We start from the raw sequence: 47,588 nt of genomic DNA on the forward strand, positions 1-47,588 counted from the left end.
AGGCTTACGAAAACGCTAAGCAATATTTCAAAATGGCAAATTACAAGTCTACTGCCGTTGCTTTTGAAAATGTTTTAGATGATTTCCCGAGTACAAAACTTCGTCCGAAAATCTATGATTACATGATGAAAGCACGTTATCTTTTGGCTCAAAACTCTGTTTATGAACTGAAAGAAGAACGTATTGAAAGTGCATTGGCATTTACAAGACAGGTTGAAAAAGAACTTCCGAATACAGAATACTCTAAAACTGCACTTGATCTGAGAGAAAAACTTGAAAGAGAAAAGAAAAATTTTGCAGTTGTAAAAAAGCAAACCGAAGAGAGAATTGCGGTTCTTACAGCTAAGCAGAAAAAAATTGCAGATAAAATGGCTGAGCAAAACAAAACTGAACAGCAGATGAAAGATCAGGTAGATAATGAAAAGCAGGCAACCCAGATGAGAAGAGACAGTGCGGTGCTGCAAACACCTCCTCCTGCGGCGACTTTCAAAATTCAAAGATAATTCGTAAATTTGCTAACTTATAAATAAATTAATTTTCTCAAAATGAGCGTAAAAGATACAAAAGCAGAAGTAAATACGATTACTTACGATAAAGATAAGATTGAAGACAAAGTAGGCTCAATCTATGAAGCTATTGTAATCATGGGGAAAAGAGCAGAGCAGATCAATGCAGAAATTCGTACTGAGTTACACAATAAATTAGACGAATTTGCAGTTCACAACTCTACTTTGGAAGAAGTTTTTGAAAACAGAGAGCAGATCGAAATTTCAAAACACTACGAAAAACTTCCGAAACCAACTTCTATTGCTATCCAGGAATGGTTAGAAGATGAAGTTTACTTCAGAAAAACTGAAGACAGAAAATAAATAAAATTATTTTTTATAAAATGTAAGGTCATAAAGGAAATATTTCTTTTGTGACCTTTGCTGTTTTGATATATCAGGATACGTTTAGGAAAAAATAAGTAAATTAGTGCTTTAAAAAAAACTACATGAGTATTGCCGGGAAAAAGATTCTCATCGCCGTTTCTGGTGGAATAGCTGCCTATAAAATTCATTTTCTTATTCGGGATTTTGTAAAAAAAGGAGCTGAAGTTCAGGTCATTATGTCACCCGATGCGGAGCATTTTGTGACGAAGCTGACTCTGTCCACACTTTCAAAAAATCCGGTTTACACAGAATTTTACAGTGATAACGGAACATGGAACAGTCATGTGGAATTGGCTCTTTGGGCAGATGTAATGATCGTTGCGCCTTGTACAGCCAATACTTTAGCCAAGATGATTCATGGGATTTGTGATAATCTTCTGATTGCGACCCATATGTCTGCAAAATGTCCTGTATTTATTGCTCCGGCGATGGATTTGGATATGTATCAGCATCCTTCCACTAAAAATAATTTAAAACTTGCGGAAGAATACGGTCATACTGTAATTCCTGCTGAAAGTGGCGAATTGGCGAGTGGTTTGGTGGGTCAGGGAAGAATGTCAGAACCGGAAACAATCGTTAAAACTGTTGAGGATTTTTTCAATTCAAATCAAAAAAAATCATTACAAGGTAAAACAATTTTAATTACGGCCGGACCAACTTATGAGGCAATTGATCCTGTTCGTTTTATCGGAAATCATTCTTCAGGAAAAATGGGGTTTTCGTTAGCAGAAGAGGCTGCAAAAAGAGGCGCAAAAGTAATTCTTATTTCGGGTCCGAGTTCGTTAAAACCGAATCATGAAAATGTAGAATTACATCAAGTTACTTCAGCAAAAGAAATGCTCAACAAGGTTTTTGAATTTTACGAAACCATCGATATTGGAATTGCGAGTGCGGCCGTTGCGGATTATGCTCCGAAAGTAGTCGCTTCAGAAAAGATTAAAAAAAATGAGGACAGCTTTTCGATTGAATTAATCAAAAATCCGGATATTCTAAAAACCATGGGTGAAAAAAAATCACATCAGTTTTTGGTAGGATTTGCTCTTGAAACGCAGAATGAAGAGGAAAATGCAAAAGGAAAACTTGCCAAGAAAAATTTGGATATGATCGTTTTAAACTCACTTCGGGATGAAGGGGCAGGTTTTAAAAATGACACCAACAAAATAAAAATATTTACCAAAACAGAGAAGCTGGAATTTGATCTGAAATCTAAAGAAAATGTTGCAAAAGATATTCTCGATTGCATTGAAACTCAGATTTTAAAATAAATTTTATAAATTTCCGTTTTCAATTTTTAATTAGCTAATGAAAAAAATAATCATACTCTTTTTTCTGATCGTATTCAATTTCGGGTTTTCTCAGGAACTCCTCTCTACCGTTCAGGTTAATTCTCAGAGCTTAGGCGGAAGTAATACGCAAGTTTACAAAGCTTTGGAAAAAAGCCTCCGGGATTTTATCAATAATACAAGCTGGACGGGAAAAAAACTTCAGAATTTTGAAAAAATAAAATCAAATTTTGCAATCGTTCTTACTGAAAGAGATGGAAATCGTTATAAAGGAACAATCGTTGTTCAGGCAGTTCGCCCGGTTTTCAGCAGTTCATATGAATCACCATTGCTAAACATTCAGGATAACAGATTCGGATTTGAATATGCCGAAAATGAGAATCTTGTTTTCAACGAAAGACAATTTTCAGGGAAAAATTTAATTGATGTGATCAGCTTTTACGTGTATCTGATTTTAGGTTATGATGCAGACAGCTTTCAGTCGATGGGCGGAACGCAATGGTTTTCAAAAGCTCAGCAGATTGCCCAAAATGCTCAAAACCGAGGTTATGATGGATGGAATCAGATTAATGAACCAAGAAGCCGCTCGATTTTGATCGGGGAAATCCTGAATCCAAATATGAGTCAGTTGCGTTCTACGATTTATACTTATCACAGAGCAGGTTTGGATGGATTATTCAATCAGGATCAGACGCAGCCAAAGAAGATTATTTTCGATGCTTTGATGCAATTGAAAACGTATGAAAATTCTTTCCAGCAGAATTATTTTTTCAATCTCTTTTTGGATAATAAGGCAGACGAAATATTCAATATTTTCAATTCCGGAAATAATGGTTCGGTAAACATTGGTACTTTGAAACAGCAAATGATCATTTTCTCGCCAAAGAATACAGAATCTAAGTGGAATAAGTGGAAGTAAAAGGTATAATTCTTGAATTCTGACTTCTAAATTTTATATTTGCAGAAACAAAACGTAATCTGCTTCTGAATCTATGCTTTCACGAATTTACATTAAAAATTTTGCTCTAATTGATGCACTTGAAGTGTCTCTAAAAAACGGTTTACAGGTCATCACTGGTGAAACAGGTGCTGGAAAATCGATTATTTTAGGTGCGCTACGATTGATTTTAGGCGAAAGAGCAGATATAAAATCAATTTCTAAGGCTGAAGAAAAAAGTATTGTCGAGACAGAATTTGAGCTGAACAATCAGTTTAAAAAATTCTTCATCGAAAATGATCTCGACTATGAGCATCAGACGATTATCAGACGAGAAATTTTGCCTTCGGGTAAATCCAGGGCATTTATCAATGATGTTCCGGTAACTTTGGATGTTCTTAAAGAGCTTAGTTCACAGCTTATCGATATTCATTCACAGTTTGAAACGTCTAATCTTTTTACTTCTGAATATCAGTTTAAAATAATCGATGGGCTTTCAGATAATAAAAAGCTTATTGAAGACTATCAACAGGACTTTTCTGAATATCAATCTTTAAAAACCCAGTTCAAAAAATATCAGACTCAGCTTTCTGAAAATACAAAAGAAGGTGACTACAAGCAATTTCTTCTAAGCGAATTGGAAGAATTGAAAATGGATGATGTAAATTATGAAGACTTACAAAATCAGCGTTCTGTACAGGAAAACGCAGGAATGATTTCTGAAAATTTGTCTCAGATTTTGTCTAGATTTCATCAGGAAGAAATCGGGATTCTTTCATTTTTTAATGAAGCAAAGTCTAAACTTTCAAAAATTGCTGATATTTCAACCAGCTTTTCAGAGCTTAATGAAAGACTTGAAGGCTCTTTTGTAGAAATAAAAGACATCATTTCTGAACTCGAAGACGAGTCTGAGAAAATTGAAATTAATCCTGAAAGTTTAGCTCAGCTTTTAGAATTTAATAATAAAATCAACAGCCTTTTTCTTAAACATAATGTTACTGATATTGAAGCTTTAAAAGAAATCAGAGATCAGCTTGCAGGCGAACAAAAAGGAACTGCCGAAATCGAAGCTTACATCAAAGAAATTCTTGAAAATATTTCATCCAAAGAAAAATCTCTGGAATCTTTAAGTCAGAAACTTTCCAAAAACAGAAAAAAAAGTATTCCTGTTTTCATTAAAAAAGCTGAGGATTTGCTTAAAAAACTTGGATTAGAGAAAGCAAAAGTTGACATCGAAATCAATGATTCAACAGAATATAACCCGTTTGGAAAAGAGAATATTCAACTGTTATTTCAGGCAAATTCTGGTTTTCCGCTAAAACCAATTCAAACTGCCATTTCTGGGGGTGAGAGATCTCGTGTTATGCTCGCTGTGAAAAAGATTATTGCAGAAAGTGATGAACTTCCAACTTTAATTTTAGATGAAATCGATACTGGAGTTTCTGGAAAAGTTGCCGAAGAAATTGGAAATCTGATGCGTGAAATGTCTCAAGATATGCAACTGATTGTTATTTCTCACTTAGCACAGGTTGCCGCAAAAGGAAATGATAATTACAAAGTTATAAAACAGGATGTTGCAGGAAAAACTCAGTCAACGATTATTCCACTAAATGACGAAGAAAAACTGAACGAAATCGCACAGCTACTTTCAGGAAGCAAAATCACGGAAGCGGCTCTGACGCAGGCAAAAGAATTGATTGGGTGATTTGTTTTGAATAAAATATAAGACTTCTGATTTTCAGAAGTTTTTTAATTTTACATATAATTATTATAATAAGTTTAATTAAACGCATATTATGAAAACAAAGCTATTTACATTGTGTTTTTCATTGTTTACAGTCAGTCTTATCTTTGCTTGCAGTTGTGATCCGAACGGTAATTTTTCAAAAGTTGCACCAAAAACAAATTTAGTTGTTTTGGTAAAAATCAACAAATATCTTACATTTCAGGAATTTGAGAATGATAAAATTCCAATGTCAATGGAAGTGGAAATAATTGAGATCCTAAAAGGTAAAATTCAAAATAAAAAAATTATAGTTTGGGGTGATAATGGAATTTTGTGTCGTCCTTATTTAACAACATTTAATGAAGGAGAATATTATTTTTTAGCTTTATATAGTACGGGTAATATGATGCGTCAAAAAGAAGAAAAAAAAACACATTATTTTGTTTCAGTTTGTGGAGAATATTGGATGAAAGCAAATATGGATAAAAAAATTGCATTGAGTAACTATATGGATAAGAAGAAACAAATTTCATTCAACAAAATTTTAAGACAATTCAAATAATCATAAAGCTTCTCTCTACAGAAGCTTTTTTTATTCCCACAACTTTTCTTACTTTTGAGAAAATCCTTCACAATGAATTTTAAACCGATTTTACTAACTGCCGGCGTTTTGTTTTCGGCTAATTTTTTTGCTCAGAAAATGACGTATCCTAAAGCAATAAAAGGCAATCAAACCGATACATATTTCGGAACTGCTGTTGCAGATCCGTACAGAGATTTAGAAAATGATTCTGAACCTACCAAAAAATGGGTAGATGAAGAAGTTGCTTTCAGCCAAAGATATTTATCTCAGATTCCTTACAGACAGGATATTGTAAAGCAATTAACCGACATCTGGAATTACGAAAAGATTGGCGCACCTTTCAAAGAAGGAGATTATACGTATTATTACAAAAATAACGGTTTGCAGGCGCAGTCTGTTTTGTACAGAACCAATAATAAGACAAAAACAACTGAAGTATTTTTAGATCCAAACAAATTTTCTGAAAAAGGAACGACTTCGCTTTCAAGTTTGTCTTTCAACAAAAAAGGAAATTTAGCAGCGTATTCCATCTCGGAAGGTGGAAGTGACTGGAATAAAATTATTATTCTTGATGCAGTAACCAAAAAGCAGATTGACGAAACTTTAGTTGATGTAAAATTTAGCGGAATTGCGTGGCAAGGTGATGAAGGTTTCTATTATTCAAGCTACGATAAACCGAAAGAGGGAACTGTACTTTCAGGAATGACAGATAAACACAAGGTTTATTATCATAAATTAGGAACAAAACAGTCTGCTGATCAATTAATTTTTGGTGGTGAAAAAACACCGAGAAGGTATTTAGGAGCTTATCTTTCGGAAGACGAGAGATATTTAATTATTTCTGCAGCCAATGCAACCAACGGAAATGAGGTTTTTATTAAAGATTTAAAGAAAGGCGGCGATTTTGTTCAGATCAACAGTGGTTTTGATATTAACGCAAGTATCGTTGATACGGATGGTGACAATCTTTACATCTTTACCGACAAAGATGCTCCGAATATGCGTTTGGTAAAAACGACCATTCAAAATCCGGCTCCGGAAACATGGAAAGACGTTATTCCTGAAACAGAAAATGTATTGGGAATTTCCGGCGGTGGCGGTTATTTCTTCGCAACATATATGATTGATGCGATTGATCAGGTAAAACAATTCGACAAAAACGGAAAACTGATCAGAGAAATTTCTCTTCCAGGAAAAGGAAATGTCGGAGGTTTCGGAGGTAAAAAATCGGAGAAGGAATTGTATTACTCTTTCAGTAACTATATAACGCCGGGAACAACTTATAAATTCAATGCTGATTCCGGGAAATCTGAAATTTATCAGAAGCCTAAAGTGAAATTTAATCCTGAAGATTATGTTTCAGAACAGGTATTTTATACTTCAAAAGACGGGACAAAAGTTCCAATGATGATTAATTACAAAAAAGGGACAAAACTTGACGGTAAAAATCCAACAATCCTTTATTCTTACGGAGGTTTCAATGTCAGTTTACAGCCTTCTTTCTCTGTAGTCAATGCAATCTGGATGGAAAATGGCGGTATTTATGCGGTCCCAAACATCCGTGGTGGTGGTGAATACGGTAAAAAATGGCACGATGCAGGAACAAAAATGCAGAAGAAAAATGTATTTGAAGATTTCATTGCAGCCGGAGAATATTTGCAGTCTAAAGGTTATACATCCAAAGAATATATGGCGCTTTCAGGAAGATCAAATGGTGGATTATTGGTTGGTGCAACGATGACGATGCGTCCTGATTTAGCAAAAGTCGCTTTCCCTGGAGTCGGCGTTTTGGATATGTTGAGGTACAATAAATTTACGGCAGGAGCAGGTTGGTCTTACGATTATGGAACGGCAGAAGATAATAAAGAAATGTTTGATTATTTAAAATCTTATTCGCCTGTTCATAATGTAAAAGAAGGAACTTGCTATCCATCAACCATGATTATTACAAGTGATCATGATGACAGAGTTGTTCCGGCGCATTCATTTAAATTTGGTGCAGAATTGCAGGAAAAACAAAAATGTGAAAATCCTATTTTGGTAAGAATCGAGAAAAATGCAGGCCACGGAGCAGGTAGAGCAACCGACCAGGTGATCAGCGAAAATGCTGATTTAATTTCTTTTGCTTTGTATGAAATGGGAATTAAAAAATTAAATAAATAATCTATATCGTCACTTCGAGTAGCGCAACAAAGTGAAGCGTATCGAGAAGTTGATAATTAAAAGCGAGATTGTAAAATACAATCTCGCTTTTTGTTTTAACTAAATCGTTAGTAAAGCACATACAAATGAAATCAAAGATTTTCAAAGACTTTTGTGTGCTTTATTAGCTCTTTCATGAAACTTAAAATAAAAGCTTTTGTGACTTTTGTGGTTAAACCAAACAGTCAGATTTTCAAGACTTTAAATCATCAACTTCATTCTCCTAAAAATGCTTACTTTTAAAATCTTAAATCTGAAGAAATGAGAAGGGAAATAAAGAACAAAACTCCTCAATTTAATATATCTGAAAATCAGCAGGAAATCTATCAATTCGAAAAAGATGGACTTGAGCTGAAATCAAAATATACCACAGAAGATGTAAAAGATAAGAGCATTTCAGACTCTTCTCCGGGAATTGCACCGTATATGAGGGGACCTTACTCAACAATGTATGTTCAAAAACCTTGGACAATTCGTCAATATGCAGGTTTCTCAACAGCTGAAGAATCGAATGCGTTTTACAGAAGAAATTTAGCGGCAGGGCAAAAAGGTCTTTCCGTAGCTTTTGATTTGGCAACGCACAGAGGGTATGATTCAGACCATGCAAGAGTGGTTGGCGATGTAGGTAAAGCGGGCGTTGCGATTGATTCGGTGGAGGATATGAAAATTCTGTTCAACGAAATTCCTTTGGATGAAATTTCGGTTTCTATGACGATGAATGGAGCGGTTTTACCGATTCTTTCATTTTATATCGTGGCTGCGGAAGAGCAAGGCGTTTCTCAGGATAAACTTTCAGGAACAATTCAGAATGATATTTTGAAAGAATTTATGGTGCGTAATACATACATTTATCCACCAACGCCTTCCATGAAAATCATTGCCGATATTTTTGAATATACATCGAGAAATATTCCGAAATTCAATTCTATTTCCATTTCAGGATATCATATGCAGGAAGCGGGAGCGACTCCGGTTTTGGAAATGGCTTATACGTTAGCTGATGGCTTGGAATACGTAAGAACAGGAATTAAAGCAGGAATGAATGTCGATGATTTTGCACCGAGATTATCTTTTTTCTGGGCAATCGGAATGAATCATTTTATGGAAATTGCAAAAATGCGTGCTGCAAGATATATTTGGGCGACTTTGTTGAAGCAATTTAATCCTCAAAATCCGAAATCTTTAGCTTTAAGAACACACTCTCAGACTTCAGGATGGTCTTTAACCGAACAAGAACCATTTAACAATATTACGAGAACGGCAATCGAAGCATTATCTTCAGCTTTAGGCGGAACACAGTCTCTTCACACAAATGCTTTAGATGAAGCCATTGCACTTCCAACAGATTATTCGGCAAAAATAGCCAGAAATACACAGATTATCCTTCAACAGGAATCAGGAATCTGTGATGTTGTAGATCCAATGGGTGGAAGTAATCTGGTTGAATCTCTCACTCAGCAGATGATTGAAGAGGCCATGAAATATATTGATGAGGTAGAAAAAGAAGGCGGAATGACAAAAGCCATCGAAGCCGGAATTCCGAAAATGAGAATCGAGGAAGCTGCTGCAAGGAAACAGGCGAAAATCGACAGTAGTGAGGAATTTATTATTGGGGTAAATTCTTTTAAATCGGCTTTAGAACAAACTCCAATTGAGATTTTAGATATCGATAATACCGAAGTTCGCAGGAAACAGATTGAAAGATTAGATTCGATAAAATCGAGCCGAAATGCTGAAGCGGTTGAAGATATTTTAAACCAGATCAGAGAATCTGCAAAAACAGGAAACGGAAATCTTTTAGCATTGTGTATTGAAGCGGCTCGAAGAAGAGTGACTTTAGGTGAAATGAGTGATGCGATGGAAGAAACTTTCGGTCGTTACAAAGCCAATATCAGAACTATACAAGGAGTCTACGCAATGAATGCCAATAAAAATGAATACTTCGGAAAAGCACTTGAGTTGACTCAGAAATTTGAGCAGGAAGAAGGTAGACGTCCAAGATTGATGGTTGCCAAAATGGGGCAGGATGGTCACGATCGTGGTGCAAAAGTTGTGGCAACGGCATTCGCAGATATGGGATTTGATGTTGATGTTGCGCCATTGTTCCAGACTCCGGAAGAGGTGGCAAAACAGGCGGTTGAAAATGACATTCACATTTTGGGTGTTTCCTCTTTAGCGGCAGGTCACAAAACTTTAGTTCCGCAGGTTGTTGAAGAACTGAAAAAACTCGGTGCAGAAGATATCACGATTGTTGTCGGAGGCGTAATTCCACAGCAGGATTACGAATTTTTATACGCAAACGGAGCCGACTTTATTTTCGGACCTGGAACCAATCTTCCGAAATGTGCAGTTGAAATTCTGAATCGTTTTTTAGATTAAAATGTGATTAGAATCCGATAAATTGCACGAGGTTTGTACTGTACGCCATAACCAAAAACAAAATATTATGGCTTATACAGTAATTTCAGTATTTCCGGCAAACGTTGGTACAGAGGAAATAAAATCAAAATTAAGGAATAACGGTTTCAACGAAGCAGATATTATCGTTTCCACTTCGAAATTTAATGATGATTCATCAGCAGAAAATTATCAGGAAGACGAAAAAACGCAGAGCTTCTGGAATCATATTTTTGTGAACGACAATGAGCTGCTATCTGCTTACAGCAAAGAAAGTGTGGGGAAAGTGAATCTTATCGTTTACGCTTCAACGATCATCGAAGCACAGGAAGCAAAAAAAATTCTCGACCAGTATGGTGCCCTGAAGATTTATAACAAACCTTCTTTCAATGAAGAAAAGCCTGATACGGCAGGTTTGCCAGAAGATGTTTATAACGGAATCATTGCAAAAGCAAAGCATGATGTTTATTTCTTAGACAGGGAGCGAACCTATAGTCCAAACAGCAAAGGAATGGATAACACGATGGACGATTTAGGTTCAAAAGATTAAACTAAAAATTAAAATATAAACGTTTGAGAAATTATTCTTAGACGTTTTTTTTTTGAAAAAAAATTATTTAAATCAAAAAAAATGATATATTTGCATCTGAAAATCAAGTTTAACCAATTAAAAAACAACGAAGCAATGTTCAAATTCAATCTACATTCAACAGTAGGATTGCCTTTTGCAAAGGCGAGGCTTCGTGGTTTGGTACACTCATAGAATAACAGTATATCGAAATATCAAAACCCGAAGTCGCAGAGATTTCGGGTTTTTTATTGCGCAATATTTAAACTCAAATCAGTTTCCCCGAAAATCTTTTTTATAAAATTTTGGAGCCTTTTCAAATAGTTTTTAGGAGCTATTTGACTACGCCGAATTGTTACTTATTAATTTTTTAAGGAGCAATTTCCCGCTTTCCACTATATCTTTTTTGCCAACGCTTTTTTTCAAGCCAATGCAAAAAAGGATGTCGTTGCAATCGGGGCTAATGATAAAGTTTCGCCTTGATAAACCTCATAGGTTTCCAAAACCTATGAGGTTTGAATAACAACAAATCAACTAGAATCTTAGTTGACAAAATTTAATGTGACGTATAGAAACCAAATTTCCATACCTCGCCTGTAATTAAATAATGGAAAAAGAAAATCTTTTATTTTTCAGATTAAGAAGTCTGAGAAGCAGAAAAAGAATCATAAAAAAAGATGTAGAAAAACAGATCAGGAAAAAGTATAAACATAGTGATGAACTCTGGAAATTAAGAAGAAATATTCCGTCAGTTCCTTTGGAAAAGCCATATCAAAAAGGGTTTGTAAGATTCTTTGTTGTAAGAGACGATGTAAAGCGTTCCAAAGACGGAGATTTCTTCGAAGGAATTCTGAATAAGATCAACACAAAGACGTATTCTGAAACCCGAAAATTCTTAAAAAAGAAAAGAAAATTCGGACGAAGAATATATGTTGACCGGGAGCAAAAATTAGATAGACTTTCCACCTATCAATGGAATGATCCAAAGTTGAAATTAACAGACAGAGAGAGACAATATTTTTTAAAAAGAGAAGATTATTGTCCGTTCAGAAAGACATATAACATTTACTATGAATTCATTGAACCATGGAGGTTTGTATTGAGGGTAAAACCAAATATGATTACTCATTACAAACCTTTGGATTCCGATTTAGAAAAAGAGATCGATGAACTCGATTATTATTTAGGGAAACATAAAATTGTAGGAATTATTCACAAAACAATTTATGGAAGACCAAATCCATGGAAAGATAAATACAAAAGAGATTCAATGAAAAGCAAAAAATGCTTTCGCTGCAAAATGTCTGCAACTGTGATTGCAGAAAATTTAGAGGACGGAAATGTCCTGAAATTTTAAAACAAAAACAATGGGAAATTTAAAACTTAAAGGAAAAGATATATTAAAAATAGGCTATCCAAACAATCAAAGTGTAAACATCGCTTTGGAAGTCATGAAAAGAAATTTTGCAACAAAAAATATTCATCATGTGAAATCTCTTTTAAAGGAAATTCTGCAAAATCCGGAAATTTTTGAAAAAGATTTAACCTTCGGGCAAATTGCGGAAGCGTTGCTTTCATCCAAGAAAACGGAGAAAAGAATGCTCAATACAAACAGGGCAACATTCAATATTTTCGGAGACAATATTTCAGATGAAGCAAAAAACCAGCTGTATACCGCTTTGAAACTTCCGATTGCAACGCAAGGCGCTTTAATGCCCGATGCACACAGCGGTTACGGACTTCCGATCGGCGGAGTTCTGGCCGTAGAAAATGCGGTGATCCCGTATGGAGTCGGGATGGATATCGGTTGCAGAATGTCGCTCAGTATTTTAGATACCCCTATTTCATATCTTGACGGCGCAAGAGATAAATACGAAAAAGCTCTTGCCGAACATACAAAATTCGGGATGTACGAAACTCATAAATCTCATATCGATCACGAAATTTTCTATAGAGATACTTTCGATATGATTCCGATTTTGAGGAGATTAAAAGGAAAAGCCATCAAACAAATGGGTAGTTCCGGCGGCGGAAATCACTTTGTGGAATTTGGAGAAGTAGAAATTACAGAAGGAGATGAACAAATCGGACTTCCAAAAGGGAAATATCTTGGGATTCTTTCACACAGCGGATCACGTGGATTGGGTGCAGAAATCGCTCAATATTATTCCAGAGTAGCTGTGGAACAATGTCCGTTGCCAAAAGAAGCACAGCAATTTGCCTGGCTGGATCTGGGTACACATCTCGGTTTGGAATATTGGACCGCAATGAATTTGGCGGGAGATTATGCTTCAGCTTGTCACGACGATATCCACAGACGATTGGTAAAAGCAGTCGGTGGAAGAGTGAAAGCAAAAATTGAAAACCATCACAATTTTGCATGGAAAGAAATTCATAACGGAAAAGAAGTGATTGTTCACCGAAAGGGAGCTACTCCGGCGAATGAAAACGAATTGGGAATGATTCCCGGATCAATGACGGCAAAAGGTTTTATCGTTCGTGGAAAAGGAAATCCTGATTCTTTGAACTCTGCCTCTCACGGCGCAGGAAGGGCACATTCCAGAGGTGAATGCAGAAGTCTTTTTACTCAAAATGACATCAAAAAAGAATTGAAACTCAAAAATGTCACATTAATGGGCGGAAATACGGAAGAAGCTCCAATGGCGTACAAAGACATCAATGAGGTGATGAATGCACAAAGCGAATTGGTGGATATTCTGGGAACTTTCCAACCGAGAATTGTGAGGATGGACAGGTAAATGGTTGATAGGTTGTAGTTGTTGGTTGATGGATTTTGACTGATAATAATAGCCAGTAATATTTAAAGAATGATTGTCATTCAGAATGGAACGGAGTGGAATGAAGAATCTGCAAAAAGATTTCTCACTGCACTTTGTTTCGTTCGAAATGACAAATTCAAATCAAAAAAAAATAAAAAAATGGGAGCACCACATAATATAAAAAGATACGGTGAAGTCTGGCCGGAATTCAGAATTCAATACGGACTGGAAATTTTAGAAAAATTAAAAAATAAAGTCATTATTTCAGGAGGTTGGGCATGGCATTTTATGTCTGAAATTGGGCATACGGAATATAAGCACGCTCATGATCATAAGGATATTGATGTTTTTGTTAAAAAGGAAAATGTTGCTCAGGTTATCATGATTCTTCAGCAGGAAGGCTTTTTGAAAGTCTGGACAAGATATGACCATCTTCCGAGCGAAGAAAACTTTCGCAGATATGAAAAAACAATCGAAATGGAAAACGGAAAATTTCACAGAATTACAATCGATTTTTTCGAAAGAAATGATCTGGAAATCATTGTCACCAATGGATTTACAGTAGTGAAGCCTGATGTTCTGCTTTCGTTTTACAGAAATATTCATTCCAGCGATAAATGTTGGGCGGTCATGGCTGCAAAAGATTTATTGGAAAAAGGAATTGATCCTGTTGGTCATCCGAAATTAAGTGAAATACCGAAATAACAATGGAAAAAATCATACAAATAACTTCAGGAAGAGGACCTTTGGAATGCCAATGGGTCGTTGCAAAACTGTTGAAAGTCTTTCTTGAGGAAGCAAAAGATAATAACATCGATTACGAAATTATTCATCGTGAAAATGGTGATGAAAACCTGACTTTAAAATCGGTAACCCTGCTTTTAAAATCAAAAAATATCAATGAATTTTTAAAAAATTGGTTGGGAAGTATTTTGTGGACGGGAAAAAGTACATTTCGAAAACTGCACAAAAGAAGCAACTGGTTCATCGGAGTTTTCGAGCTGGAAGGTTTGGAGAAAATCAATTTTAATGAAAAAGATATTCAGTTTCAGACAACCAGAAGTCAGGGGAGTGGCGGACAAAATGTAAATAAAGTGAATACGGCTGTTCGGGCTACTCACGTTCCGACGGGACAAAGTATTTTTGTTCAGGACTCGCGCTCACAATTGGAAAATAAAAAGTTTTCGATTGCAAGACTGAAAGAAAAAGTGTTGGAACAGAATATTATCCAGCTTCAAAAACAAATGCAGGAAACTTGGAACAATCATTTGAATGTTCAGCGCGGAAACCCGATCAGAATATTTTCGGGAACCGATTTTAAAAAGAATTATCAGGACAAATCTTTCAAAAAAGAAAGAAATCAACTGAAAAACGAATTAAAAAATTACAAAAATGACCTTAACTAAAAATAAATACTACTTTGAAGCTTTGGATAACTATCCATACAGCCTTCCGGAATGCTTGGAAGCGTTGAACTATGCTTTGTCCTACGATCCTGAAGATGCAGACAGCCTTTGTCTGATGGGAAGAATCTATTCTGAACAGTTGAAAAATTATGATCTTGCCAAACAGTATTTTGAAGAAGCGATGCATTGTGATATTACCAACTTAAACGTTCCGCAATATTACATCAATTGCCTTTTAGCCAATGAAGATTTTCATGAAGCTGAAAAATTGATCAACTATTCTTTAAAAATAAAGGGAATTGATAAGTCGAATCTTTGGTTTTACAGAGCTTTGCTCTCCGAGAAAAGAGGAAGTTTCAATAATGCTTTGAAATTTTTGGATGAAGCGGCAAAATACTGTTTTAATGAATATAGTTTGAATGTGGTAAAGGATAGAAAGAAATTTATTAAATCAAAAATGCCAAAGAAAAATAAAAAGAAGAAGGAGACGAAATAAGTCTCCTTTTATTATTCAAAAATCATTTTTTATTTACAGAAATCAAATAATCATAAACCATTTGATGTTGCTCATCACTCAATTTCGCTTTGGGAGCCATTCTGCTTAATGTTTTGATCCAGCTCTGATCATCATGTTTTGCAGGATCGGGTAGTTTGTGACATCTGTTGCAGGAATTTTCAAAAACCGTTTTCCCTTGTGCTAAATGTTCAGCAGAGGTAAACTTTGGCCCTGTCACGGCTGTACTTTTTGGTCCACACGAAACCATAAAAGCAGATCCTAAAATCATACTCCAAGCTAATTTTTTCATAATGATATTTTTTGTTGGTTGAATTTTTAGTTCTTCACAGAAACCACATAATCATAAACCCACTGATGCTGTTCATCGGTAAGCTTAGCTTTTGGCGCCATAGAATTCATAATTCCTACCCATTGTACGGAAGTGAATTTAGTTGGTTCTGGCAAATCATGGCATCTTTTGCAGGCAGTCTCAAAAATAGTTTTTCCTTGTGCAATCTGTTCCGTCGTACTTGTTACGGATTTCGGAGCTTCCGTTACCGGAGTTGCTTTCGGAGTACATGATGCTAATAGTATCAATGCGAATGTTGCTGCTGCAAATAGACTTTTCATATCGTTTTTAAATTTGTCTTAAACAAAAATAATGAATTTTACAGGCGAATGGTATGTCGGTGTTTAATTTAGAAGCATTAAAATTAATCTACTTTTTCTCGTATTTTGCGGGTTATTTTTATATTTTTGAATTGATGAAACCTTTAGGTTACATTTTTCCTTTTAAGAGAATAAAAAAGCTCTAAATGAAAATTTCAACTGAAGAATTTATTGATGGAATTAAGTCAGGCAATAAACGCCTGATCGCAAAAGCCATAACTTTGGTTGAAAGCACAAAAGCCGAGCATCGAAATCAGGCCGAAGAGCTCTTAAAACAAATTCTACCTCTTACCGGAAACTCAATCAGAGTTGGTATTACCGGAGTTCCCGGCGCAGGTAAATCTACATTCATCGAAAATTTTGGAAGGTTAGCAATTTCCCAAGGTAAAAAAGTGGCGGTTTTAGCCATTGATCCGAGTTCTGCGATTAATAAAGGAAGTATTTTAGGTGATAAGACAAGAATGGAAGAATTGGCTAAAGAAGAGAATGCTTTTATTCGTCCTTCACCGAGCTCTGGTTTTTTGGGTGGGGTAGCCAATACGACTTTTGAAACGATGATGATTTGCGAAGCTGCAGGTTACGATTATATTTTAATTGAAACCGTCGGAGTAGGGCAATCGGAAGTTTTGGTTGCTGATATAACAGATGTTTTTTTATTTTTGAAAATTATAGGTGGCGGAGACGAACTTCAAGGCATCAAACGTGGAATCATGGAGATGGTTGACATTATTTTTATTAATAAAGTGGATGAAAATAATCTTCAGAAAGCTAAAAATACTAAGCTTGAACTGAAACGTGCATTAGATTTTCTTCCGGCAAAAGAAAAAGACTGGAAAGTGCCTGTCTTACTTGGTTCTGCCTTAAATAATGAGGGTTTAAATGATGTATATCAAAAAATTGATGATTTTATTTCATTAAAAAAGAAAACCAAACGGTTTGAAGAAGTTCGTACTCAACAATCTGAAAAACGATTTGAATATTGGGTTCAGGAATATATTTTAGCATTGATGAAAAAAAATAATTCAGTAGAAGAAGCTTATATTCAGCATAAAAAAAATGCTTCAGACCAGATTTCAAACCCGAGTACTGAAGCAAAACTGTTTGTTGAGAAATTTTTACGAGATTCGAGATCCGAGTTTCGGGATCCAGAAAATATTTAATAATTTTTTCTAAGATTAAAGCTGCGAATTGCGTAAACCGAAACGTTTAAAGCTTTTCTTTCTCCTTTGTTGTTTCGTTTTCAGAAATATATCCGTCGTAAGAAATCGGCTGTCTGTCATTACTCCTAATTGAGGTAAGAGCTCTTCCGTTCTTAAAAATTTCTATGTTTATATCACTTACATTTTTTACATCATTCGTTTTTATTTTGTACACCCAATTTCCTTTTTTGTTTTGGGATTTTGTCAATGTATAGTCTTTAGAAATAAACCTATAACTGTTGTCTGTTGTTCCGTAATTTGGGTTAAAAGTTCTGCCGAAATAAGGTAACACAACATCTAAAACATTTTTTTTAATTTCTATTGAATATCCTTCTCCTGATAAATCAAAAATCCGTTGGCCTGCTGCATTGGGCATAGAGTTGGCAATATTAACGACATCCTGATTCATAGGAAAAGCCCTGTCTGCGTGAAAAGTAAATTCATCAGAACTCACCAGATTGTTTACTATTTGTGGATCAGTCTTTTGTGCAGTACAGTTCTGGAAAAAGAAAACGACCACAAAAGCAGATATGATTTTTATATAATTTTTCATGACATTAAAATTAGTAAATTTATACATCAAAATACGTGCAAAAAAATATATTGTGGTTTTGGAATAGATATTGTTAAGGTTCAAATATAATAAGCATAATTATGAAAATTAATCATTTTTTAGGAATGGGAGCTGCTGTTTTGGCGCTCGTAGCATGTACAACAAATCCGATGACGGGAAGAAAGTCTCTACAGATCGGAAGTTTGAATTCTCAAATTACAACAAGTGCAGTACAACAATATCAACAGACTTTGAAAGAATCTAAAGTTGTGACAGGAGCTCAGGCTCAAATGGTAAAAAAAGTTGGTGGTAAGATAAAAACTGCCGCTGAAAAATATTACGCAAGCATTGGTAGAAGTGCTGACTTAGCAAGTTATCAGTGGGAATTTAATCTTCTTCAGGATAATCAAATTAATGCTTGGTGTATGCCGGGTGGAAAAGTGGCAGTTTATACAGGAATCCTTCCGGTTACCAAAGATGAAACAGGTCTTGCTGTTGTAATGGGGCACGAAGTTTCTCATGCTTTGGCGGGGCACGGTAATGAAAGAATCTCTCAGGCTATGGTTGCACAATATGGAGGGCAAATTCTGGGCGGAACAATTTCAAACGCACAGCTGGCAAAAGTTTTCGAAGCAGCATATCCTATCGGATCTCAGGTGGCTCTTTTGAAATATGGAAGAACTCAGGAATCTGAAGCAGATGAAATGGGATTAAATCTTATGGCAATTGCAGGATATGATCCAAAACAGGCTATTCCGTTCTGGAGTAGAATGGAAGCAGCTTCATCCGGAGCAAGACAACCGGAATTTTTATCAACACACCCGAGTCCTCAGACCAGAATTGCAGATATTCAAAACGATTTACCAAAAGCTTTGGAATATTACAGAGCTGCAGGTGGCAAAGGATAATTTTCTATAAATTTTAAAAGCCTTTCTTCAGTACAATTGAGTAAAGGCTTTTTTTAATTCTAAAAAATATAAATATGAAAAGTCTCTCAGTAGTCGGAATGATACTTTTGGCAGTATCGGCTTTGCTTTTTTATTTAACAACAGATTTTACCGTTGAAAGAATTACAATTTCTCATGTGATGGGTGTAATGGCGGGAATCGGAATCGGTTTGATTTTTGGTGGGTTGGTTGGCTATGTAAGCAAAGGCAGTGCGATAAAAGCTGAAGCAAAAAGAAGAGAATTCAAGCAGCTTCAGAAAGAAAAAGAAGAGCTTGAAAAACAGGCTATAGAAATTGAAAAACGTCAGGCTGAGCTTGAAAGGGAAAATACAAATCCTCAAATTTAGAATTTGAGGATTTCTTTATTTTATTTGATAAAATCCGATTAGAATTTATACCCTAAACCAAGCAAAAATAAGCTTGATCTGTTATCGTAATCGATCTCTTGGTTTGATCCTGCAACATTGTTGATGAATTTTCTCTGATCTTTAGAAAAAGCACCTTCATATCTTGCAGAAAGAATTACCTTTTTGATTTCACTTTGCACACCTAGCTGGTAACCTACCGTAAATTCTTTAGCATCAACTTTCTGAATGAAATTATCAAAATTATCACTCTTCGCTAGGTTGAAGCTTCCAACAGGACCTGCATAAGCGCTTAGAAGATCTCCCAAAACATTTACCCCAACCAAAACAGGAATATCTACTCTGCTGTTTTTAGCTTTTATGGTTGTTTGTTCTGAATTTGCATCATTCTGTACAGTAACTTCATTACTGAAATTAGTATAATAGATTTCCGGCATCAGATATAATGCAGTTGGTAAATCGATTTTTAAAGATAAACCAACATTGAAACCTGTAATATTTTTGCCTTTTTGCTCTACAGCATTGGTTGCAGCTGTCTTGAAGTTCTTCCATGATGCCGAGCTTGTCGGGATCAGAACATTTGCTTTTCCGGCCAAAGAAATCTGCGCCGAAGCAAATACTGAAAAACCAATGAATGCTGCACTAATCAATTTTTTCATTATCGTCAATTTTTGTAATAGTATTGTCTATTGTTTTATTATTCTCAAGTAAATACTCTCTCAGTTCCTTGAATAGTTCTGATGAGTAAACGAAATCTATCAGATTTTTATTGCCAGCGGTGATGAGAACGTCTTTGTTGCCTTCCCACTCTTTTATACCCAGTCTCAGATATACAATTTTCTCGCCAATCGTCATTACCGAGTTCATATCGTGGGTGTTGATGATGGTTGTAGTGTTGTATTCTTTGGTAATTTCAAGCAGAAGATCATCAATAATATTTGATGTATATGGATCTAATCCTGAGTTGGGCTCGTCACAAAAAAGATATTTAGGATTGTTTACAATTGCTCTTGCAATGGCAACACGTTTCTGCATTCCTCCGGAAATTTCTGACGGGAATTTTTTATTGGCTTTATCTAAATGCACCCTTCCGATCACATCAAAAACTCTTCTTTTCTTTTCTCTGAAAGTAAGATTGGTAAACATATCCAGCGGAAACATGATGTTTTCTTCAACCGTCATAGAGTCAAATAATGCACTTCCCTGGAATACGGTTCCGATTTCCGATCTCAAATGTTGTTTTTCTTCTCTCGTCATTACATTGATATCGCGCCCGTCAAAAAGAATTTCTCCCGATGAAGGCTGATAAACGTTTAATAAACTTTTAAGAAACACCGTTTTTCCGGAACCACTCTGCCCGATAATCAGATTCACTTTTCCTTTGTCGAAAGAGGTTGAAATACCCTTTAATACTTCAACTTCATCAAAACTCTTTTTCAGATCTTTTACCTCAATCATTAGCTTAATATTAATTGGGTTAATAGTAATTCAGAAAGGATAATGAAAACCATCGTCCAGACTACAGCTTGTGTACTCGCTCTACCAACTTCAAGTGATCCGCCTTTTACGTTATATCCGTAATAAGAAGGAACTGTTGCAATAATAAATGCAAAAACAACAGTTTTCGTAAATGCATAATAAATGAAAAGATTAGGCATATACATCTGAATACCGGTGATATAATCTGCCGTCGTCCAGTTTCCTGTAAGAAGACCAGCAATATAGCCGCCACCGATACCGAACACAATACTGATAGCAATAAGCAACGGATTAAAAATAACGCATGCAATAATTTTCGGAAAAATTAGAAAATTTGGAGAATTTACTCCCATGATGTCTAACGCATCGATCTGCTCAGAAACCCTCATGGTTCCAATACTGGATGCAATATATGAACCTACTTTACCAGCTAAAATAAGACTGATGATCGTGGGTGAAAATTCCAGCACCAAAACTGCTTTTGTTGCATAACCAACGAAAGATGGCGGAATTGGAAACGAAGAAGCATCAAAATTATTAAACATCTGAATTGCAACTACTGCTCCCACGAATATAGAAGTGAAGATCACCAACCCAAAAGAGTTGACTCCCAAATCATTGATTTCTCTCATAAACAGCTTCCAAAAAACTCTCATTTTCTGAGGCTTCTGGATTGATTTTCCGAGGAGTAACATGTATTCTCCTATCGCTGTAAAAAACTTTTTTAACATTCTGCTAAATTAGGCTATTTTTATTTAACTAAATTAAATTTTAAGCAATACTGATCTCTCTGTTTTAACCTTAAATTAAATATTAATTTGCATTTTTATCTCCTTTTATAACCAACAAAATAGTTCTTAAAATGATAACTAAATCTAAAACGAAACTCCAGTTTCTTACATAAAATGCATCAGCAAGAATACGTTTGTTCATTTCAATTTCCACATCTCCTGCATCACCTCTTAAACCGTTTACCTGAGCCAGACCTGTAATTCCGGGGTTAGTATGACTTCTCAGGCTGTATCTTCCGATTTTTGGTTTGTAATAATCATCTACCGCCAACATGTGAGGTCTTGGGCCTACCACCGACATCTCGCCTTTTAAAACATTAATAAACTGTGGCATTTCATCGAGGCTGGTTTTCCTTAAAAACTTTCCGATTTTGGTTATTCTTGCATCATTTTCGCTTGTTGTTTTCTTTGCCGAATCATCATTTACAAACATTGTTCTAAACTTGATACAATTAAAAACTTCTTCATGAAAACCATATCTTTTCTGAATAAAGAAAACAGGCCCTTTGGAACTTTTTTTAATCAGCAAGGCAATAATAGGAAACAGCCACGAACAGATGAACAGCAAAACTAAGACCGAAAAAATAATATCAAAAGTTCTTTTCAGTAAAAAATTAGAATAATAATCTAAAGGATATTTTGCCTGGGTTAAAACTGGCTGTGTCTGAATGTATCCCAAATCATAAAAGAAAAAATTATTTCTGGAAATATTCGGAATCAGGGAAATATGTACCTTATTGGCTTCCGCTAATCTGAATATCTCATTTTGCTTCTCGTCGCTGAAAGAATTTTCGGCAGGAAGAAATAGAGTATTGATGCCGTTTTTCTTCCAGAATTCCGTCAGATTTTCAGCATTTACTTCAGAAGTGTAATCGTATGTTTTGTAACCGAAGTCTTTTCTTTCTTCAATAATTCTCTTTAAAACCTCTGTTGAATTATTTTCACTGAGAAACATTACATTACGATGGTTTATCCCTATTGTTCTGATGTATCTTATTAAATAGTAGACCGCTGATTTTAATAAAAAAATGAAAAAGAAAAGATATAATGACAACCACGTCAGTTCTGAACCAAAAAACTGATTGCTGCTCACTTTACGAATAAGAACCAACCCGATAATAAACAACAGAAAATGAACGATTATTCTTTCTACAAAAAGGATGTAGGTAAGATTTCTGGAAATGTTATAGATCTTCGTTCTACCACTCAGTAAAATCCAAAAAAAGATAACAAGAAGTAACGGAAATGAATTTTCATACCATAGATCTTCATCCTGAACAATTACACCCCGGGTTGTACTGATAAAATAGAATATAAAAACCCCTGCGATAACCAAAAGGTCAAGCAAAATAATGATTGATTTCAGATATCGGGAATATCGTATTCTTTGCATCTATCTTTAATGAAAAAAGCGAGAAGCTAAATATAACAATTTTACGGTATATTTAAATATTTATGTGTCTGAACCGAAGCCTGCCAACGAGGATTTTCAAGAATAAAATCGGTCATCTTCGGATACATCGCATCACGCTTGCTCCATTCGCTCTGAAGATATAATCTGCAGTTTTCGGAAACTTTTTCAGCCTGCTCCTGAGCAAATATAAAATCGTTGTTGTTAAAAATAATTACTTTCAGCTCGTGGGCTTTAGCATAAATTTCCTCTTTAGGTAAGCCTGTTTTCTTTGGAGAAAGGGTGATCCAATCCAGTTGTCCGCTCATCGGATAAGCTCCGGATGTTTCAATGTGAATTGTACAACCCAGTTCTTTTAATTTTGAAGTTAAAATATCAAGATTCCACATCAAAGGTTCACCACCTGTTAAAACAATGGTTTTACAATGTTTTGCAGCAGTTTCTGCAATTTCCTCAGCATTCATTAAAGGGTGAAGGGTAGGATCCCAGCTTTCTTTCACATCGCACCAGTGACAGCCAACATCGCAGCCGCCCAATCTGATGAAATAAGCTGCTTTTCCCGTATGTGCACCTTCTCCCTGAATAGTGTAAAAATGCTCCATCACTGGGAGCATTTTACCTTCTTTTAATAATATATCTTCTTCTTTATTCATTTTAAAATTAGTCGTTATAGACCGAAGTTTTGTAGGCAATGATGGTGTTTTTCATCAACATCGCTCTTGTCATAGGCCCGACTCCTCCCGGAACTGGAGTTATCCAGCTTGCTTTTGCGGCACAGCTGTCGAAATCTACATCACCTGCCAAATAATATCCTTTTGGAGAATCGTTGTCTACTCTTGTAATACCTACGTCAACAATCACTGCACCTTCTTTGATCATTTCACCTTTTAAAAAGTGAGGATCACCTAAAGCGGTGATTACGATGTCTGCTTTTTTAGTGTATTCTTCGATATCTTTTGTGTAAGAGTGCGTCAACGTCACTGTAGAGTTTCCTGGAAAATCTTTTCTTCCCATCAAAATACTCATTGGTCTTCCAACAATTTTACTTCTACCGATGATGACACAGTCTTTACCTTTCGTTTCAATATTATATCTTTCTAATAATGTTAAAATCCCGAAAGGCGTCGCAGGCAAGAAAGTATCCATTTCCAAAGCCATTTTCCCGAAGTTCTCAGGATGGAAACCGTCAACATCTTTTCTCGGATCGATTGCGTTGATGATTTTTTCCTGATCGATCTGATCCGGTAAAGGCAACTGAACGATAAACCCGTCAACTGCTTTTGATTTATTTAATTCATCGATTTTTTCCAATAATTCAGATTCAGAAACCGTGCTTGGAAATTTCACTAAGCTAGATTGAAATCCTACTTCTTCACAGTCTTTCACTTTAGCATTTACATAGGCCTTGCTTGCACCATTGTTACCAACAAGAATGGCCACCAAATGTGGAGCTCTTCTTTTGCTGTCAAGAATTTTTTCAACTTCAGCCTTGATTTCCTGTTTTATTTCTTTGGATACTTTTAATCCGTCAAGAATTTCTGCCATTTTTACTTTTATTACTTTTTATTAGATTTTTAAGGATATTTCTCCGGATTCTGATGAGTGCAAAAAACGGAGACGATATAAATCATTTTTTCTTCTTCATTTATTTCATAGAAAATGATATAAGGAAATTTCTTGAGAGGAAAAGCTCTAATATCTCTATATTTTTTCTGAAAATAAGGATTAGTTACGATTCTACTTATTGAAAGATCAAGTTGCTTATTAAAACTTTTTAGAACTTTCAGCGAAATGTTCGCATAATACTCTGTTGCTTCCTCAATGTTTTCTTCAGCGATTGATAGAAATTTAAAATTAAAGACCATATTTTGCTCTAATTCTCTTCAAAGATTCCTTACCATCTACTGCTGTAGATCTGTCTTGTTTTAACGCTTCATCAATCACTCTTTTCATCTCATCCGTCAACTCAAAATCATCATCACTTTTCTCAAAAGCAATTTTCATTTTCTGTAAAAGATTCTCCATTAGAGTTTCTTCTTCCTTATCTTTTAGATGTATTGTGATGGTACTCATTTCCTTTATTTTTAATCAAAATTAATGAAAATCCGCAACAATTATTTATTCGATTTATAATAATTAATCAACCCATTTGTTGAAGAATCATGAGAGCTAATGGTCTCATTATTTTCAAGTTCCGGAAGAATTTTATTGGCTAAAACTTTTCCTAATTCCACTCCGAACTGATCGAAACTGAAAATATTCCAGATCACACCCTGAACGAAAATTTTATGCTCATACAAAGCGATTAGCTGACCCAATGAAAAAGGCGTTAATTCATTGATTAGTATAGAGTTTGTTGGTGTATTTCCATGGAAGACTTTGTAGTTTAATAAGAAATCAATTTCCTCATCAGATTTTCCTGAAGCTTTTAATTCCGCCTCAACTTCTTCTTCATTTTTACCAAATGCCAAAGCTTCAGTCTGAGCAAAAAAATTGGCTAATAGTTTATCTTGATGATCAGAAACTTTGTTCGGACTTTTTGCATATGCGATAAAATCTGCAGGAATCAATTCAGTTCCTTGGTGAATCAATTGATAGAAAGCGTGTTGTCCGTTTGTTCCCGGCTCACCCCAAATAATTGGTCCTGTTTCATATTCTACGAATTCGCCGTTTCTGTCGACACATTTTCCGTTACTTTCCATATCTCCTTGTTGAAAATATGCCGGAAATCTTTCTAAATATTGAGAATAAGGAAGAATTGCATGCGTTGTTGCAGCATAAAAATTACGATACCAGATTCCGATTAATCCCATCAAAATAGGAATGTTCTCACCAAATTCGGCTGTTTGGAAATGTTGATCCGTATCGTTAGCTCCTTTCAATAATTGCTCAAAGTTTTCGTATCCTACTGAAAGAACGATGCTTAAGCCAATCGCACTCCATAAAGAATATCTTCCGCCAACCCAATCCCAGAATTCGAAGATATTTTCTTCTGCAATTCCGAAGTCTTTAACTGCCTGAACGTTAGTTGATAAAGCAACAAAATGTTTGGCTACATCTTCCTGTTTTCCGGCTTTTAAGAACCAGTCTTTTGCCGAATTCGCATTTGTCATCGTTTCCTGAGTCGTAAATGTTTTAGAAGCGATGATAAATAAAGTTGTTTCAGGATTCAAGTTTTTTACAACTTCTGCCATATGATTTCCGTCCACGTTAGAAACAAAATGAACGTTTAGCCTTGTTTTAAAATGCTTCAAAGCAGAAACTACCATCACAGGTCCCAAATCTGAACCACCGATTCCTATGTTCACGACATCTGTAATTTCTTTTCCGCTGAAACCTTTGTGTGTTCCTGAAATAATACTTTCAGAAAAAGATTTCATATGATCTAAAACTCTCTTGATCTGAGGCTTGATATTTTCACCATCTACCAAAATTTCCTTGTCTGAAAAATCTCTCAAAGCAGTGTGAAGAACGGCTCTTCCTTCTGTTTCGTTGATTTTATCTCCCGAAAACATTTTAGAAATTGCATCCTTGAGCTGACACTCTTCTGCAAGATTTAATAATAATCCTTTCGTTCTTGAATCAATCAGATTCTTAGAATAATCGAATAAATAATTATTTTTTTTTATAGAAAACTCTTCAAAACGGTTGGGATTGTATTGAAAAAGACTTCTCAGATCAAAGTCATTATCACCAAAATGTTCGTCAAGATCTTTCCAACTGTTGGTTTGTGTAGGATTTATTTTAGATAGCATAAATTAAATTTAGGGTTTAAAAAGCTGATTTTTAGAAAATATCACATTTAAAATCACGATAATTAAAATGTAAGTTTTCAAACCGCAAATTTACGGAATTTTTGCGCAACGATGTTAATTGAGGATTAAAAATCAGTTTTCAAGGATTATCAGGATGAAAAATAAAACCTCCGCAAAAGCGAAGGTTCAAATAATCTATGTTGATAACCTAAAGGTTAGGATGCCGGATTTTCTTGGTTTGGTTGCTGAATTTTATTTTTAGATTGATTTTTTCTGTAAAAGTAAAATATCAGTCCGCAGATTAATAGAATTGGCCAAATCATAATTAATCCAACGATAAGTTTCTGAATTAAATAATAACCTTCCACAAAAGCATTTTTCGCACTGTAAAAAAAGTTGAATTTGTATTTGTTGTCAATGTTTTTTGAATTGATTACTGCAATTTCTGCAATACGAAGCTTGGGTTCTTTTATGTAAATATCAACAGTACTGTATTTAAGATTATCGGTTACGTTAAGATTGGCGAGTTGTTGCGAATTGTTTTCAGACATATTTTCATCACTCATTTTCACTTTGTCTTTTGTGGTTTTAAGTTCAGAAATATTTTCGCCGGTTTTCTTGATTCTTTTTCCCTCCAATTCAGCATATTTAATGTTTGAAGTTATGTCTTCCGCATTGATGATTCTTGAATTCAGGAATAGTTTTTTATCATTAATTAAAGTTAAAAGCTCACCCAATCTTGAAGAGGGAAATCTTACCTGCATTGTGTTTTCGGTCTGATATTTTTTCACAAGCATTGCTTCTTCATCGGAAGTATTGTAAGTGTCTTCAGAAATCACACGACTTTGCAGGTTGCTGTTGGTAACAAACCCGCCAAGTTCCTGAGCCGATTTTTCAATGGAAATTGTTGCATCATAAACATCCTTTACCTCCATATTAACATCAGCTGTTTTGATGAATTGCTTGTCTTTTACAGACATGGTTGCAGCAGATGAAACGCTGTCTGATACATTTACGTAGGCAGAATCTGCAGACGTTGACATTTCGTAATCACTTGCTGTTGCTTCGCCTTTTTTGCAAGAGTAAATTCCTAATAATAATGCTGTTGCAATCGTTAATCTGATGTGTGTCGTTTTCATAATATTTATTTTTAATGTTTTGCTTAACCCAAAGTTCCAGCAGAATCTTTTGTAATGTTTGAATATTGCAGGTAAACCTTTTGTAAATAATTATTTAGATTTAAATGATTGTTATTCAGTATTTTGTAAATGATATACGGAGCGTAGCGTGGTATTTCGGATTGATTTTTGCTGATGTTTTACAAATTAAAACTCAAAATAGATATGTCTAAAACCTTTTCTAAAATCCGAAACGCTATAGAACTTTTTAAAGCCATTGATTTTGATCAGCTGAGCGAAATTTCGCAAAAAGTAAATCTTCCGAAGCTGATGGAAAATTTTTCCAAGCTTGATGATAAGCAACTCAATGGAATGATGAAAATGCTGGATCCAAACAAAAAGAAAAAAGATCTTCCACCAATTGATGGCGATTTCTACGATATCTATCATACTCTGACTCCTGAGCAAAGGGAAGTTCAGCTTAAAGTAAGGGAGTTTATGGAAAAAGAAGTTAAGCCTTTGGTGAATCATTATTGGTTAAGAGACGAATTTCCGCATGAATTAATTCCAAAGTTTCAGAAACTTGATATTTGTGGGGTCACCTATGAAGGTTACGGTTGCAAAGGAATGCCTTTTCTGATGGAAGGCGTTATTGCAATGGAAATGGCGAGAATTGATGCTTCAATAGCGACATTTTTTGGAGTGCAATCGGGTTTGGCAATGGGTTCGATCTATATTTGCGGTTCTGAGGAGCAAAAACAAAAATGGCTTCCCCAAATGCAGAAATTCGAAAAAATTGGAGCTTTTGGATTAACCGAACCGGAAGTGGGTTCCGGAGCAGCAGGAGGCTTAACGGTTACCTGCAAAAAAACTCCTGAAGGCTGGGTTTTAAACGGAGAAAAAAAATGGATCGGAAATGCAACATTTGCTGACATTATTATTATTTGGGCAAGAGATTTAGATGACGGTGAAGTGAAAGGTTTTATTGTTGAAAAAGATAATCCCGGTTTTTCGGTACAGAAAATTAAAGGGAAAATGGCTCTTCGAATTGTACAAAATGGTTTAATTACATTAAAAGATTGTATCGTTACAGAAGAAAATCGTCTCCAAAATGCCAATTCATTTAAAGACACGGCAAAAGTATTGAGAATGACTAGAGCTGGAGTTGCATGGATGGCGACAGGTTGTGCAAGAGGAGCTTATGAAAGCGCTTTAGATTATACCAGAAAAAGAGAACAGTTCGGAAAACCAATTGCTTCTTTCCAAATGATTCAAGGGCATTTGGTGGAAATGCTTTCTAATTTAACCGCAATGCAAACAATGGTTTTCAGGCTTTCTGAAATGCAGGATGAAGGAATTTTGAAAGACGAACACGCTTCTTTAGCTAAAGTTTTTTGTACGTTAAGAACAAGAGATGTCGTTTCCAGAGCTCGTGAAGTGATGGGCGGAAACGGAATTCTTTTGGAGTATGATGTCGCAAGGTTTGTTGCCGATGCAGAAGCCATTTATTCTTATGAAGGAACAAAAGAAATCAATTCACTGATTGTCGGAAGATCGATCACCGGTTTCAGTGCATTTGTGTAAAAGTCAATAGTGAATTGTGAATTTTGCTTCGCAAGTGAATTTAAAATTGACAAGCAAGGCGAATTTACAATTCACTATTCACACTACTATTTCAGCAAAGCTTTATATTTTTCTTTGTTGTCAATAATTATCCAGATATTGATCAGGAAAAGAACTCCGGCAATCGACATTCCCATCGTTGATTTGTCAATCGTGAAGACGTGAAGAATAATTCCGACCATTACCGGTAAAATAACTATCGCGCCTAAAGCTCTTGTTTTTGGGAAAATAAATAATATGCCGCCAATTGCCTCTACGATTCCAACCAAAGGCATCAACCAATGCAATTGATTGAACGCTTCAAAAATTTTCATTTGCTCCGGTGTTTGTTCCGGCATTGGCATGTAGTTGAAAAGTTTGTTTAAGCCTGCATTAATAAACATGAGCCCAAAAATAAGACAGATAATAAATTTAATGATTTTCATAAATTGAATTTTTATTAAAATTAAATAAAATTCTAATTCGTTATAAAAAAATCACTAAATTTTTATATTTAATATTAATTATTCATTGCTTATTAATATTCTAATCCATTTCCTTTAAGGTGATGTTCTTAGAAATTTTGTAGCTTTTCTTTTTCTTATTGGGTTTTTCATCTTCGCCGAGAAGTTTTCCCCAAGGTTGCAATCCGTCGACTCTTTCAAAAATAATTTTAATAATCGCAATCGCCGGAATACACAGAAACATTCCTGAAATTCCCCAAAGATGTTCGCCTAAAAGAATACCGATAAAAGAAAATAATGCGTTAATTTTTACTTTTGAACCTACGACAAAAGGTAGAACAATATTTCCGTCGATCGCATGAACGATGACGTAACCAATTGCTACATACACGCAAGTGGAAACTGTTCCCGTCGCAAATGCAATAAAACAAGAAATTAAAAGCGAAATACAGATTCCGATGTAGGGAATAACATTTAATAAACCCGTTAAAACACCCAATAAAATGGCATATTTTACACCTAAAATAGTCAGAACAATGGTCGTAAGAACAGAGACGATAATTACCTGAAGACACAATCCGATGATGTATCTTTTCGTCATAATTCTTACCTCAGAAACCACTTCCTGAACGCTTGCTTTATGCTTTTCATTAAATACATTAACGATGAAATTGTTCAAAATTCTTCTGTAATTTAAGATGAAGATAAAAAACAAGATGAAAAACGCCAGAAATCCTAAGCTCGTAGAGAAAATTCCAAATGTAAATCCTAAAATGATTCCCGAAGAAGATAACAGTTTATTTAAACCCTGATCAAGATAATCGAGCTGTTCATCAATTTTCACATTGAAAGTATGCGAAACCCAGGTCTGAAGATTATGGAACACCAGATTGAACTGCTTTGTAAGATGCGGAATATCTTTGCTGAAACTTGAAATCTGTGTACTGAAGAAAAATATCATTCCGGTGAGAATAGTCAACATTATCATTACAGAAACAATGGTTGAAACCGATCTTGGAAACCTTAGTTTTTTTTCTAAAAAATTAGCAATCGGCAAAAAAAGCATAGCCATTAAAAATGCTAAAAAGAATGGAGCCAAAATGCTTTGTCCCAGCTTAATAAGATAGCCGATTCCGATAATGGAAATGACTGCCAATGCAAGTTTCGGAAGAAAAGGAAGTTTAAAAAAATTCATGGGAAAGTTTTTCTACACATAACAAAAACCTCACCGTTTTCCGATGAGGTTATAAATTTATAAATAAAAATTTTATTTTTCGATAGCCAGTTCCAGAACTTCGTTCATCCAGCTTACATAGTTTACTTTCAGGTTTTTCAGGTAATCCTGCTTGATTTCTTCTACATCCTTTCTGTTGGCTTCACACAAAATCACTTCTTTTATTCCTGCTCTTGTTGCAGCGAGTAGTTTTTCTTTAATTCCACCTACAGGAAGCACTTTTCCTCGTAAAGTAATTTCCCCGGTCATTGCAAGATGAGGTTTTATTTTTTTATTTTTAAATGAAGAAACCATTGAAGTCAGCATCGCAATTCCGGCAGAAGGTCCGTCTTTTGGTGTTGCACCTTCAGGAACGTGAACGTGGATGTTTTTCTTCTCCAAATCATCTTCACTGATTCCCAAATCTTCATGTTTGGCTTTAATATATTCCAAAGCAATCGTTGCAGATTCTTTCATTACTGTTCCCAGATTTCCGGTCATGGTAAGATTTCCTTTTCCATTGCTGATTAAGCTTTCGATAAATAAAATATCTCCTCCAACACTTGTCCAGGCCAAACCAGTAACAACTCCCGGAACATCCGTTAATTCAGATAAACTCTTCGGTCTTGGAACACCTAAAATTTCATCAACTTTTTCAATAGAAATTTTAGCATCATATTCTTTTACCAAAGCCGTCTGAAGGGCAACCCAACGTGCAATCGCTGCGATTCTTTTTTCTAAGGTTCTCACACCGCTTTCGGAAGTATGAGCTTCGATAATATGTTTCAGTTCAGAACTTCCAAGTTTGAAAGATTTTATAGTCAAACCGTTTTCGTCCTGTTGTTTTTTAATTAAATGTCTCTTCGCAATCTCGATCTTTTCCTCTAGTGTATACCCTGCAATCTGTATGATTTCCATTCTGTCTAAAAGCGGAGTCTGAATGGTTGAAAGTGAGTTTGCAGTTGCCAAAAACATGACTTTAGACAAATCGTAGCCCATTTCAAGGAAATTGTCATAGAAAGAGCTGTTTTGTTCAGGGTCAAGAACTTCAAGCAAAGCCGAACTCGGATCGCCGTGCATTCCTTTTCCTACTTTATCGATTTCATCCAAAACAATAACGGGATTTGATGTCCCGGCTTTTTTAATGGACTGAAGAATTCTTCCTGCCATCGCGCCAATGTAGGTTTTTCTGTGACCACGGATCTCGCTCTCGTCATGAAGTCCACCTAAAGAAACACGCATGTATTTTCTTCCCAAAGCATCGGCAACCGATTTCCCCAAAGAGGTTTTACCAACTCCGGGAGGACCTACCAACAATAGAATTGGCGATTTCATATTGTTCTTTAATTTTAAAACAGCCATGTGCTCTAAAATTCTTTTTTTGATGTCTTCTAAACCAAAATGGGCTTTATCTAAAACTTTCTGGGCTTTTTCAATATCAAAAGTATCTTTTGTGAAAGTATCCCAAGGAAGATCGGTGAAGAAATCCAGGTAATTTCTCTGAACATTGTAGTCGGGAGAATTTGGGTTTTGACGCTGAAGCCTGTTGATTTCTTTTAGGAAATGTTCTTCAACATCAGCATTCCAGTTTTTGGTTTTTGATTTTTTAATTAAATCTTCAACATCGCTTTCCGGGCCACCTCCCAATTCATCCTGAATCGTTCTGATTTGCTGGTTTAAAAAATATTCTCTCTGTTGTTTGTCTAAATCTTTGGAAGTTTTCTGATGAATCTGATTTCTCAGTTCCAGCTTTCTGAAATCCTCATGCATCATTTCATAGCACTTATTGGCTCTTTCCATTAGATTTTTCTCTTCCAGAAGCTTTTGCTTTTCTGAATAAGGGAAATTGGCATTTGTGCTGATGAAATTTAAAAGATCATCATTATTGTTGATATTTTTTATTGCAAAATTGGCAGCATTGGGAATGTTCGGATCAAGCTCAATAATTTTCAGAGCCAGATCTTTAATATTCTCTAGTAATGCTTCATATTCTTCCTTGTTTTTAGCTTTCGTATCTTTTAGCTTGGCGATTTCAGCTTTAAAATAAGGTTGGCTGTTTACAATTTTCTTGATTTTAAACCTTTGAAAACCTTTGGTGATTGCTGTAATATTCCCTTCTGGAAGTTTGATGATCTTAATAATCTTTGCCAAAGTTCCTGTCTGATAAAGATCTTTTTCGGTTGGCTGCTCAATATCAGAGTTTTTCTGGCTTACGATTCCGATGTAATCGCCATTTTGCTGCGCTTCTTCAAGCAACTGTATCGATATCTTTCTTCCTGCAGTAATAGGAATTACAACATTCGGGAACATTACCATATTTCTTACCGGAAGTATTGGGAAAATATTCTGGTCAGAGCTTTTCTCTTGATCTACATTCAGGTCAGAAAGATTGATTTCTTCGGCAACGATGTTGAAACCGTCCCCAAGAATATCATCAAAATTTATATCTTCAAATTCTGTCATAATAAATCGAATGACAAATTGTCATTTTCAGTTAAAGTCGTTAGATTGATATTTCACAATATGCTTTTAAAAAGCAATATACGTGAATTGTATTAAAGATTGTCAAGTTTAATGCCATTTGTTAATCATCAAAAAATACGGTCAAAATTTCCATTTTAAGAGTATTTGAATTTTAAAAATTAAAAAAACGACTTATATTTCTGTAATTTCTTAAAAATGTGTATTTTCGCACACTGATATAAAAACTATATTTATAAAATGGCAATTTTAGGACAGATTAGGAGTAAGCCTTGGCTTTTAATGGGCGTTATCGCATTGGCACTTTTGGCCTTTTTGGTAAATCCTGATAGTATTGATAAGGTTTTTGGAAAAAACCCTGATGTTTTAGGAAAAGTAAATGGTGAGAAAATTACCCGTGAAGAGTTTAACGACCAGCTTTTTGTATTACAGCAGCAGGCGGAGCAGCAAGGACAGCCGAAAAACGGTCTTGAAGAGCAGGCTTGGCAATTATTGGTACAATCAAAGTTAATTAAGCAGCAGTTTGAAAAAATGGGCTTTGAAATGACTGATGATTTGTTCTGGAGTCAGATCCAGTTCGATCAGATGTTTGCTCAGAATCAACAGTTGTTTGACGAAAAAGGTAACTTCAAACTTCAGGAGCTTAAAAAAGAAGTTGAAACTTTACAGAATACAAATCCCGAAGCTTACAGTCAATGGTTGAAAACCAGAAAAACGATTGAGTACAGAATAATGGCAAGACAGGTTTTTGCTAATATTTCTACAGGGATCACTACCGGTAAAAAAGAAGCTGATGAATTGATGAAAGAAAGAGATCAGCTTGCTGATATCGATTTCGTAAAAGTAGATTACGCTTCTTATCTTCAGAAAAACAAAATTAAAGTTACGACTGAAGATCTGAAAAAATATATTGATGAACATCCGGTGCAGTTTAAAACTGAGCCGAGCAGAAATTTAGGGATTGCATTTTTCCCTTCTCTTCCAAGTGCTGCTGATGAGGCGGCTGTACAGAAAGAGATCACAAAAATCTTCTCTGGCGGTACTGATGCAAGTGGTGGTAAAGAAAACTTCCAGAATACAACAAACGATTCAATGTTTGTAATGGCAAATTCAGATATGCCTTACAATAACGCTTATGTTCCGGCAACTCAAATGCCTCAAGGATTACAGGGTAAAATCGAAACTGCTGCAATCGGACAGGTTTTCGGACCTTACAAAGAGCAGAATCTTTATGTATTGTCTAAATTGATTGACAAAAAACCATCAGATTCTACATTGTCAAATCATATTTTAATCTCTTACAAAGGTGCTGAGAGATCTACCGCAACAAGATCTAAAGAAGAAGCTAAGAAAATTGCGGACAGTTTAATGGCTGTAATTAAAGCTAATCCTGCAAAATTTGCAGAAGGTCTAAAGCTTTCTGATGAACCGGGTGCTGTTGAAAGAAAAGGTAGTGTGGGTTGGACGACTCCTCAAAGTCAGTTTGCTCCAGGATATTTAGCGTTTTTGGCTAATAATCCTAAAGGTGCAACAGGTTTGGCCGAAACAAGTTTCGGTTACCACATCATCAATGTTGAAGATAAAAAATCCGGAGCAATGGGTTATAAAATTGCTCACATCGTAAAAACAATCAAGCCTTCTGATGCTACTGAAGCAGAAACAGATAAAAAAGCAAGAAGATTTATTCAGCAGATTCAGGGGAAATCTTTCAACGATTTCGTAAACATTGCTAAAAAATCAAACTACCAGTATTCTAATGCTAAATCTGCAAAAAGATTTGACGGTCAGTTACAAGGTTTAGGAACAGATAAAGACGGTGAAATCATTGCTTGGGCTTTTGATAAGAAAAGAGAAAAAGGTGATACCGAATTCTTTACAGTAGACGGCACAGGAGATAAAATTGTTGTTTACTTGAACGGAAAACAAGAAAAAGGTCTTGCAGATCCTGAATCTGTAAGAGATCAGATAGAAACAGTTGTTCAGAATAAACTGGCTGCAAAACAGATTTCAGCTAAAATCGGAAAAGCAGGAAGTTTAGATCAGGTTGCTAAAACATTTGCTACAACTAAGCAATCTGCACAGGTAAATATGCTTAATCCTTCTGTAGCCGGAGCAATGGAGCCTAAAGTTGCTGGTGCAGCATTTGGGATTGCAAAAGGAAAAACTTCAAACCCGATCGAAGGTGGAACAGGCGTTTATGTGATCGTTAAAAAGAACGAAACTCTGAACAAACAACCTGGAGACGCCAAGCAGTTTACTGAGTCTGTTACTCAGAGAAATGCAGGAATGTTTGGTCAGGCTTGGTTGAAGAGCTTACAAGATAATGCAGATATCGATGATTACAGAATCGAAATCTGGAGCAAGCTTGGAACTCAGCAATAAGATTCTGATTTAAAAATATAAAAGCGCCAAATTATTTTGGCGCTTTTTTTGTATTTTACGCAGAGCAATAAAGAGAAAGATTAACTTAAAATGTGCTATATTTGCTACATTAGAAAAAATTTAACAAGTGAAATTCAGTAAAGAATTAAAAGCTGGTTTAATCGCGCTTTTAGCCATCGTCGGCTTTGTGATTTTATTCCAATTCATGAAAGGCAGAAGCCTTTTTACTACCGATAATATATTTTACGCTAAATATGATAATGTGGAGGGATTAACACAATCTGCTCCTGTTTCCATTAATGGTTTGAAAGTAGGGCAGGTTGACAAGATCATTCCTCAGACAACCAAAGATGGGAAAATACATTTTGTCGTAAAAATAACCGTAGATAACAATTTTGAATTTTCAAAAAATTCCAATCTTGAAATTTTCGAGCCGAGCTTAATGGGCGGTAAAGAAATGAGAGTGAATTTATTCTATGGTGGCGAAACTGCAAAAGATGGTGACACCCTTAAAGGAGCTTTTAAGCTGGGAATGATGAACAGTCTTTCTTCTCAGGTTGGTCCTGTGAAAGATCAGCTGCAAACTGTTTTGCATAGAGTAGATTCTTTGATGGCAAATGCGAATCAGGTGATGAATGCTCAGAACAGAGAAGAAATTAAAGTTTTACTTCATAATTTGAATAAAACAGTTGGCGCATTAGAAACTACAGCAGGAAGTGTAAATAGATTGGTTGGAAACAACGACCCTAAACTTCAGAAAGTTTTGGATGAAGCAAGTCTTACCATGAAAAGCGGTAAAGTTACTTTAGAAAAATACGGAAATCTTGCAGAAAGTATTGATACAAAACAATTGAATCAAACAATTGCTAATCTTGATCAGACTGTAGGAAAACTGAACAGTGTTGTTGCAGGAATCGACAGAGGTGAAGGAAGCCTAGGTAAAATCATGAAAGACGACCAATTGTACAATAATCTGAATTCTGCTTCTACAAATCTGAATTCTTTAATTGAAGATATGAAAGCCAATCCTAAGAGATACATCAATTTCTCGGTTTTCGGTAAGAATAGTAAAGACTAAAAAACTTAACCATGCAGTATCTTGATAATGTACTTTTTCTGATTTTGCTGATTGCAGGTTTCGGGCTATTCGGAAAAAGCCTTATGAAAATCTACAGAAACATCAGATTAGGAAGAGAAATTAACCGTAGCGACAGAAAAGCAGAGCGATGGGAAACTATGGCTCGTGTAGCAATGGGACAAAGCAGAATGTCGGCAAGACCAATTGCGGGAGTTCTCCATCTATTTGTATATGTAGGTTTTATTATTATTAATATTGAACTAATAGAAATCATCGTTGACGGAATCTTCGGAACCCATCGTTTCTTAGCTACAGTTTTAGGTGACGGTTTCTACAGTTTCTTTACAGCAACCTTAGAAATTTTAGCACTTTTGGTAATCATTGGAGTGGTTACTTTCTTTATTCGTAGAAATTTTTATGGAGTGAAAAGGTTAACAATGAAAGAACTTTTCGGTTGGCCAAAAAATGATGCAAACTGGATTTTGATCATTGAATTTGCTTTAATGATCGCTTTCTTAACGATGAATTCTTCTGACCTCATTTTACAGCAGAGAGGAGTTCTTGCAGCACATGGAAGCTTCCCGATCAGTGAAATGACATTGGTTCCATTCTTAGAAGTTTTCAGTTTTGATAATATTTTTTTAGAAATCGTTGAAAGAGGAGCTTGGTGGTTTCACTTCGTAGGGATCCTGTTCTTCATGAATTACCTTTATTATTCAAAACATTTACATATTATTCTTGCATTTCCGAGCACTTGGTATGCAAACCTTGATTTGTACGGGAAATTCAATAATCTTGAATCGGTAACAAAAGAAATCAAGTTGATGATGGATCCGAATGCTGATCCTTATGCAGCTCCTGCAGAAGGTACAGAAGAAGCTCCTTCAAAATTTGGTGCGGAAGATGTTTTCGATTTAAATCAGGTTCAGTTGCTGAATGCCTATTCTTGCACAGAATGTGGAAGATGTACTTCGGTTTGCCCGGCAAATATTACGGGTAAAAAGCTGTCTCCGAGATTGATTTTAATGAAAACAAGAGACCGTCTTGAAGAAGTAGGAAGAAACATCGATAAAAACGGAAAGTTTGAAGATGATGGCAAGAAACTGCTGAACGATTATATCACAAAAGAAGAACTTTGGGCTTGTACAACCTGTAATGCTTGTACACAGGCTTGTCCGGTATTGCTTGATCCACTTTCTATCATTTTCGAAATGAGAAGATTCCTGGTGATGGAACAATCTGCAGCGCCACAGGAACTAAACCTGATGATGACCAACGTAGAAAACAATGCCGCACCTTGGCAATACAATCAGGCGGATCGTCTGAACTGGGCGGCGGAAAATTAGATAATTAATCAATTTGAAAATTTGAAAATTGGTTGTTCTACACATTTTCAAATTCTCAAATTCTCACATTTTCAAATTGAACAAAATGGATTTCAATATAAAAACAATGGCGGAATACGCAATGGAAGGCAAATCTCCGGAAGTTCTTTTCTGGGTAGGTTGTGCCGGAAGTTTCGACGACAGAGCCAAAAAAATAACCAAAGCTTTCTGCAAAATTTTAAATAAAATCGGAGTTGAATTTGCTGTTCTCGGACAGGAAGAAAGCTGTACCGGTGATCCCGCAAAACGTGCCGGAAACGAGTTTGTCTTCCAGATGATGGCCATGACGAACATTGAAGTTCTGAATGCGTATGAGGTAAAAAAAATCGTTACGGCTTGTCCGCACTGCTTCAATACTTTAAAAAATGAATACCCGAATCTGGGTGGAAATTATGAAGTGATTCATCACACGCAGTTTTTGAGACAATTGATGAATGAAGGCAGGCTGAAAATTGAGGGTGGAACTTTCAAAGGAAGAAGAATTACTTTCCACGATCCCTGTTATTTAGGAAGAGCTAACGGTGAATATGAAGCTCCAAGAGAGCTTTTAGAAAAGCTTGATGCAGAATTAATTGAAATGAAACGTTGCAAAACCAATGGTCTTTGTTGTGGAGCAGGTGGAGCACAAATGTTTAAAGAGCCTGAAAAAGGTAAGAAAGACATCAACATTGAAAGAACTGAAGAAGCTTTATCTTTCGAACCTAAAGTCATTGCAACAGGTTGTCCGTTCTGTAATACCATGTTGACGGACGGTGTAAAGCATTTCAATAAAAATACGGAAGTAGAAGTAAAAGATATTGTAGAGCTTTTGGCAGAAGCTGAAGATCTATAAAAATTTTTCTGGAAAGGATAAATCTTGAGTTTATGAAATTAAAATGGGGTTTATCCTTTCTTTTTTTTATTCTCGGTTTAAGTTTTCTTACTTATTCCTGTTATCAAAACAGAGTGTACGATTGGGATATGCCCGGTTATTTAGGAAGTATTCTTTCATGGGAACATCCGAATGAACCTAAAAAAGTGCACGAACTGGTTTATTCTACCATCAAAGAAGAAGCTTCAGCAAAAGAATTTCATGATATTGTCGCCTATAATCATGCGAATGAAGTTTTCACAGCTGATTATAAAGCATTTGGTGAGCAATTGCCGTATTATCAGATTAAAGTTGGTTTTAATGTTGCGGTTTATGCTTTGTACAAAATAGGGTTTACCGGTCCTCATGCGGTTCTTATGGTGAATATTTTTTCCTATTTCATTGCAGGATTGCTCCTCTTTTATCTGGTGAAATTTTTATTCCCTAAAAATTATTTTATACCTCCCGTTATTTCGCTTTTCGTTCTCTGGTTGCCACCTGTAAGAAGCATGGCAGAAAATCCCACTCCGGATCCTTTTTTGTTTGTTTTTATGCTGTTTTTTATGATAAGCATATTGCAGAAGAGAAGTTCTTTAGTTCATTATATTATTCTTCTTTGTTGTGTTTTAATAAGACCAGATTATATTCTGTTTGCGGCAACGTATCTTTTTGCAACATTTGTGTTTAAATTTTTTAATGAAAACAAAAAGCTTGATTATTCTTTGATTATTCAGGGTGCTTCGCTCGCTTTGATTTATATAGCGATCATTAAATATTATCATTATCCCGGTTGGAAAGATTTATTTTATGACAGTTTTTTCTACAGAAGACCTCTGATTTCAGCCGAAAAAGCAGATTTTACTTTTAAACAATACTTTGATTATTTTATTTTTAAACTTATTAACTTTAAGAAAATAACTTTAGTGTCGTTGATTTTGCTTGGTGCGATATTTTATTTTTCAAAAGAAATTTGGATCAGGATTTTGGCAGTTCTGTTTTTTTCAAACATTTATATCAAATTTATATTCTTCCCGGACAGCGCCAATTTGAGGTTTTTTATTGGTTTTGTTATTCTGCTTTTCATTATATTTCTATATGCTATCAGTAAAAAATACAATGGTTTTCAACTCAGGAAAATTGCGTAATTTTACTTTTTAAATTTATTCAGTATGAAAATTGAAGAATCTAATATCGTTGAAGCAAACGATTACAGAGTGATTATATATCCCGCATCAAGACCTTTTACGACGAAGGAAGCAAAAGTAATTACAGAGAAACTGTATGATTTTCTGGCAGGTTGGGCAGCACACGGAAAACCACTTTCGTCATCTTTTAAAATTGAGAATAACCAGTTTATCATTATTTGTGTAGATGAAGAGAAAGAAATGGCTTCAGGATGCAGCATCGATGCTTTAGGAAAGATCATGAGAGAAATTGATGAAGAATATCAATTAGGTTTATTCGACAGAATGAAAGCAAGTTTTGTTGAAAACGGAGAAGTGAAAACATTAAAGCTTTTAGATTTTAAAAATAAAATCAGAAGCGGAGAAATTTCGAAAGACATCGAAGTTTTTGATTTCTCGAAAAATACATATTTAGAATTTTTAGGAAATTTTTTATTGCCGTTTAACAAAAGCTGGGCGGTAACTATAAAGTAGTTCTTTACAAAATACTGAAAATTCCTCTTGGCTTCTGATTGTTAGAAACCGATGAGGAATTTTTTATCATATTATTTAAACTGAATTCGAGCTAAGTAATCTAACTAAAGTTTTTTAAACGCTATGTCCGCAAATTTTTTTTCATTTATTTTTGTAAATATTTCCCGTTCGCAAAGGCGTTTCACTCAGCAAAGGCTTCTGCTATCATTGGCTGAACGAAGTGCCTTTGCGAACGAGAAATAAAATAGTAAAAGAATTAATTGCTTCGCGATCATAGCGTCAAAATTTTACATGAATAAAATCCTATTCTTAACCACTGCGCATAATTATGACGATGACAGAATCTTTTTTCATCAGGCGAAAGAATTAATTACCTCTGGTTTTGAAGTGAAAATTTGTAGTTTAACATCAGATTTTAAAGGTAAAATTGATGAAATTGATATAGAATCTTTTGATATTTTAAATCAATCAGCAAAAACAAAAACGCAGAAATTTCTCGATGTCTGTAAGGCTTTTCAACCTGATTGTATAATTTGTTCAGAGCCGATTGCCGTTATCGCAGCCCATAAATTCAGTAAAACCCAAAAAATCAGTATTGTTTACGATATTACAGAGTGGTATCCTGCGATGTCGATGCTTCAGGATTATAGTTTTCCGATGAAGCTGATTCATGGATTTAAATTTTTCCTGATTCAGTTGTATGCAGGTTTTTTGAGCACACATTTTATTTTCGGAGAAGAAACCAAAAAATTTCCGCTGGCTTATTTTTTTCCGTTTAAAAAGAAAATGATCCTGCCTTATTATCCGCATGAAAAATTTGTTTCTGAAAACATCAAAAAACTCAGCCCCAACGAAATTACGCTTTGCTATACCGGAGCTCTTTCGGAAGATAAAGGAATTGGTAATTTTTTCAATGCTGTCGAAGAACTGAACAAAAGAAATCCGCAGCTGAATATTAAAATTCTGATCGTAGGTTCAACCAGAAGTGAAAGTGATCGAGAGTATTTTGCTGAAATTCTTACCAAATCTTCGGTAAGAAATATTGAGATCAAACAACCAACCTCATTTGAAAGTTTTACGAAAGCTTTTGCTGATGCAGATATTTGTTTTGATCTGAGAAATTTTAATTTTGAAAATCATCATTCGCTTCCGATCAAGCTTTTTTATTATATGGGAGCCGGAAAACCGATTATTTATTCGAATTTAAAAGGAATCAGAAAGCATATGAATGTTTCCGGGTTTGGTTTTTTGGTTGATCCTAAAGATTCTGTGAAGATTGTAGCCCATGTTGAAAATTATCTCAGAAATTCAAAATTATATGATCTTCATGCAGCCAATGCAAGAAAAGAATTTATGGAACATCATAATTGGAAGGTGATCAAAAATTCTTTTGTTAACTTTATTCAGAATTCTTTACCAAAAAGCAACAGATGAAACAGCTCAAAGTTGTTCAGACTTTCATTTCGAGGTTTCTCATTTTGATATTAAGCTTTGGCTTGGTGATCTTTTCTACAAATATGTGGGGAAGTGAAGGGAAAGGAACAATTTCGATTGTCATTGCGAATGTTGCCGTTGTCAGTTTTTTCAGCAGTATTTTTTCGGGAAGCAGCACTTCTTATTTTGCCAGAAAGTTTAAAATTGAGCAGGTTCTGGTTTATTCTTATCTCTGGTCAGTTGTTACAGGAGTTGCAGTTCCGCTGTTGTTTAGTTTTGCAGGAATTCAAAGCGATTATTTATATGATCTGATCGGGATTTCCGTACTGTCTTCACTTTTATCGACCAATATCAATTTGTTTATCGGGACGCAAAATATCAGACTATTTAATATTTATACGGTTTTACAGCAGCTTGTTCATGTTTTATTTATTGTTTTCCTGATTTATATTATCAAACTAAAAGATGTTTCAGTTTACTTTTTAGCGCAGATTTTATGTCTGCTCTTTCTATTACTGACCAGTCTTTTCTTTATTTTAAAAAAATGTAAAAGCTCTGAATTTTCTTTCTCAAAAGATGTTTTCATCAACATGTTTGAATACGGATGGAAAACTCAGCTCAGCGCATTCATACAGTTTCTCAATTACAGGCTTTCCTTTTATTTTCTTGAACATTTTGAAGGGATTGCCGCAGTCGGAATTTTCTCTATAGGAATCACCTTTTCTGAAGCGATCTGGACGATCACGAGAAGTATCGCCGTTGTTCTTTATTCCGATGTTGTAAACAGCGAGAGTAGAGAAGATTCTATTTTTAGAACAAAGTCTTCACTAAAACTTTCGTTTACCCTAATGGTTGTTTTTGTTTTAGGAATTCTCGTTATTCCGGGCTTTATTTATACGCAGATTTTCGGCGAAGAATTTAGTGAGACAAAAAAGATCATGCTATTGCTGTCCCCCGGAATTTTTGCCATTGCAGTCAGCGATATGATCGGATATTACTTTTCGGGGATCAAAGAACTCAGAATTTTAAACATCAAATCAATAATCGGATTGTTGATTACCGTTGCCTGTTCATTTTTAATCATTCCGAAATGGGGAATTTTTGGAGCCTGTTTGGTAACCACATCTTCCTACATCGTTTCAGCAGGAATTTTATTCTGGAAATTTTATCAGTCTACAGATTTTAAGATCAAAGATTATATGATTTCAAAAGATGAGATCAATACTTTAATTAAAACTTTTTCTAAAAAAAGCTAATTATTTTTCTTGGTTTAAATTAAGTCCAAATCCTTATTTTTACCATTCCAAAAAGCTTTTAAAATATGTGCGGAATCTGCGGCTATTATTCATTTAAGAAAGAAATTTCTTCTAAAAATATTTTAGAAATGAATAGAGCCATCCGTCACCGCGGTCCGGATGACGAAGGTTTCTGGACTTCTGATGGATTCGCTGGTGAATCTTTTTCCGGAAACGATTCTACACAAAAAATTAAAGAAACTTTTCCTGTTCTGGATGAAACTTCTTCAAAAATTGCTTTGGGTTTTCGCAGACTTTCGATTGTAGATTTGTCCGAAAAAGGTCACCAACCGATGCTTTCCGATGATGAAAAAATTACCATTACTTTCAATGGTGAGATTTATAATTTTAAAAAAATCAGGAAAGAACTTGAAGATTTAGGTTATAGTTTTAAAAGTAGTTCAGATACAGAAGTTATATTAAAATCTTACGAAGAATGGGGAACTGAAATGTTCGTTAAATTCGACGGAATGTTTGCGATCGCTTTAATTGATTTAAACCAACAAAAACTCATTCTGGCAAGAGATAGAGTCGGGCTGAAACCCTTATTTTATTTTAAAAATGATGATGCTTTGGTTTGGGCGTCAGAAATAAAATCTATTCTGAAAAATGAATTCATCAAACCTGAAATCAATTGGAACGGAGTATATACGAATTTCCTTTTTCAGACCACTTTGGCTCCTGAAACCTGTTTTAAAGGCATTTATTCATTGGAACCAGCCAGTTTTTTAACGATTGGTTTAAAAGATTTTTCAACATTAAAACAGTTTTACTGGAATTTTCCTGCTAAAAGAAACAATAATATTACAGAAGATGAAGCAGTTGCAAAAGTTGACCAACTTCTTTCTGAAAGTGTAAAAGAACAACTTTTTGCCGATGTTCCGGTCACGAGTATGATGAGCGGCGGAATTGATTCTACTTTGATTACCGCCAAATCTAAGCCTTATAAAAATGATATTAATGCATTCACAATCTCGTACCAATTTTCAGAAAGCGAAGTTGAAAATGCATCTTTGTTAGCGGACAAGATCGATATTCGGCATCATGTGAAGAAAGTTTCGGATGGTGAGATTTTAGATCAGTTAAAAGAAAATATTCAGCATTTTGAAGAACCTTACAGCAGTTTGGAAGTGTTGATGAATGCTGCAGAATATGCAAAAAATAATGGTTTTAAAGTTGTTCTAAGCGGAAACGGAGCCGATGAACTTTTTGCAGGATATTCTCATTCTTTGAAGCTTAATAAATGGCTTTCCATGAGAAATTTCAATTTTGTTCGTCATTTTATTTTGACCAACGATAATTTTTCAAAAAAAGTGAAAAACTATTTATCTCAGGATGATATGCTGGACTTTTTCCGCCAAAGTCAGGTGGGAATGAAACCTTTGGAAGCTAAAAATGTTTTTTCTGAAAATATTTTTAATTCATTTCAGATCAATTTAAAAGATAGGCAATTATCTGAAAGCAAAGATTATCAGGGGCTTTTTGAATATGACATGAAATATTCTCTGTCTTCGCATCATGTTTTCAGAGACGATCTGAGCGCGATGAAATATAGCGTGGAATTCCGTTATCCTTATTTGAGCAATGATTTAATTGAGTATGTTTCTTCATTACCGGAAAAATTGCGTTACAATGGTATTCAGAATAAACCGCTTCTTAGAAAAGTTGCTGAAAAATATCTTCCTCAGGAGATTTTACAGATGCCGAAGCGTGGGTTTTCTTTTCCGCTTGCCCATTTTATTAAAACTGAACCGAAAGTAAGAGATTTTATTCTTGAAAATTTAAGCAGTCTGAAAAAGAGAAATTTTTTCAATGCAAAAGTTATCGATGAATGGTGGAACAACCAAAAAAATGAGTATGATTGTGTGAAAATCTGGCAATTGGTCACTTTTGAGCTTTGGTATCAGAAATATTTTGAAAATCACTCAACTTATTTTTGATGAATATTTTATCTTTGTGCAAATGAAGAAATTATTTCCCTTATTGATGCTTTTCGGTCTTACACTTCTCAGCTGCGGAAGTGATGATGAAGATTTGCAGAAAATCGACCAGATATTCAATCTTTATATTCAGGATTCTTCGGGAAAAACCATGCTGAATCCTACAAAAGTAGGTTCTTTTACAGGAGTTTCTTTCAATGATGAACTGGCTGATAAAGATATCGCTAATGTAAATTACAGCCGCAAAATGCTCGCTGATTCCACTTATTATATCGAATATATTGCCGGAGCAACCAGAGAATTTGTGGCAGATGAAGCAGATGGAAGTAAAACCTACAGATCTCTGTTGGAAGTTTCTTTAACCAAGAAAATATCCGAAACTCAGAATGATCCTGTGGTGATCGATAGGATGGAAATATTTTACCGATCCTCATCCTCCGTTTTTGAAGTTTCCAGAGTCCTTTATAACAATCAATTGATTTTTACGAAGGTTCAAGATCAGCCCAATACCGCTATAGTCACAAAATAAATCTTAAATTTGCAAAATTGCGGGATGCAGGATGCACGATGATGGAAGTTTTAAAATATTTTCTCATCAAATTAACATCAGGTACCCATCATCAAACACCCAACAACTATGTTACAGGTTAATTTTTTGCGCGACAACAAAGAGCGCGTTTTAGAAGGTCTTCAGAAAAGACAATTCAAGAATCCTGAGTTGGTAGACGAGGCTATTGCTACCGACGAAGAAAGAAAAAAAATTCAGTTTGAATTAGATTCTCAGCTTTCCGAGATCAACAAAATTTCCAAAGAAATTGGAATGTTGATGAAAGAAGGAAAAAAAGAAGAAGCAGAATCTGCAAAGTCTAAAACAGCACAATATAAAGAGTCGACGTCGGAATTAAAGTCACAGCTGGATGTAAAAGAAAAAGCGTTATTGGATATTTTATTTCAGATTCCGAATATTCCTTACGAATTGGTAAAAGCAGGTATTTCTGCCGATGATAATGAAATCATTTATCAGTCTCATGATGTGGAAGGTTTGGGTGAGGGCGCAATTCCGCACTGGGAACTGGCAAAAAAATACAACCTGATCGATTTTGAACTGGGCGTGAAAATTGCCGGAGCAGGTTTTCCTGTATATTTCGGGAAAGGAGCAAGATTGCAGAGAGCTTTGGTGCAGTATTTCTTAGATAAAAATACAGATGCAGGTTACCTTGAGGTAAATCCGCCTCACGTGGTAAATGAAGCTTCTGGCTACGGAACAGGACAGTTGCCGGATAAAGAAGGACAGATGTATTATGTAAATGCAGATGATTTATATTTAATTCCTACTGCAGAAGTTCCGGTGACGAATTTATACCGTGATGTTTTATTTGAGGAGAAAGATCTTCCGATTAAAAATACAGCCTTTTCTCAATGTTACAGAAGAGAAGCGGGAAGTTACGGGGCTCACGTAAGAGGTCTTAACCGTCTTCACCAATTTGAAAAAGTGGAAATTGTAAGAATTGAAAAACCTGAGAATTCTTATGCTGTTCTGGAAGAAATGGTAGAGCACATCAAAGGAATTTTGGAAGACCTGGAATTGCCTTACAGAGTATTAAGACTTTGTGGTGGAGATACGGGTTTTGCTTCTGCAATGACCTATGATTTTGAAGTCTGGAGCGCAGCTCAGGAGAAATGGCTGGAAGTAAGTTCAGTTTCCAACTTTGAAACGTTCCAGGCAAACCGATTGAAGTGCCGTTACAAAGCAGACGGGAAATCTCAATTGGTTCATACCTTAAACGGTTCAGCAATGGCGTTACCAAGAATTATGGCGGCGTTGCTTGAAAATAATCAGACTGAAGAAGGCATTAAGCTTCCTAAGAAAATCGCTGAGTATGCGAGATTTGAATTGATTAATTAATTTTAATAAATTTCATATAAAAAAGCCATCCGGTTCGGGTGGCTTTTGTTGTTTTATAGTACAGTTTTAAAGTTATTTTTTTTAAAATAATTTACTTGTAAAAAATATTTCAGACACGACGAGTTCTGTCGCTGCACAGGATTACATTTGTATTATTAACTAATAGTCAACAGATTATGGAAAAAGCACAGTGAATTATTTTGAAGTGAATTTAAAATATTTTAGATTTGCAGAATTAAACCAAACACAAAATATGATGAACAAAGATGAATAAAACTATTAACCTTCAACAGACGCATTTTT

General features: G+C 35.2%; 45 protein-coding genes (1 of these 45 cut by a window edge). 29 read left to right on the forward strand and 16 right to left on the reverse strand.

The genetic code is table 11. The features are described from left to right. The 14 genes from BM371_RS18770 to BM371_RS18835 all read left to right on the forward strand — a co-directional run. On the forward strand, positions 1 to 503 hold the 3' portion of the coding sequence (locus BM371_RS18770; protein WP_034677635.1) for an outer membrane protein assembly factor BamD. Its footprint begins 493 nt before the window's first position; 503 of the gene's 996 nt are visible here — the last part of the coding sequence; its start codon lies beyond the left edge, outside the window; the stop codon is at positions 501 to 503. A gap of 42 nt (positions 504 to 545) precedes the next feature. Then, positions 546 to 869 carry a DNA-directed RNA polymerase subunit omega gene (locus tag BM371_RS18775; protein ID WP_034677637.1) on the forward strand — a complete coding sequence of 108 codons (324 nt, stop codon included), beginning with the start codon at positions 546 to 548 and terminating at the stop codon, positions 867 to 869. Positions 870 to 994: 125 nt separating this feature from the next. Then, positions 995 to 2,197 (forward strand): bifunctional phosphopantothenoylcysteine decarboxylase/phosphopantothenate--cysteine ligase CoaBC, encoded by a 1,203-nt coding sequence (coaBC, locus tag BM371_RS18780; protein ID WP_034677638.1) that lies wholly within the window; start codon positions 995 to 997, stop codon positions 2,195 to 2,197. Positions 2,198 to 2,234: 37 nt separating this feature from the next. Then, on the forward strand, positions 2,235 to 3,134 hold the full coding sequence (gene porD / locus BM371_RS18785) for a type IX secretion system protein PorD (RefSeq protein WP_034677639.1): 900 nt from the start codon (positions 2,235 to 2,237) through the stop codon (positions 3,132 to 3,134). Between the two features lie 73 nt (positions 3,135 to 3,207). Next, positions 3,208 to 4,857, forward strand: coding sequence for a DNA repair protein RecN (locus tag BM371_RS18790; RefSeq protein ID WP_034677640.1), 1,650 nt, complete (start codon positions 3,208 to 3,210; stop codon positions 4,855 to 4,857). A 211-nt stretch (positions 4,858 to 5,068) separates the two neighbouring features. Continuing rightward, entirely contained in the window at positions 5,069 to 5,440 is a 372-nt protein-coding gene (locus BM371_RS18795; RefSeq protein WP_131430967.1) for a hypothetical protein, read from the forward strand. Between the two features lie 138 nt (positions 5,441 to 5,578). Next, the gene (locus BM371_RS18800; protein ID WP_228376789.1) at positions 5,579 to 7,624 is read left to right on the forward strand and encodes a prolyl oligopeptidase family serine peptidase; all 2,046 of its coding nucleotides are present in this window, start codon (positions 5,579 to 5,581) and stop codon (positions 7,622 to 7,624) included. 300 nt (positions 7,625 to 7,924) lie between these two features. Then, complete coding sequence (gene scpA, locus BM371_RS18805) at positions 7,925 to 10,042, forward strand: methylmalonyl-CoA mutase (RefSeq protein ID WP_034677643.1); 2,118 nt, start codon at positions 7,925 to 7,927, stop codon at positions 10,040 to 10,042. A gap of 67 nt (positions 10,043 to 10,109) precedes the next feature. Next, a complete protein-coding gene (locus BM371_RS18810; protein ID WP_034677644.1) occupies positions 10,110 to 10,610 on the forward strand; it encodes a hypothetical protein in 501 nt (166 codons plus the stop codon). Positions 10,611 to 11,235: 625 nt separating this feature from the next. Further along, the gene (locus BM371_RS18815; protein ID WP_034677645.1) at positions 11,236 to 11,985 is read left to right on the forward strand and encodes a hypothetical protein; all 750 of its coding nucleotides are present in this window, start codon (positions 11,236 to 11,238) and stop codon (positions 11,983 to 11,985) included. A 10-nt stretch (positions 11,986 to 11,995) separates the two neighbouring features. Then, positions 11,996 to 13,387, forward strand: a complete 1,392-nt coding sequence (locus tag BM371_RS18820) for an RtcB family protein (RefSeq protein ID WP_034677646.1) — start codon at positions 11,996 to 11,998, stop codon at positions 13,385 to 13,387. 69 nt (positions 13,388 to 13,456) lie between these two features. Further along, the gene (locus BM371_RS18825) at positions 13,457 to 14,113 is read left to right on the forward strand and encodes a nucleotidyltransferase family protein (protein ID WP_228376776.1); all 657 of its coding nucleotides are present in this window, start codon (positions 13,457 to 13,459) and stop codon (positions 14,111 to 14,113) included. Positions 14,114 to 14,115: 2 nt separating this feature from the next. Then, complete coding sequence (prfH, locus tag BM371_RS18830; protein ID WP_034677647.1) at positions 14,116 to 14,814, forward strand: peptide chain release factor H; 699 nt, start codon at positions 14,116 to 14,118, stop codon at positions 14,812 to 14,814. Further along, complete coding sequence (locus BM371_RS18835; RefSeq protein ID WP_034677648.1) at positions 14,801 to 15,310, forward strand: tetratricopeptide repeat protein; 510 nt, start codon at positions 14,801 to 14,803, stop codon at positions 15,308 to 15,310. The genes prfH and BM371_RS18835 overlap by 14 nt, the downstream gene beginning before the upstream one ends. Positions 15,311 to 15,332: 22 nt before the next feature. On the opposite strand, the gene BM371_RS18840 is transcribed toward BM371_RS18835, so the two are convergent. Together BM371_RS18840 and BM371_RS18845 are read right to left on the reverse strand one after the other, a co-directional pair. After that, the gene (locus tag BM371_RS18840) at positions 15,333 to 15,620 is read right to left on the reverse strand and encodes a cytochrome c (protein ID WP_034677649.1); all 288 of its coding nucleotides are present in this window, start codon (positions 15,618 to 15,620) and stop codon (positions 15,333 to 15,335) included. 26 nt (positions 15,621 to 15,646) lie between these two features. Continuing rightward, a complete protein-coding gene (locus tag BM371_RS18845) occupies positions 15,647 to 15,940 on the reverse strand; it encodes a c-type cytochrome (RefSeq protein ID WP_034677650.1) in 294 nt (97 codons plus the stop codon). A gap of 185 nt (positions 15,941 to 16,125) precedes the next feature. Between BM371_RS18845 and meaB the strand changes: the two genes are divergently transcribed. Then, positions 16,126 to 17,139, forward strand: a complete 1,014-nt coding sequence (gene meaB, locus BM371_RS18850) for a methylmalonyl Co-A mutase-associated GTPase MeaB (RefSeq protein WP_051882861.1) — start codon at positions 16,126 to 16,128, stop codon at positions 17,137 to 17,139. 46 nt (positions 17,140 to 17,185) lie between these two features. Here the strand turns inward: meaB and BM371_RS18855 are convergent, their stop codons facing one another. Further along, the gene (locus BM371_RS18855; RefSeq protein ID WP_034678268.1) at positions 17,186 to 17,731 is read right to left on the reverse strand and encodes a DUF4251 domain-containing protein; all 546 of its coding nucleotides are present in this window, start codon (positions 17,729 to 17,731) and stop codon (positions 17,186 to 17,188) included. Between the two features lie 101 nt (positions 17,732 to 17,832). Here BM371_RS18855 and BM371_RS18860 point away from each other — a divergent pair, with 101 nt between their 5' ends. Together BM371_RS18860 and BM371_RS18865 are read left to right on the forward strand one after the other, a co-directional pair. Continuing rightward, entirely contained in the window at positions 17,833 to 18,639 is an 807-nt protein-coding gene (locus tag BM371_RS18860) for a M48 family metallopeptidase (RefSeq protein ID WP_034677651.1), read from the forward strand. Between the two features lie 74 nt (positions 18,640 to 18,713). After that, positions 18,714 to 19,025, forward strand: a complete 312-nt coding sequence (locus tag BM371_RS18865; protein WP_034677652.1) for a hypothetical protein — start codon at positions 18,714 to 18,716, stop codon at positions 19,023 to 19,025. 38 nt (positions 19,026 to 19,063) lie between these two features. Here the strand turns inward: BM371_RS18865 and BM371_RS18870 are convergent, their stop codons facing one another. The 10 genes from BM371_RS18870 to BM371_RS18915 form a co-directional block, all read right to left on the reverse strand. Next, positions 19,064 to 19,702, reverse strand: a complete 639-nt coding sequence (locus BM371_RS18870; protein ID WP_034677653.1) for an outer membrane beta-barrel protein — start codon at positions 19,700 to 19,702, stop codon at positions 19,064 to 19,066. Further along, positions 19,686 to 20,501: an ABC transporter ATP-binding protein gene (locus tag BM371_RS18875; protein ID WP_034677654.1), complete on the reverse strand. Its 816-nt coding sequence runs from the start codon at positions 20,499 to 20,501 to the stop codon at positions 19,686 to 19,688. The genes BM371_RS18870 and BM371_RS18875 overlap by 17 nt, the downstream gene beginning before the upstream one ends. Beyond that, entirely contained in the window at positions 20,501 to 21,253 is a 753-nt protein-coding gene (locus tag BM371_RS18880; RefSeq protein ID WP_034677656.1) for an MlaE family ABC transporter permease, read from the reverse strand. The genes BM371_RS18875 and BM371_RS18880 overlap by 1 nt, the downstream gene beginning before the upstream one ends. Positions 21,254 to 21,335: 82 nt before the next feature. Further along, entirely contained in the window at positions 21,336 to 22,706 is a 1,371-nt protein-coding gene (locus tag BM371_RS18885) for an exopolysaccharide biosynthesis polyprenyl glycosylphosphotransferase (RefSeq protein ID WP_034677658.1), read from the reverse strand. 41 nt (positions 22,707 to 22,747) lie between these two features. Continuing rightward, complete coding sequence (locus tag BM371_RS18890) at positions 22,748 to 23,377, reverse strand: 7-carboxy-7-deazaguanine synthase QueE (protein WP_034677659.1); 630 nt, start codon at positions 23,375 to 23,377, stop codon at positions 22,748 to 22,750. A gap of 7 nt (positions 23,378 to 23,384) precedes the next feature. After that, positions 23,385 to 24,269: a bifunctional 5,10-methylenetetrahydrofolate dehydrogenase/5,10-methenyltetrahydrofolate cyclohydrolase gene (locus BM371_RS18895; protein WP_034677661.1), complete on the reverse strand. Its 885-nt coding sequence runs from the start codon at positions 24,267 to 24,269 to the stop codon at positions 23,385 to 23,387. Positions 24,270 to 24,298: 29 nt separating this feature from the next. Further along, positions 24,299 to 24,589 (reverse strand): type II toxin-antitoxin system RelE/ParE family toxin, encoded by a 291-nt coding sequence (locus BM371_RS18900; RefSeq protein WP_034677662.1) that lies wholly within the window; start codon positions 24,587 to 24,589, stop codon positions 24,299 to 24,301. Beyond that, positions 24,579 to 24,797: a hypothetical protein gene (locus BM371_RS18905; protein ID WP_034677665.1), complete on the reverse strand. Its 219-nt coding sequence runs from the start codon at positions 24,795 to 24,797 to the stop codon at positions 24,579 to 24,581. The genes BM371_RS18900 and BM371_RS18905 overlap by 11 nt, the downstream gene beginning before the upstream one ends. A 41-nt stretch (positions 24,798 to 24,838) precedes the next feature. Then, positions 24,839 to 26,479: a glucose-6-phosphate isomerase gene (gene pgi / locus BM371_RS18910; protein ID WP_034677666.1), complete on the reverse strand. Its 1,641-nt coding sequence runs from the start codon at positions 26,477 to 26,479 to the stop codon at positions 24,839 to 24,841. 215 nt (positions 26,480 to 26,694) lie between these two features. Next, positions 26,695 to 27,618: a DUF4349 domain-containing protein gene (locus BM371_RS18915; RefSeq protein WP_034677667.1), complete on the reverse strand. Its 924-nt coding sequence runs from the start codon at positions 27,616 to 27,618 to the stop codon at positions 26,695 to 26,697. A 204-nt stretch (positions 27,619 to 27,822) separates the two neighbouring features. Between BM371_RS18915 and BM371_RS18920 the strand changes: the two genes are divergently transcribed. After that, complete coding sequence (locus tag BM371_RS18920; RefSeq protein WP_034677668.1) at positions 27,823 to 29,181, forward strand: acyl-CoA dehydrogenase family protein; 1,359 nt, start codon at positions 27,823 to 27,825, stop codon at positions 29,179 to 29,181. Positions 29,182 to 29,267: 86 nt separating this feature from the next. Here BM371_RS18920 and BM371_RS18925 read toward each other — a convergent pair whose 3' ends face one another. From BM371_RS18925 to lon, 3 genes are all read right to left on the reverse strand, one after another. Further along, positions 29,268 to 29,645 (reverse strand): DoxX family protein, encoded by a 378-nt coding sequence (locus BM371_RS18925; protein ID WP_034677670.1) that lies wholly within the window; start codon positions 29,643 to 29,645, stop codon positions 29,268 to 29,270. Positions 29,646 to 29,745: 100 nt separating this feature from the next. Beyond that, a complete protein-coding gene (locus tag BM371_RS18930; protein ID WP_034677671.1) occupies positions 29,746 to 30,858 on the reverse strand; it encodes an AI-2E family transporter in 1,113 nt (370 codons plus the stop codon). Between the two features lie 72 nt (positions 30,859 to 30,930). Further along, positions 30,931 to 33,339, reverse strand: a complete 2,409-nt coding sequence (gene lon, locus BM371_RS18935; protein ID WP_034677672.1) for an endopeptidase La — start codon at positions 33,337 to 33,339, stop codon at positions 30,931 to 30,933. A gap of 258 nt (positions 33,340 to 33,597) precedes the next feature. Here lon and BM371_RS18940 point away from each other — a divergent pair, with 258 nt between their 5' ends. The 11 genes from BM371_RS18940 (at position 33,598) to serS (ending at position 47,285) form a co-directional block, all read left to right on the forward strand. After that, entirely contained in the window at positions 33,598 to 35,739 is a 2,142-nt protein-coding gene (locus tag BM371_RS18940; protein WP_034677673.1) for a peptidylprolyl isomerase, read from the forward strand. 127 nt (positions 35,740 to 35,866) lie between these two features. Then, entirely contained in the window at positions 35,867 to 36,817 is a 951-nt protein-coding gene (locus BM371_RS18945) for an MlaD family protein (protein ID WP_034677674.1), read from the forward strand. An 11-nt stretch (positions 36,818 to 36,828) separates the two neighbouring features. Next, on the forward strand, positions 36,829 to 38,163 hold the full coding sequence (locus tag BM371_RS18950; protein ID WP_034677675.1) for a 4Fe-4S dicluster domain-containing protein: 1,335 nt from the start codon (positions 36,829 to 36,831) through the stop codon (positions 38,161 to 38,163). Between the two features lie 85 nt (positions 38,164 to 38,248). Continuing rightward, on the forward strand, positions 38,249 to 39,034 hold the full coding sequence (locus BM371_RS18955; protein ID WP_034678269.1) for a (Fe-S)-binding protein: 786 nt from the start codon (positions 38,249 to 38,251) through the stop codon (positions 39,032 to 39,034). A gap of 32 nt (positions 39,035 to 39,066) precedes the next feature. Continuing rightward, positions 39,067 to 40,197 (forward strand): hypothetical protein, encoded by a 1,131-nt coding sequence (locus BM371_RS18960; protein ID WP_034677677.1) that lies wholly within the window; start codon positions 39,067 to 39,069, stop codon positions 40,195 to 40,197. A 24-nt stretch (positions 40,198 to 40,221) separates the two neighbouring features. Continuing rightward, on the forward strand, positions 40,222 to 40,710 hold the full coding sequence (locus BM371_RS18965) for a hypothetical protein (protein WP_034677678.1): 489 nt from the start codon (positions 40,222 to 40,224) through the stop codon (positions 40,708 to 40,710). Between the two features lie 291 nt (positions 40,711 to 41,001). Continuing rightward, entirely contained in the window at positions 41,002 to 42,144 is a 1,143-nt protein-coding gene (locus tag BM371_RS18970; RefSeq protein ID WP_034677680.1) for a glycosyltransferase, read from the forward strand. Next, entirely contained in the window at positions 42,141 to 43,400 is a 1,260-nt protein-coding gene (locus BM371_RS18975; protein ID WP_034677682.1) for a lipopolysaccharide biosynthesis protein, read from the forward strand. Before BM371_RS18970 ends, BM371_RS18975 begins: the two co-directional genes overlap by 4 nt. A 65-nt stretch (positions 43,401 to 43,465) precedes the next feature. After that, positions 43,466 to 45,379, forward strand: coding sequence for an asparagine synthase (glutamine-hydrolyzing) (asnB, locus tag BM371_RS18980; RefSeq protein ID WP_034677683.1), 1,914 nt, complete (start codon positions 43,466 to 43,468; stop codon positions 45,377 to 45,379). Between the two features lie 22 nt (positions 45,380 to 45,401). Beyond that, positions 45,402 to 45,908, forward strand: coding sequence for a hypothetical protein (locus BM371_RS18985; protein WP_034678270.1), 507 nt, complete (start codon positions 45,402 to 45,404; stop codon positions 45,906 to 45,908). A gap of 108 nt (positions 45,909 to 46,016) precedes the next feature. Then, positions 46,017 to 47,285, forward strand: coding sequence for a serine--tRNA ligase (gene serS, locus BM371_RS18990; RefSeq protein WP_034677684.1), 1,269 nt, complete (start codon positions 46,017 to 46,019; stop codon positions 47,283 to 47,285). Positions 47,286 to 47,588: the final 303 nt, after the last annotated feature.

The sequence above is a fragment of the Chryseobacterium formosense genome (assembly GCF_900116415.1).
GTDB lineage: Bacteria > Bacteroidota > Bacteroidia > Flavobacteriales > Weeksellaceae > Chryseobacterium > Chryseobacterium formosense.

Coding starts and splice junctions, on each gene's coding strand:
- BM371_RS18925 (WP_034677670.1), bottom strand. CDS start 29,645: ATGAAAATCATTAAATTTATTATCTGTCTTATTTTTGGGCTCATGTTT.
- BM371_RS18815 (WP_034677645.1), top strand. CDS start 11,236: ATGGAAAAAGAAAATCTTTTATTTTTCAGATTAAGAAGTCTGAGAAGC.
- BM371_RS18960 (WP_034677677.1), top strand. CDS start 39,067: ATGAAATTAAAATGGGGTTTATCCTTTCTTTTTTTTATTCTCGGTTTA.
- BM371_RS18835 (WP_034677648.1), top strand. CDS start 14,801: ATGACCTTAACTAAAAATAAATACTACTTTGAAGCTTTGGATAACTAT.
- BM371_RS18985 (WP_034678270.1), top strand. CDS start 45,402: ATGAAGAAATTATTTCCCTTATTGATGCTTTTCGGTCTTACACTTCTC.
- BM371_RS18955 (WP_034678269.1), top strand. CDS start 38,249: ATGGATTTCAATATAAAAACAATGGCGGAATACGCAATGGAAGGCAAA.
- coaBC (WP_034677638.1), top strand. CDS start 995: ATGAGTATTGCCGGGAAAAAGATTCTCATCGCCGTTTCTGGTGGAATA.
- BM371_RS18885 (WP_034677658.1), bottom strand. CDS start 22,706: ATGCAAAGAATACGATATTCCCGATATCTGAAATCAATCATTATTTTG.
- BM371_RS18875 (WP_034677654.1), bottom strand. CDS start 20,501: ATGATTGAGGTAAAAGATCTGAAAAAGAGTTTTGATGAAGTTGAAGTA.
- BM371_RS18845 (WP_034677650.1), bottom strand. CDS start 15,940: ATGAAAAGTCTATTTGCAGCAGCAACATTCGCATTGATACTATTAGCA.
- pgi (WP_034677666.1), bottom strand. CDS start 26,479: ATGCTATCTAAAATAAATCCTACACAAACCAACAGTTGGAAAGATCTT.
- serS (WP_034677684.1), top strand. CDS start 46,017: ATGTTACAGGTTAATTTTTTGCGCGACAACAAAGAGCGCGTTTTAGAA.
- meaB (WP_051882861.1), top strand. CDS start 16,126: ATGAAAATTTCAACTGAAGAATTTATTGATGGAATTAAGTCAGGCAAT.
- BM371_RS18970 (WP_034677680.1), top strand. CDS start 41,002: ATGAATAAAATCCTATTCTTAACCACTGCGCATAATTATGACGATGAC.
- BM371_RS18890 (WP_034677659.1), bottom strand. CDS start 23,377: ATGAATAAAGAAGAAGATATATTATTAAAAGAAGGTAAAATGCTCCCA.
- BM371_RS18865 (WP_034677652.1), top strand. CDS start 18,714: ATGAAAAGTCTCTCAGTAGTCGGAATGATACTTTTGGCAGTATCGGCT.
- BM371_RS18920 (WP_034677668.1), top strand. CDS start 27,823: ATGTCTAAAACCTTTTCTAAAATCCGAAACGCTATAGAACTTTTTAAA.
- BM371_RS18880 (WP_034677656.1), bottom strand. CDS start 21,253: ATGTTAAAAAAGTTTTTTACAGCGATAGGAGAATACATGTTACTCCTC.
- BM371_RS18895 (WP_034677661.1), bottom strand. CDS start 24,269: ATGGCAGAAATTCTTGACGGATTAAAAGTATCCAAAGAAATAAAACAG.
- prfH (WP_034677647.1), top strand. CDS start 14,116: ATGGAAAAAATCATACAAATAACTTCAGGAAGAGGACCTTTGGAATGC.
- BM371_RS18950 (WP_034677675.1), top strand. CDS start 36,829: ATGCAGTATCTTGATAATGTACTTTTTCTGATTTTGCTGATTGCAGGT.
- BM371_RS18790 (WP_034677640.1), top strand. CDS start 3,208: ATGCTTTCACGAATTTACATTAAAAATTTTGCTCTAATTGATGCACTT.
- scpA (WP_034677643.1), top strand. CDS start 7,925: ATGAGAAGGGAAATAAAGAACAAAACTCCTCAATTTAATATATCTGAA.
- BM371_RS18915 (WP_034677667.1), bottom strand. CDS start 27,618: ATGAAAACGACACACATCAGATTAACGATTGCAACAGCATTATTATTA.
- porD (WP_034677639.1), top strand. CDS start 2,235: ATGAAAAAAATAATCATACTCTTTTTTCTGATCGTATTCAATTTCGGG.
- BM371_RS18820 (WP_034677646.1), top strand. CDS start 11,996: ATGGGAAATTTAAAACTTAAAGGAAAAGATATATTAAAAATAGGCTAT.
- BM371_RS18775 (WP_034677637.1), top strand. CDS start 546: ATGAGCGTAAAAGATACAAAAGCAGAAGTAAATACGATTACTTACGAT.
- BM371_RS18825 (WP_228376776.1), top strand. CDS start 13,457: ATGATTGTCATTCAGAATGGAACGGAGTGGAATGAAGAATCTGCAAAA.
- BM371_RS18855 (WP_034678268.1), bottom strand. CDS start 17,731: ATGAAAAATTATATAAAAATCATATCTGCTTTTGTGGTCGTTTTCTTT.
- lon (WP_034677672.1), bottom strand. CDS start 33,339: ATGACAGAATTTGAAGATATAAATTTTGATGATATTCTTGGGGACGGT.
- BM371_RS18930 (WP_034677671.1), bottom strand. CDS start 30,858: ATGAATTTTTTTAAACTTCCTTTTCTTCCGAAACTTGCATTGGCAGTC.
- BM371_RS18870 (WP_034677653.1), bottom strand. CDS start 19,702: ATGAAAAAATTGATTAGTGCAGCATTCATTGGTTTTTCAGTATTTGCT.
- asnB (WP_034677683.1), top strand. CDS start 43,466: ATGTGCGGAATCTGCGGCTATTATTCATTTAAGAAAGAAATTTCTTCT.
- BM371_RS18840 (WP_034677649.1), bottom strand. CDS start 15,620: ATGAAAAAATTAGCTTGGAGTATGATTTTAGGATCTGCTTTTATGGTT.
- BM371_RS18860 (WP_034677651.1), top strand. CDS start 17,833: ATGAAAATTAATCATTTTTTAGGAATGGGAGCTGCTGTTTTGGCGCTC.
- BM371_RS18810 (WP_034677644.1), top strand. CDS start 10,110: ATGGCTTATACAGTAATTTCAGTATTTCCGGCAAACGTTGGTACAGAG.
- BM371_RS18975 (WP_034677682.1), top strand. CDS start 42,141: ATGAAACAGCTCAAAGTTGTTCAGACTTTCATTTCGAGGTTTCTCATT.
- BM371_RS18800 (WP_228376789.1), top strand. CDS start 5,579: ATGACGTATCCTAAAGCAATAAAAGGCAATCAAACCGATACATATTTC.
- BM371_RS18900 (WP_034677662.1), bottom strand. CDS start 24,589: ATGGTCTTTAATTTTAAATTTCTATCAATCGCTGAAGAAAACATTGAG.
- BM371_RS18940 (WP_034677673.1), top strand. CDS start 33,598: ATGGCAATTTTAGGACAGATTAGGAGTAAGCCTTGGCTTTTAATGGGC.
- BM371_RS18965 (WP_034677678.1), top strand. CDS start 40,222: ATGAAAATTGAAGAATCTAATATCGTTGAAGCAAACGATTACAGAGTG.
- BM371_RS18905 (WP_034677665.1), bottom strand. CDS start 24,797: ATGAGTACCATCACAATACATCTAAAAGATAAGGAAGAAGAAACTCTA.